This window comes from Nocardiopsis tropica, from assembly GCF_042660575.1.
Lineage (GTDB): Bacteria > Actinomycetota > Actinomycetes > Streptosporangiales > Streptosporangiaceae > Nocardiopsis > Nocardiopsis tropica.
Map to the genome: position 1 here is coordinate 56,822 of NZ_JBHSUF010000014.1, position 55,788 is coordinate 112,609.

Consider the following 55,788-nt stretch of genomic DNA (forward strand, 5'->3'; position numbering starts at 1 on the left):
GACGGGGCCCGCCACCGGAACCGCATCCGCGACCTCCTGACCATTGCGTTGTGGGCTGCCGCCGGGGCCGCCTTCCTGGCCCTGCTCGGGGCCGTCACCGATCCAGGCGCCCGGGAGGTGGTCGGCGCCGTGGTCGGCGCGATCGGCGCGTTTCTCGAGGGTCTGCTGACCCTGGTGGCCATAGTCGTGACGGTCGTCGTGACACTCGGGTTCATGATCCTCATGAGCGGGGAGGACCAGAACACTCCTCGGCGCCCCAAGGGGATGAGCAGGCAGGTGTGGAACCGGCAGCAGCGGGAGTGGCGGGAGTACAAGCGCAAGCACGGCATCGACCGCAGCGGCGGCGCGGGCTACAGCGGCGGCTCCGGTGACGGGGGCGACGGAGGGGACGGCGGGGACTGATCGCCGTCCCGCCCGCCGGTATCTCCCCCTTCGAGCGCACCGTCGGAGGCACAGCCCCCAGGAGAGGATCTGCCGGTGGAGCCGAGAACTGCCCTGACACCACATCAGGGAGAACGGGCCCGCACCGCGCGCCTCAGTTGCAGGGGAGGGAGATCGGGTTGACCTCGTTGCCGTCGATGGAGCCTCCCCATTGCATGCAGGAACCACGCCCGTACACGTACACCGGTCCGGCGTAGCTGATGTACACGCCCATGTCCTGCTGGAGTGAGGGCGGGTCTCCGGCCCTGCGCAACCACACGTCCATGCGGACGGAGGGGCCCGGGTTGTTCCGGATGGTGACCGCGCAGTTGTAGCCGTTGGAGTTGTTGTAGGTCAGGAAGACCGTGCCCAGGTTGTTCGGCACCTGAGCGGCGTTGACGACGCCGTAGCCCGCCCCGCAGGCACCGTTGTAGCCGGCCGCGGAGGCCGGGGCTGCGGTGAAGGCTCCACCCGCGACGAGCGCGAGCGTCGCGACGGCGGTGGCGAGGCTCTTCTTGAGCAGTCGCACGAGAAAGATCCGTTCATCCGGGAGGTGAGGACGCTCGAAAGCGTAGGAAGTTTCTCCCTTCTGCAATAGTGCGTGACCATTTGCGGCCATGAGGTGACCAGCCGCGTCCCGGAGAAAGCAGGGACCCCCCGCCACCGAGGCATCCCGCGCCCATCCGCGAAACACCTGTCCCACAGGCGCTTTCGCGCGCCCGGGTGACCAGGTGGTTGTCGTCCAGGGGGCAGGGGCCATCCGTCCGGGATGCGGTGCGCCAAGCGAATTTTCGCCACGTTTCTTCCTCATCACCCCAGCGCGGACTCTTTGTGGCTGGAGCGCATCACCTGGGAGAACTGGAGCTGCGTTCGCGCCCGCCGTGGGGAGCGCGAAGCTCTACCCGATGCCCCCGCCCCGGAGTCGACGGTGTACGAGATCAACGGGCAGGAGCGGCGTTGTCCAAACGGGAAATAAGGGAACACCCGATCAGAAACCCTCACCACCTCAACGGCCCCCTCCTGGAGCGGAAGGGGTGTCACCTGATCACTTCCGGTGAGGTCCAGGTGCATTCTGACCGCCCCGATAAGAGCATTACCGGCGGTCAGAACCGTTTGATACCTGGACGAACCGCACCGGATCGCTGGGCCACTCCGCACAGCCGGATCGGTCTACCTCCTGATCTGAGGAACCGTTGCCCCAGCGCTCCTTTCCGGCTCACTTGATCCGCCCCCACTCGCGTGTGATCCGGCCGAGACAACGCGGCCGCCTACCGGTCTTTCGCATGGGCTCGGATCTGTTCGGCCAGCCGCGCGAGTTCGGCCGCCGTCGCGGGCGAGGCGTTGCTGAGTCCGCTGTACACGGCCGCCGGGCTTCGCAGGAAGCGCCGCAGCACGGCCAGGAGCAGTCCTTCCGGCAGGGTCCGCAACGCAGCGAACCCGCGAGGGACCGGCGGCGTCGGCATGGCGGCCAGGTTCTGCCGTATGAGGCGGAGCATGCCGCGGACCGCGTCCGGATCGTCGGCCAGCGCCACCGGGCCGCCCGCCGCGTACACCGCCTGCTCGAGCGGCATCGCGAACGCGGCATGCGTCTTGAGCCAGGCATCCATCCTCGGCTCGGCCCTGGCATTGATCCCGGCGGTGCGGAACGTCCGCACGATCCGTTCGAGTCGCGGGGTGGTCCGGCCGTCGGGTTCACCGATCGGCATCGCCACCCGACGGGTGATGAAGCTGTCCGCGCGGTGGCGGACCACGTCGCCGTCCATCGTGCCGCCGTCCGTGCCGAAGCCGAGCAGCACCCGCTCATGGCCGATCACCGAGCCCAGCGGCTCCGGGCCGCCGGCCCAGTTGTGCAGGAACAGCACGTCGCCTTGGAGACCGGCGAGCGACTCCAGCACCGCGTCCACCTGGTGGGCGCGGACCAGGACCGCGGTCAGGTCGTACCCGCCGTCCGGGTGCTCGACCACGGGCACCGGTACCCGCCTGACGGCCGGGCTGTCCTCCTCGGCGAGCTGCACGCCGTGTCGGCGCAGGGCGGCCAGTCGCTCGCCCCGGGCCAGGAGCGCGACGTCGTGCCCGGCCTCATGCAGACGGGCGGCGAACAGGCTGCCGAGAACCCCGGCGCCGTACACGAGCAGTTTCATGGGGATCTTCTCCGTACGCTCGTTTCAATCAAACGTTCGTTTGAATCAAACGTCTGTAGTGTACACAGACATGGCGTCACCTGACACCCGCACCCAGCTCCTCGACGCGGCCGAACACCTCTTCGCCGAACGCGGTTACCGCGGCACCTCGGTCCGCGCGATCACCGACCTCGCCGGAGCGAACCTGGCCGCCGTCGGATACCACTTCGGGTCGAAGGCGGAACTCATGTCCGCGGTCGCCCGCCGGGTGGTCGAGCCCATCAACGCCGCACAGTGCGCCGGGCTCGACCGGCTGCTCGCCAGGACTCCCGACCCTGCGGTCGCCGATCTGGTGGAGGCCTTCACGGGGCCGCTGTTCGACGAGATGCAGGCCGGCGACGAGGGCGGCGCCCGGACATCCCGGCTGATCGTGACGATCCTCGGCGACCCGGCCGAGGAGGTGCGCAGCTGGACCGGCACGGCCGAGGACACGGTCCGCGAGCGCTACCTGGCGGCCTTCGGGCGCGCACTGCCCGGCCTTTCCCCGGAGGAACTGCGGTTCCGGATGCGGGGGATCCTCGCCGTGACGGCCGTGGACCGCGTCGAGGTCTACCAGCGGCCCACCCCGGACTGCCCGTCCCCGGCAGCGGGCGAGGCAGCCCGGCACTGGGCGATCACGTTCCTGACGGCGGCGATGAGCGCACCGCCGACGGGGACCTGACACCCCGGAACGGCCGCGGCCGAACGTCGCCACCGGAGCACCCCGGGACGGCGGGGATTGCCGCGGCCGTTGGCAGCAGGCCCCACCGAAGGCCACGGACCGACCACGACGTCCCCGTGCAACGTGGCCTTGCGCGGGGGCTGCCTTGTGCCCGAACCAGCCGACCTGGGTTGCCGACCTGCCAATAAGGGTCACTTGGCGAGGGCCGGAAACCGCCCCTGCGGGCGACGAGTCCCCTGCGCCGACACCTGTATCGCAACCTATTGGTTGTGATAAGTTGTATGGCAACCGAAGTATTGCAATGGAGGTTGCGGTGTCCATCCCCGACAGCATCGAGCGTGTGCTCGAACTCGCCCATCCACCCGAGAAAGTATGGGCAGCATTGACCACCGCCGAAGGACTCGGCGGCTGGTTCGGCTCCCGCGCGGAAATCAACGACCTGCGCCCCGGTGGCGAGGCACGCGTGTGGTGGAACCAGCAGGACGGGCACACCCTCGCGATCCAGGTCGTCGAGCCGCCCCGCCGGTTCGCCTACACGTGGGCGATCGACGGACTGCCGACGGGTGACCCGCGCCGGACCCGGGTCGAGTTCACATTGGAGTCCACCGGCACGGGCACGCGGCTGACGGTGCGTGAGACCGGCTTCGCCCGGATGCCGGAGGACCTGGCCATCGCCTACGAGGACCACACCACGGGCTGGCGTACGGAGCTGACCGAGTTGGCCGAGTATCTCGATGCCGCGTCCTGACCCTGAGACCGATACCGAGTCAACCGCCCAGGCGGTCTTCACCGCACTGGCCGACCCGACGCGGCGCGGCATCCTCGCCGAACTCGCCGCGCGCGGCCCGGCGACGGCGACCGATCTGGCCGAGCGGCTCCCCATCTCACGCCAGGCGATCGCTAAACACCTCGCCCTGCTGTCCGATGCCGGGCTGGTCCGAGCGGAGACCGGGGAACGGCGCCGGATCCGCTTCCGGTTGCAGACCAGGCCGGTCGCCGTTGCCCAGTCGTTTCTCGCCGCGATGGCGCGCGACTGGGACGGACACCTGGGTGCACTGCGCGACCACCTCGACGACCACAGAAGGAATGGGACATGACCCCGACGTTCAGCGGCGGCCACAACATCGCCATGAAGCTGCCCAAGGCCCAGTTCGACCGCACCATCGCCTTCTATCGCGACATTTTGGGGATGGAGGTCACCGATGAGAGCAGCGAGGCCGTCGCGAACGGCGTTGCCCAGAGCGCATCAGTGCGGTTCGGTCCGGTCAAGCTGTGGTTCGACCGCGTCGATAACTACGCGCGAGCCGACCTGTGGCTGGAGCTGTTCACCGACGATGTCGGCCTCGCGACCCGACACCTGGCCGCGCACGGTATCGCGGTCCAAGACGAACTGGAACCGCTCCCCTCCGGCCTGGATGCCCACTGGATCAGCAGCCCGGTGGGCATCCCGCACATCGTCCGGCTCTCCGACGAGGTGCAGTAGGGGGGGTCGAGGAAGGAGCCCTTGCCCTAGGTGCCGTAGGCCATTACCGCTCCTCAGGCTGGAGCCTCTTCAACCGAAACCGGCCATCTGCGCTGCGGCGGGCGAGCACGCTCATCACGTGCGAGGTTTAGGTAAATCGGACACCGGCACGGCGCCACCTCGCTCCTCCTCCGGCCGCCCCAGGCGTGCGAGACCCGTGCTCTGGAAGGGCTCACCACCGACCGGTGAGCGGCCGAAGGGCCACCGCCACCCCCGTCGTGATCCTCCCCGGCCCCATCGGGACCCGACGTCTCCCGGGGCAGCGCGAAGGCGGGATATCCGATGGAGGAACGGCTCTGCGCGTGGCAGGCTACGGACATGACCTCCCGGCCCAGCGGGCTGCCGGACCACTCCTGGCTCGGCGCCCCGATCGACGCCCGCCCCCTCTTCGCCCCTGAGCACACCGCGCTGATGGCCACGCTGCGGGGGCTGACACCCGCCGACTGGCGTGAGGAGGCGGTGCCGGGATGGACCGTGCGCGATCTCGCCGCGCACCTTCTCGGCGACTGCTACGGACGGCTCGCCCGCGGTCGCGACGGCCACCCGGAGGGGCCCTCCTTCGCCGCGGGCGAGACGCTGGAGGCGTTCATCCACCGCATCAACCAGGAATGGGTGGACGCCCACCGCCGGGTGAGTCCGGCCGCGCTCACGGACACCCTGGGGCTGATCGGCCACCAGGTCGTCCGCTTCTTCGAGACGGCGGACCAGGACGCTCCGTCGACGGGGGTGTCCTGGGCCGGTGTCGACCCGGCGCCCATGTGGCTGGACAGCGCCCGCGAGCTCACCGAGTTCTGGACCCACCGCCAGCAGATCCGCCACGCCGCCGGCCAGGCCACCGACCCCGCCCCCAGGCCCCTGGCGCTGGTTCTGGACACCTTCATGCGGGCCCTGCCCCACACCCTGCGCGAGGTCGACGCACCGGTGGGAACGCAGGTCCGGGTGAGCGTCGAAGGCCCGGCCGGCGGCCTCTGGACCGCCACGGCCACCGGGGACCGCTGGTCCCTGGCCGAGCCCGGCGTCCGGCACCCGGACGCGACCCTCCACCTGGACGCCGAGGCCGCCTGGCGGCTCTGCACCCGCGGCATCGAGCCGGACACCGCCCTGGCCCGCGCCCGCGTCGAGGGCGACCCCGCCTGGCCGGGGCCGCCTGCCGGATCGTCTCCATCATCCACTGACGCCCCGGCCCCCACCAGGAGGCGGTGACCCGGTACCGGCAGAACCTCGGCCGCGCCGGTGACGGCCGCCCGTGGTCGACGCCCTCCCCACCGCGCCCGGCCTCCCGACCCTCCTCGGCGGACGTGGAAGGAGGAGGCGCCGCGGTGTGGCGGCACGTGCCGGCCGGTGTGCACACGAGGCGGTGCGCCCCGCCGCCCTCTGACCAGCGAACTCTGCCGCGGCTACCGGGGCGGGCCGGAACACCGTTGTCGAACCGCGGCTCTTCCCGGGCACCTCGAACTCCCGGGGCACCGGCCGGGTCACCGCGACCGCCCTCCACGGCGACGACGACCGACCTACCCTTGAGTGCGCGTCGCTGTTTTCCCGACCCGTTGCCCAGGACGTCTCCGCGCGGAGACGTCCGTGCCCGCCCAGACGGCCCCCCGCCTGTGGAGGCAGTTCCGTCGGCGCGGGCTCTCCCCCACTGCCCCCTTGCTACCCGACAGGACCAAGCGCATGAAGAGGGACCCCCGTATCGCCTGGCGGCACGCACTCGCCGCACGGGCGCTCCAACTGACCTACCCCGCGATGAACCGCCTCCTGCTGCTCCCGCCGGAGGTGGAGTTCGCGACCAAACCGATCGCCGCGCCTACGACCGTGCGGATCCCGACCCGCCACGGCGATATCGGCGCCCTGGTCTTCAGCCCCACCTCCGAGGACATCGAGTCACAGCTCGCCGACGGTCGCAGCCCCCCGGTGCACATGCTGATCCACGGCGGGGGGTTCATCACCCGCTATCCGCTCGGTGAAGGCAACGTCGCACGCTACCTCGCCTCCGAACTGGGCTGCTACGTCGTCATGCCCGACTACCGTGCCGCCCCCCAGGTCTGCCATCCGGTGGCCGGACAGGAGTGCTACGACGCCTACCTCTGGGTCCGCGGCAGCGGCGCGGCCCGCGGCTGGGACGGCGACCGGGTCTCCGTCGGCGGGCCCAGCGCCGGCGGACACCTCTCCCTGGGTGTGGCCCTGACGGCCATCGAGCGCGGGGCCCCCTCCCCGGCGGCCCTGTCCGTGGAGTTCGCCCCGGTCGACCTGACGCTGCCGAATGCGCAGCGGACGTCGACCCGGTCCCGGCCCATCGTCGGAGACGCCCTGATGGACACCGTCATGAACACCTACTTCGCCGGAGCGGACACCAGCCACCCGCTGGTCTCACCCGCACTGCACCCGGCACTCGACCGGCTTCCCCCGACCCTGGTCATCACCGCCGAGCACGACACCCTCAGGGACGAGGCCGACCGGTTCGCCGACTCCCTGCGACGTGCGGGAGTCGAGGTCACCCATCGCATGTTCGAGGGCGTCGACCACGGATTCATCTACCACCGACCGGCCGAACCCGCCCGCGCCGCCATCTCCCTGATGGGCGACCACCTGGGCTCGGCCTTCCGACGTTCCCGCTGATCAAAGGGGCGGACCGGGTCGAGAGCGCGCGGCCCCTTCCGCTGCTCCCACCGGTCCGCCGGCGCCGGCCGGTGCTCAGCGGCGGTGGAGCAGCCGGGTGGCGGCGGCCAGGAGCGGGGTGGTGAGGGTGGTGGCGGCCGCGCCGAGCACGGTGTCGGTGGCCAGGATCCAGCGGACGGTCATCATCCCCCGGGTGATGACCTCGCTGCCCCGCAGGCGCATGGCCGCCTCGAACCGGCCGACGGCCGCGGTGAGCGCGGCGGGGTCGGCTCCGGCCCCGCTGAGGTTCCCGACCAGGTCGGCCGCGTCGCGGATGGCGGCGCCGGCCCCCATGCCGGCGGTCGGCGGGGTGGCGTGGACCGCGTCCCCCAGCGCCGTGATCCGGCCGGCGGGCCACGGTGCGAGCTCCCGTGCCCGCGGTGACGCGGCGTTGAAGCGGAACGCGGCCACGGTGCGGGGGTCGGCGCGGTCGAGGACCTCGAGCACGTGCTCGCTCCAGCCCAGCTCGGCGAACCGGGCCGCCAGCGCCGCCTGCAGTGCTTCGCCGCGCAGGCCGCGCAGGGCGTCGGTGGCGGAGGACTCGGGGAGCATGGCCCCCCAGATGTAGGTGGGGCCCGTCGTGAGCGCCATGCACAGCTCGGGCCTGTCCAGTGCGGCGTTGCCGACGGGGTCGAGGTAGCCCACGTAGAGTGCGGCGCCGTGGCCGCCGAGCGCCAGGCCCGATCGCGGCCCCAGCCGTTCCCGCTCGCTCCGGCTCAGTGAGGGCAGCGGTGTCCGGCCGGAGAAGCCGATGATGCCCGCCGGGGTGTTCGTGGGGCCGCCGGCCAGGTGCCGGGACACCAGGGAGTGGGCGCCGTCCGCTCCGACCAGCAGGTCGCCGGTGACGGGTGCGGCGTCGGCGAACTCCACGCGCGGCGTCCCGTGGTCGTCGTGGCCGACCCCGATCGCAGTCCGGCCCAGGTGGAGGTCGTCGCCGACCGCTTCGGCGAGCAGTGTGCGCAGGGTGATGCGGTCGATGTCCACGCTCGGGTCGGCGCCGAGGTCCGGGCCGTGTCCCAGCAGGCGGCCGCGCCGGTCCCAGAACGCGTCGCGGTCGCGCAGCCGCAGCGCGGAGGACGACGCCAGCAGCCGCTCGAAGACCTCGGGCGGGAGCAGTTCCCGCAGCGCCGTCTGGGCCCGCTGGTCGAGTGTGATGTGGTATCCGCCCGTGGCCGCGACGTCGGTGTCGCGGTCGTACACCGCCACCTCGATCCCGCGGCGGCGCAGCCCGGCCCCCACCGCGAGTCCACCGATTCCGCCACCGACAACGACGACACGCACCATGTTCCCGCTCCTTCTTCGTTCCGGGATGGTCCCGGTCATGCAGGAGGATGGGGCATGTGGTGGCCACCGAATGTCCACTACTGCCCATAATGGAGCTGTGGCGGATACTTCACGGCGGGCGCTGCGGCTGCTCTCACTGCTCATGGCGCGACAGCAGTGGCCGCTGGGCGAACTCGCGTCCCGGCTCGGCGTCAGCGAACGCACGGCACGGCGCGACATCGAGACCCTGCGCGGGCTCGATTACCCGATCACCACCGTCCGCGGGCCCGACGGGGGGTACCGGCTCGGCTCCGGCCACACCCTCCCCCCGCTGCTGTTCGACGACGATCAGGCGCTCGCGGTCTCGGTCGCCCTGCAGACCGCTCCGAGCACGGTGTTCGGCCTGGCCGAGGACGCGGCCAGGGCACTGGACACGCTCACCCAGGTGATGCCGGCCCGCGTGCGGGCGTCCATGGAGGCCTTTCACCTGACCAGGTTGCAGAACTACTGGGAGTTCCCCACCCCGCCCGTCGACCCGGACGCGCTCACCGCGGTCGGCGGAGCGGTGCGCCACCGGCACGTGCTCACCGTCCAGACCCTGCGCGCCGACGGGTCGCGGGCCCTGCCCGGGGACGAGGACTTCGTTCCCGCCCGGCGCGTGGAGCCCCATCACCTGGTCGTGTGGGCCGCACGCTGGTACCTGGTCGCCTACGACCTCGCGGAGGAGGCCTGGCGCATCCACCGTGTGGACCGGCTGGTCCCCCGCCCGACGACGCAGCCCTTCACCGACCGCGCCCTCCCCGGGGGCGACGTCGCCCGGTTCGTCATGACCAGCCACGACCGGGGCGACGTCCCCACCGCCTGGCCGTGCATGGGAACCGCGCGCCTCGACCTGCCCGCCCACGTCGTCGCCCGCTGGGCGCCCGGCGGGTCCGTCATCGAGCACCTGGACGCCGACCACTGCCGGCTCACGCTGGGAGCGTGGTCGTGGGCGGGTGTCGCCGGGATCCTCTCCACCTTCGACACCGGGATCACCGACGTGACCCCCGTAGAACTGGTCGTCGCCTGCCACCGCCTCGCCGAACGGTGGTCCGCCGTCACGGGGCCGACCGCGTAGAGGCGGGCCGGGGCGTCTGTCGGTCCCGGCCTGGAGAAACGGGGCCACCACGCACCACCCGACGCGAGGCCCTCTGTGACGCGACCCTCTCTGCCCCTCCCCCGGACCGGCGACGGCCCGCGTGTGCCCGGCACGCTGCTGGTCCGTACCGATCGCGCTGGGATCATGGTGGTCAACCTGGAGCTCGCCAACATGGACATCAGTTCCTTCATGGACCACGAGACCTGCAAGGCCCTCCCCTGGCGTTCGTCTCGTGTGGGCTCTTGCTCCGCCGGGCGAACACTCTGCCGGGGCGATCGTCCAGATGATGAATTGCCGTCAGGGGAAGTGCAGGTCGGCGACGGCGCCGTCTGCCCCGAGAACCACTGTTTCCGGCTCGGTCCTCGTTCCGTCCTTCGTCCCGTGGACGTCCCAGCTGCCCTGGTGCAGGACGAGTCGGTAGCTTCCGTCGTCGATGGAGCGTGAAGCCCTCTCGTGCGAGGACACGGGCGGTTCCTCGTTCGACGACCACTGGATGACCACTCCTTCGACCGGCTGTCCCGAGGAGTCGTACACCGTGCCCGTGATAGCCGCCATCCCGGTTTCCCCGGGACTTCAACCGGGGTCGTCATTGCTGACCATTGTCCAGGGAAGAGCACACGAAGAGGCCAGGAGAGCCGTTGCCACGACGCATACTCCCCGCATGCGAATACCAGCCATGCACACCACCGTCTTTTCTGAAACAGCCCTACCCGAGGGTGCGGAAGCGGACTGGTACCGGTAAAGGCGTCGGCCCATTTTAACTGCTTTCGGTATCAGGACGGATTCACCGGCTCAGGCATGGGGTCGTACCGCGCCGGAGTGGTCCGCGCGGCCCGGTTCATCACCCCTTGCCCGCGATCCCGACGGCCCGGGCCGGGGTACTCCGCCGGCCCGTGTCCCCCGGAAGAGCTACACGCAGGTGTCCACCCCATGGTGACGACTTCGCCCCGCCCCGGTCAGTAGCGTTCTCACCAGTCGCGGCTCCCCTGCCGCACCGATGTCATGAAAGACCCCCATGAGACTTCTCTGGCAGCTCCTGGCCGTCGCCGCGGTCGCCTTCCTCGGCGGACAGGCGGCCTTCGCGGTCCAGGACAACCCCTGGCTCACCCTGGCCCTGGGCCTCCTCACCGTCGTGATCTCGGTGTTCGTCTACCGGTGGGTGGTGCGCCGCACCGAGAAGCGCGAGGTGACCGAGCTGGCATGGAAGGGCGCCACCGCCGCCACCAGTTGGGGCACCCTCCTCGGGGTCGGCCTGTTCGCCCTGGTCATCGCCAACATCACCTTCCTCGGCGGCTACCAGGTCCACGGTCTGGGCTCCCCGATGAGCGCCCTGGGCCTGGTCGGCTTCATGGGCGCCGCCGCGGTGACCGAGGAACTGATGTGGCGCGGTGTGCTGTTCCGCATCATCGAGGAGCGCGCCGGCACCTGGATCTCCCTCGGACTGACCGGCCTGGCCTTCGGCCTCGTCCACATGGCCAACCCGCACGCCACCCTGTGGGGCGCCATCGCCATCGCCATCGAGGCCGGCGGCATGCTCACCGCCGCCTACATCGCCACCCGCAGCCTGTGGCTGCCCATCGGCCTGCACTTCGGCTGGAACATCGCCGGATCCGCCCTCTTCGGCACCGAGGTCTCGGGCAACGGCACACCCCCGGGGCTGCTGGACGCCACCATGTCCGGCCACACCCTGGTCACCGGCGGCGGGTTCGGCCCCGAGGGCAGCATCTACTCCGTGGTGTTCTGCGTCATCGCCACCGTGGTGTTCATGTGGATCGCCCGCCGCCGCGGCCGGATCGTCCCCGTCCGCCGGCGTGACGCGCGACCCGCCACCGCCGCCACGCCTCCCCGGTGACCTCGCTCCAGCGGCTCTCCCACCTGTGGCGGCGGCTCGACGTCACCCTCCAGGACCTGCCCCTGGCCCTGCTGCTCCTCTCCGTCTCCCTCATTCCGTCGACGCACGGCTACGGGACCGATTTCGGCGGCGTGGCGGACCGCCCCTTCGACGCCCTGGGACTGCTCGCGGCCGCCCTGCAGTGCCTGCCCCTGGCCGTGCGGCGCCGGTGGCCGGCCCTGTCCCTGGCCGTGGTGGCCTGCGGCTTCGCCCTCGACCAGCTGAGCGGCTACCACCTGGTCGCGGGCACCGCTCTGCCCATCGCAGTGTTGAGCGCCGGCGCCCACCTCCACCGGCACCGGCCCACCGCCGTGGTGGTGGGCACGGCGGCCTACGTGGGGCTGGCGGTCGCGGTGTCCCAGGTCGGCACGGGTGAGTCCTTTCCCTCCTACCTGGTTTTCTACGCGACGCTGGCCTTCTCCTGGGGGACGGGGGCGTGGCTGCGGTCCACCCGCGCCGCCGAGGCCGAACGCCGCCGCTTCGTCGCCGAGTCCACCCGCACCGCCGAACGCACCCGCATCGCACGCGAGCTGCACGACGTCGTGACCCACCACGTGACCGCGATGGTCGTGCAGGCCGAGGCGGCCCGCTACCTGACGGCCGCTCCCGAGCGGCTGGACGAGACCCTGACCGCGGTCACCGACACCGGTCGGCGGGCCATCACCGACATGCGCCACCTGCTCGACGTCCTCGACCCCGACCACTCCGCCCCCGTGCCCGGGTCCGACGAAGGGCTGCTGTCCGTGGTGGAGCGCACCCGCAGGGCCGGGCAGCCGGTGGAGTTCACCGAGGAGGGCGTCCCGGCCGCCTCGCGCGGCAGTGCCGACCTCGTCGCGCACCGCGTCGTGCAGGAGTCCCTGACCAACGCCCTCAAGTACGCGCACGGCAGCCCCACCACCGTCCGCGTGCGCCACCGCCCCGAGGAGATCACCGTGAACGTCACCACCGACCGCTCCGGGCCGTCGGGCCTCCCGGCCGGGGGCGGCGGGCGCGGCCTGGCCGGCCTGCGCGAACGCGTCGAGGTGCTGGGCGGCGAGTTCACCGCGGGTCCGCGCGAGGGCGGGGGCTTCGGCGTGGACGCGCGCATCCCCGCCCGCGCACCGGCGGGCGGCCGGGCATGAGCGAGCCGATCCGGGTCCTGGTCTGCGACGACCAGGTGCTGATCCGCACCGGGCTGGTCACCATCATCGACGCCCAGCCCGACCTCGAGACCGTCGGCGAGTGCGGGGACGGCGGGGCCGCGGTCGAGCTCGCCGAGCGGCTGCGCCCCGACGTCGTGGTGATGGACGTGCGCATGCCGGTGCTCGACGGCATCGGGGCCACGCGGCGCCTGGCCGGAGCCGGGGTGGAACACCCCGTCAAGGTCCTCGTGGTCACGACGTTCAACCTCGACGAGTACGTCTACGAGGCGCTGCGCGCGGGCGCCAGCGGGTTCCTGCTCAAGGACGCGCCCCCGGCCCAGCTGCTGCACGGGATCCGGACCGTGGCTACCGGGGCGGCGCTGCTGGACCCCGACGTCACCCGCCGGCTGGTCGGCAGGTTCGCCACCCGGATCCGGCCCTCCCGGGCCGAGCCGGCCGATGTGCCGCTGACACCGCGCGAGCTGGAGGTCCTGCGCCTGATCGCGGACGGGCTGTCCAACGGTGAGATCGCCGCGGCCCTGTTCATCAGCCAGGAGACGGTGAAGACGTTCGTCTCGCGGATCCTGGCCAAGCTCGGCCTGCGCGACCGGGTCCAGGCGGTGGTCTACGCCTACCGGCACGGGCTGGTCACCTGAGCCTGCGTCGGCGCACGGGCGGGGCGGGCGCGGGCGGAGGTTCCCGGCCCCCGGCGGGCCCGGGCCGGGGGCCGCCCCGGCCCGGCCGGCTTCTCCCCGGGGCGGCGGAGATCCGCGACCAGCGGCCGGTCCGGGCGGGCGAGCTCAGCGTGTCGCCGCCGGCTCGGGGCGAGACGCGGCGTGCCTTCCCGGCAAGACCCGCTCACCCTGGGCGGGGGTTCAATCCGCGAACGCGGCCACGTACGACGCCACGCACGGCTCCGGGGTGGCCGGTGAGGTGACGACGTGGCCGTCGACGGTCACCGGCGGGTCGAGCGGCACCTGGAGCAGCCGCTCGGAGCGGGACCCGTCGAACTGCTCGGCCGGCATCAGCGTCCAGCCCCCGGGGTCCCGGCCCACCTCGAACAGCACGTTGAGCACGTCCCCGGCAGGCGGCCGCAGCGGGGCCACGGGCAGGGCGGCGAGGATCGCGTCGTGCATCGGCGGGTCACCGGCGCGGGCGGGAACCCGCAGGCCGCGCGGATCGAGGTCGTGCAGGCTCACCGCGGGCTTGCCGGCGGCGGGGTGTTCACGCGCGAGCACGGCGTGCAGCGGCTCGGACCAGGCGCGCACGACCGTCATCGCCGCGGAGGTGAACGCGCCCCGCACCAGTGCGAGGTCCAGCTCGCCGTCGCGGACGGCGTCGAGTCGCGCGGACACCGGCAGGTCGACCAGTTTCGGCTCGGCGGGGCGTTCGCCGTCCCCGAGGCGGCCCAACGCCCGGTCGAGCCGTCGGGTGACGCAGGACGCGACCCCGATCCGCAGGACGGCCGCCGGTTCTGCGGCGACCACCCGCACGCGGGCCGCCGCGGCGAGGGTCCTACGGGCCTCGGCGAGCACCCGTTCGCCCGCCGGGGTGAGCCGTACCCGGCGTGAGGTGCGGTCGAGCAGGCCCGCTCCGAGCTCGCGTTCGAGCCGGGCGACCTGCTGGCTCACCGCCGGCTGCACTATGCCCAGCCGTTGCGCCGCACGCCCGAAGTGCAGCTCCTCGGCGACGGTCACGAAGTACTGCAGCGCCCTCAGTTCCATCTGCCTGATCTATCACATGATGTGATCGCTGCCGGGCGTTTCTGGTCATTGTTCGCGTAGCCCGCTCAGGCTGTGATGGATACGAGCCCGCCGGAGCGGTCCTCCCGTCCGCCGGAGGCCGCGACGCGCGGAAGACGCGAACGGAGAACAGAGTGAGCACCACAACCCTCGGCGTCATCGGCACCGGCATGGTCGGCCTCGGGGCCGCCCGCCGCGCCGTCGACGCCGGCCTGAACGTCGTCCTGAGCAACTCACGCGGCCCCGGGACGCTGGCCGGTCCCGTCGCGGAGCTCGGCGGGCGGGCCCGTGCGGCCGCCCCGGCCGAAGCGGCGAGCGCCGGTGACCTGGTCATCGCCTCCGTGCCGCTGGCCGCCCACGAGCGGCTGCCCCGGGCCGAGCTCGCCGGCAAGACCGTGATCGACCCGATGAACTACGCGCTGTACCCCGGCTTCGCACTGCCGGAACTCGACAGCGGCGAGCTGACCTCCAGCGAACTGGTGCAGCGCCATCTCGCGGACGCCCGGGTGGTGAAGGCGCTGCACAACATCGGCCCCAAGCAGTTGTTGGAGCTGTTCCGCCCGGCCGGGGCCCCCGACCGCACCGCGGTGCCGCTCTCCGGCGACGACCCGGACGCCAAGGAGGAGGTGGCCGACCTCCTGGACGTCCTGGGCTTCGACACGGTGGACCTCGGCACCCTGGCCGACAGCTGGCGCAGCGAGCCCAACACCCCGTTGTACGCCCTCCCGTACGTGGGCCGGCCCCCGGCCGGCCTCACCCCCACGGAATTCGTGGCCTGGGTCCAGCAGGCGCCCGGCGTGCCCGTGTCCGCCGCCCGGATCGAGGAGCTCGCCGACACGGTGCGGGGGCCCGCGGGTTTCCGGATGTCCTAGCGGGTGATCCGCCCCGGCGGCACGGCCGGGCGTGCGCCCGCCCCCTCCTCGGCTCCCGTGCGGGCGCCACGGCGGGGGGCGGGCCCGGCTGCCGCAGCGTCCCGGCCGCCGGGAGAGCGACGTTCGGACCTACCCGTCCGGATTCGCACCCTTGGTAACGTACGTGCCATGCGAACGCCAGCTCCCCCTCGCGGTTCACTCGTCGGCCGGCGGCACGAGAGCGACCGCATCGGGGAGCTGACCGGGTCCGCGCGGGCGGGCCGGGGCGGAGCACTGGTCCTGCGCGGCGAGGCGGGCATCGGCAAGAGCGCCCTGCTGGACCACGCCCGCGACGCCGCCTCCGGGTTCCGGGTCGTCCGCGTGTCCGGGTCCCAGTACGAGGCGGAACTGCCGTTCGCCGCCCTGCACCAGCTGTGCCTGCCGGTGCTGGGACACCTCGACGAGCTGCCCGACCAGCACCGCGACCCCCTGCTGGTCGCGTTCGGGACCGCGACGGGAACCCCGGACGTGTTCCGTGTCGGACTGGCGGCCCTGGGGCTGCTGGCGGCCGCGGCGCGGGAGCGCCCGCTGCTGTGCCTGGTCGAGGACGCCCAGTGGCTGGACGCGGCCTCGACCAGGGTCCTGGCCTTCCTCGCGCGCCGGGTCGCCGCCGAACCGGTCGCCCTGGTGTTCGGGGTGCGGCTGCCCTGCCCGGCCGGGGAGCTGGACGACCTGCCGGGCCTGACCGTCGAGGGGCTGGCCGACGCCGACGCGCGGACGCTGCTCGCGTCGCTGAGTCACGAGGTGCTGGACGAGCAGGTCCGGGAGCGGATCGTGGCCGAGGCGCGCGGGAACCCCCTGGCTCTGCTCGCCCTGCCCAGGGCCGGCGGTTTCGCTCCGCCGGAGGCGTCCTCGGTGACGACCCGTGTCGAGCTGGGCTTCCGGGAGGCGCTGGCCGGCCTGTCCGCCGGGGCGCGGCGGCTGCTGACGGTCGCGAGCGCCGACCCGACGGGCGACCCCGGGCTGCTGTGGCCGGCCGCGCAGCGGCTGGGCATCGACCTGCCGACCGTCGGCGCCGCCGCCTCCGCCACCGGGCTCGTGGAGTTCGGCACCCGCATCCGCTTCTACCACCCGCTGGTCCGGACCGCGGTCTACCGGTCCGCGGAGGCGGACGAGCGCCGGCTGGCCCACCGCACGCTCGCCGAGGTCACCGACCCGGTCGTGGAACCGGACCGGCGCGCCTGGCACCGCGCCCAGGCGAGCGCGGGACCCGACGACGGCGTCGCCGACGAGCTGGAGCGCTCGGCGTCGCGCGCCGAGGCCCGTGGCGGAGCCGTGGCCGCCGCGGCGTTCCTCGAACGTGCGGCGGAGCTGACGCTGGACGCCGACCGGCGGATCGGGCGGACCCTCGCGGCGGCGCGGGCCGCGCTCTCCGCAGGCGACGCCGAACGGGCCGCGCGGCTGCTCACGGCCGTGGACGGCTCGGGCCCGGACGAGCTCCGGAACGCCGAGGCCGACCTGCTGCGGGGGCAGATCGCCTTCGTGCGCCCGGGCGACGGCGACGGCCCGGTGTTCATGCTGCGCGCCGCGCGCAGGCTCGCTCCCCTGGACCCCGCCCGGTCCCGTGAGAGCTACCTGGAGGCACTGGAGATGGGCCTGCTCGTCGGCCAGGCGAGCGGGGTGATGGACACGGTCCTGGCCGCGGCGCAGGACTCCGCGCCGCCCCCGCACGGACCCGACGTCCTGGACGCGCTGACCGTGCTGGCCGCCCAGGGGCACCGCGCGGCGGTCCCCCTCGTCCGCGAGGCCCTCGACGGAGCCGGCGAGGCGCTGTGGACCCGGCACCCGGCGCTCGCGGTCACGCTGGCCGCCGAGCTGTGGGACCCGCACACCCACGCGACGATCATCGAGTGGCTGATGAAGAACGGCCGCGAGTCGGGGTCGCCGCTCGTGCTGCGCCTCGGTCTGGCGCAGGCGGCCTCCGGCGCCGCGCTGGCGGGCGACCTGGACCGGGCGATGGCCGCGATCGCCGAGGAGGAGGCGATCGCCGACGCGACCGGCGCCCCCTCGATCACCTACCACCGGTTGCACCTGGCGGCGATGCGCGGCCGCCGCGAGGAGGCGTTCGCGCTGTTCGGGACCGCCACGGCAGCGGCGGCGACGCAGGGCGTGGGGCAGCTGGTCGCCAACGTCCACTGGGCCGGGGCGGTGCTGCACAACGGCCTGGCCGACTACCGGGCCGCGCTGGCGGAGGCCCGGCGGGCCGTCGCCCACGGGGACCTCTTCATCGCCGGGTTCTCCCTGCCCGAGCTGGTGGAGGCCGCCGTGCGGTGCGGCGAGCGCGAAGCGGCGGCCGAGGCGCTGGCGTCGCTGACCGAACGGACCCGGGAGAGCGGGACGGCGACGGGCCTGGGCGTGGCGGCCTACGCCCGCGGACTGGTGAGCGGCGCCGAGGACGACTACCGGGAGGCCGTCGAACTCCTCGCGGACAGTCCGCTGCTCCCCTACCGGGCCAGGGCCCACCTCCTGTACGGGGAGTGGCTGCGGCGCGAGGGGCGCCGCCGGGACTGCCGCCCGCACCTGCGCACGGCGCACGCGCTGCTCTCCGGCGCGGGGTTGGAGGCGTTCGCCCGGCGGGCCGCCGACGAGCTGCGGGCCACGGGCGAGACGGCCCGCAGCCGCTCCGGGCACACCCGGGACCGGCTCACGATGCATGAGCTCCACATCGCCCGCCTGGTCGCCACCGGCGCGACGTCCAACGAGGTGGCGGCCAGGCTGTTCATCAGCCCGCGCACCGTCGACGCCCATCTGCGCAACATCTTCCGCAAGCTGGGGCTCACCTCCCGCCGACAGCTCAAGGACCTGCCCGACCTGTCCCCGTCCGCGTAGGGCCGGTTCATCCGCGCGGGGCGGAGAAGGCGTCTCACAGGCGGGGCATCGTCACCACCCCGAGGAAGACGGCGACGTCGGTGCCCGTCTCGAACGTGTGGTCCGCGGTGTTCCCGATCCGCGCCGATCCCCCTGCGTCGACGCGCAGGTCCGACGAGCCGGACCGGACGAGAAGCTGGCCCTGGAGGACGTGGGCCATGGTCTCGGGTGCGCCCGCGGCGGGAGAGACGTGGTAGCGGTCGCCCCCGACCAGATGCCACTTCCACATCTCGACGAACACCTGGCTCGTCTGGACCGCCTGCAGGAGGCTCGCCCAACTCCCGTTCGGCGTCGACCACACCTCTACCCCCTCGGGCGGGCCCTCCCCCAGCACGCCGGCGAGCGCCGGGAACGTCGTGCCCAGCGCGGAGGCGATCCTGTCGACCGTCGCGATGCTCGGGTTGGCCTGGCCCAGTTCGATCTGCGTGAGCATCCGCCGGCTCACACCGCTGAGTTCGGCGAGCTTCACCACGCTCAGGTCCTTGCCCTGCCGTACCGCGCGGATGCGGTTGCCCAGGAGGACGACCACCTCGGGACGGATCTGCTCGGTCATGCGCTCCTCAGCCGGTGTCTCGGGACGACTCCAAGATGAGCACTATAATGCTCACACATGCTTGTTCGGTTGCCGGGCCGGCCCGTCCGCCGTGTGCACAGACGAAGGTGAGAGGCGCGAATGACCCTCAAGCACGTGACTCCCCCGCTCCGGAAGACGGGTACGCCGCGGGCCGGGGCCAGCATCCTACGATGGCAGCTCGCCTATGGCACCCTCGGCGTGCCGCAGGCCGCCGCGCCCATCGCCTTCGGCCTGGTGGCCCTCCCCCTCACCGGCTCGGTCGAGTCCGGCGCCACGATGGTCTTCGCCATGACCACGGCCCAGGTCCTGGGCGCCGTCCCCGTCTCGCGCCTGGGCAGACGGTTCAACGGTGTGCACTACCTCCGGGCCCTGATCGCCGTGCGCACGATAGCCCTCGCCGCGGTCACCGTGCTGGCGGCCGTGGGTGCCCCGTTCGCGTTCCTCGTCGCCGCGGTCGTCGCCGCGGGCCTCGTCAACGGAGCCGCCTACGGCTACCAGCGGCTCCTCCTCAACCACCTGGTCTCCCCGGACCGGCTGCCCCGGGCACTGGGCGTGGCCGCGACGCTCAACGAGATCAACTTCGTGCTGTCCCCCGTGCTCGCGTCCCTGCTCGGCGCGGTCTCGCCCGTCGGGGCGATGGCGGCGATCACCGTGCTCGGAGTGGGGCCCATGCTCCTGCTGCCCCCGATTCCGCAGGCGCGCGGACCCCAGGACGGCCAACCGAGCGGCACGGGCGAACGGATCCCCGCCGAGGTGCTCCTCTGGCTGTTCTGCGCGGCCGCGGGGGGCGCAGCGGTCGCGGCCGTCGAGGTCGGCGCCGTGTCGTTCGCCCTCTCCTTCGGGCTCGCCCCGGGCTGGGCGTTCCTGTTCGCCTCGGTCCTGTGCGTCGGCGCCGTGACCGGCGGCGTCTGGGTCAGCCTCCGCAACCGTGTGCCGGAGCGCTGGAAGGTCGCCTTCTTCCTCGTGATGAGCACCGCGGCCTCCGGCGTGATCCTCGCCGGAGGGCACATCGCCCTGACCCTCGCGGGAGCGGCGGTCCTGGGGTTCTTCCTGCCGCTCCTGGGGACGTTCTACTCACTGGTCGTCGACGGACTCGCTCCGCCCGGACGCCGTGCGGAGATGTTCGCCTTCCTGCGCACGGCGAACTCGCTCGGCGTCATCGCCACCAGCGGCCTGCTCGCCCTCCGAGGCCTGCCGACCGCGCTCCTCGGCAGTGCGGCGCTCCTGCTGCTCGCGTCGTGCCTGGCCGCGCTCCACGCCGTCCTCGCCCGCCGCGGACGCCGCCCCGGCCCCTGACGCATGTCGACGGCCGCGAGGACGTCAGCGCCTGCGCTCACGGGAACACCGATGGGCACAGGCCGCCGGGCTTCCCGCCGGCCGGCTCCGCACCGGGGACCGGTCGTCGCCGGCCGGGGGACGGCAGGGCCGGCGGCCACGCAGGTGTCCGTGTGCTCGCGGGCCGGGGCATCGTCGCGTCGGCCCGCGCCCTGTTTCCCCGGGGCTCCGGGAGAACCGTCTACGTAGGTATCGCCGACGCGACGGCGCCCCGTCCCGCGGGATGTTCGTCCCATGGAACGTCGCACAGCTCTCAAGGTCCTCGGTATCGGCATCGGCGGGGCGTTCGCCCTCGCCGGAGGCGGCCTCGGCGTCTACTACGCCGCCGCGAAACGGGACACCGCCGGGAGGATCGGCTTCGACTCGGCGCTGGCCATCCCTCCCCTGGCCGAGTCCGCGCCCGGCGAGGCGGGGTCACGGGTGTTCACGCTCGGCCTCCGGTCGGGCGAGACGGCGTTCAAGGAGGGGGCGGCCACCCGCACCTGGGGCGTGAACGGCACCTATCTCGGCCCCACGGTCCGCGCCCGGCGCGGCGAGGAGGTCGCGTTCGCGGTGCGCAACGAACTGGACCGGGAGACCTCGCTCCACTGGCACGGCATGCACCTGCCCGCGGCCATGGACGGCGGACCGCACCAGACCGTCGCCCCCGGCGGCACCTGGGAGCCGCGGTGGAGGATCGACCAGCAAGCGGCGACGCTCTGGTACCACCCCCACGTGCACGGGGCGACCGGTGACCACACCTACCGGGGACTGACCGGGCTGTTCATCGTCGACGACGACGCGACCGACGCGCTGAACCTGCCCTCGGAATACGGCGTCGACGACATCCCGATGATCGTCCAGGACCGCGCGTTCGACCGGGACAACCAGTTCGAGGAGAGGATCCCGCTGGCGGGCTCGCTGGGCGTGATCGGTGACGAGATCCTCGTCAACGGCACGCTGGGCCCGTACTTCGACGTCACGACCGGGCTCGTGCGGCTGCGACTGCTCAACGGGTCCAACGCCCGCCTGTACAACTTCGGTTTCTCGGACGACCGGGCCTTCTCGCTCGTGGCCACCGACGGCGGCCTGCTCGCCGAGCCGTGGGAGACCGACCGCCTGCACCTGTCGCCGGGCGAGCGGGCGGAGATCGTCGTGGCCTTCGAGCCCGGCGAGACCGTCGAGCTGCGCTCCTACCCCTCCCCGGAGTACGGCGGGGCGTCGGGGAGGCTCGACGGCTTCGCGGACCTGCTCGACATCTGCCGGTTCAGGGCCGCCGACACCCTGTCCGACGGCACCGAGGTCCCCGCGGTGCTCGGCGCAGCGCCGGACCTGGCCGCCGAGGCGGTGGCGCAGGAGCGCTCCTTCGTGCTCGCCTCGGACCGGATCAACGACCGCTCGATGGCGATGGACCGCATCGACTTCGGCGTCCGCGAGGGCACCGTGGAGGTGTGGGAGGTGACCAACGACAACGGCTACCTGCACAACTTCCACGTCCACGACGTCCAGTTCCAGGTCCTGACGGTCGACGGCGAGACCCCGCCGCCCCACCTGCGGGGCTGGAAGGACACGGTCATGGTGGCCCAGGGCAGGCACTACCGGCTCGCGATGCGCTTCGGCGGCCACACCGACCCGAACATGCCGTACATGTACCACTGCCACCTGCTGCAGCACGAGGACGACGGGATGATGGGCCAGTTCGTCGTGCTGGGCGAGGGCGAGGAGGTCGGCGCGGTGCCGGCTGCGCACGACCACGCCTGAGGGGCGCGCTGCGCGATGGCCGCCGTCGGGGCGGCCGGCCCGTCGCCGGAGGGGCGCCCGCGGAACCGTACGCGCACGCGCCGACGCCCGAGGCGTGCGGCACCCGCACACGGTCCGGTTCTGCCGAAGCCGCGGTGAGCCGCACAGCAGTCCGGTGAGTCGCCGCACCCGGCCCCGTGGCCGCGCCGCGGGCGGGTGTCGGCGGACGGCGGTAGCGGTGATTCCTTTTCAGGTCGGGTTTTCGGAATTCCGTGTGCTGACAACCCATCGAGGCTTTGTCGCAGCGAATAACGGAATTCCCTGCGGCGGAGCCCCTGCCGTGATCATCGCGACCCGTGGCGGGCGATTCCGCCCGCCGAAGCACCGGCGCCGGACGCATGCCCCCAGGCCGGCCGCGCCGGGCCGTCCGGCCGTCCCCCGCCCCTCACAGCGCCGTCCGCCGGAGGGGCACAGGGCTCGTCGCGCCGCGAGTCGCTCTGACACAGATCGTCAACTGATTGATTCTCCCGGGGCTGGCCGCCACCCCGGTCCTGCGTAGGATTTCAAGAAGTCGGCAGTACGTTATTTGCGTATTTGACCCACTGCCGCGCCAAGCGTTCCGTTTTATCGACGACAGAAGGAAACACACCCTATGCGCGCCCTCGTGGTCGCTCACGGCGAGGCCGGTCCCATCCGGTTCGCCGATGTCGACGAGCCCGTACCGTCCACCGGTGAGGCGCTGGTGGAGATACGGCACATCGGCCTCAACTTCGGAGAGCTGAACTACGTGCACCGGTGGACGGCCGGCGCCGTGCACGGTCACGACGCGGCCGGAGTCGTGGTGCGCGCCGCATCCGACGGCTCGGGGCCGCCCGAAGGTACGCGCGTCGCACTGGGAATGACCCCTCACGCGTGGGCGGAGCGTGTGGCGGTCGACCCCGCCTCGCTCGGCTCCGTTCCCGAGGGCGTGGACCTGGCCGACGCCGCCGCGCTGGGGATCGCCGGAGTCACCGCGTTCCGGGTGCTGCGCAAGCGTTCCCTGCTGGCGCGCAACGTCCTGGTCACCGGTGCCAGCGGGGGCGTCGGGCACTTCGCCGTCCAGCTGGCGGCACTGGCGGGCGCCCGGGTGACGGCACTCGTCGGTTCGCCGGACCGGGCCGTCGGACTGCGCGGACTCGGCGCCGACGAGGTCCTGACCGACCTGGCCGAGACCGGGGACCGGTTCGACCTCGTCCTGGACACGGTCGGCGGGCCGCTGGTGGCCCGGGCGTGGAACTCGCTCGCCGAGGGCGGCACCATCCACCTGGTCGGTTACTCCTCGGGGCAGGAGACCACGTTCCCGCCAGGGGCCCTGTTCGGCTTCGGCGAACCCCGCAGCATCGCCACCTACGGCGACATGACACCGACCAGCGGGGAACTGGCGGACCTGCTGGACCTCATGGCCGCCGGGAGGCTCTCGGCGCCGGTCGGCCTGCGAGGCGACTGGCGGGACGTGGACGACGCCGTCCAGGCGCTGTTCGCGCGGAAGGTGCACGGAAAGGTCGTTCTCGACGTGGCCTGAAGCTGTGAACGAAGGAACGTGCGCTACCGCCCGCCGACGGGCGGTCCGCGGCGCGGACGAGAATGGACCCATGGACGTGTTGGCGGAGGTCTTGCGTGTCTCGGGTTCACGTGGGGCACTCGGGGTCATGGTGAAGGCCGGAGGAACCTGGGGCCTGTGGCTGGACTCCTCTCCGGGAGCGACACTGCACGTGGTCTCTCGCGGCACGGTGTGGCTGCACGCCTCAGGCGAGAAACCTCTTCGGGTGCAGGCCGGAGACGCCGTCCTGGTGCCGCCGGGCACCGCGCACGGGATAGCCGGCGGCGCCGGCGTGACCATGGGTTCCTGCGACCGTGAGGCGGCGGCCCGGTCTTTCGGCGACGGCCGGGCCCTGCGGCTGGGCTCGGAGCCGGCACAGGCGGAGGTGATCGTCCTGCACTATGAGCAGGACCCGGAGGTGAGCACACCGGTGCTCACCTCCCTGGCCCGGCCGATGCACGTCACAGCCCGCCAGAACACGCAGTTCGGGAGGACCGCCGAACTTCTCGCCGAGGAGCTCGCACAGCCGCAGATCGGCACCGCCGCCGCCGTCAACAGCATCGTCGACCTCCTGCTCGTCCAGTTCGTACGCGCCTGGCTGGCCCGCCACCCGGAGGAGCGGTCCGGCTCATGGCTGGGGGCGATGCGTGATCCGGTCGTGCGCGACGCCCTGGCACGCGTCCACGCCCGACCGGAGCACCCCTGGACCACGGAGGCCCTGGCCGTCGCGACGAGCGTCTCCCGGGCGACGCTGTCCAGGCGTTTCCGGTCCGCCCTCGGACAGACGCCGGGCGCGTACGTGACGCAGTGGCGCATCGACCTGGCGTCCGTCCGGCTCCGCGACACCGACGAGCCGGTCGAGTCGATCTCCGGCGCGGTGGGCTACGCCTCGCCGCACGCCTTCAGCCGTGCCTTCAGACGTGCCCGGGGCACGGCCCCCGGGGCGTACCGTTCCCGGTTCCGCCGGTGATCGCGGGCAGGAGGTCACCGGCGACACCTGCGCACGGGTGCGGTCCGGCCGTCCCCGGGCCGGGGCCCGGACGGACACGCCCTACCCCGGGGGCGCCGGCGACAGCGCCGGAGGCGTGCGCACGCCGAACTCGCGGCGCAGCGCCGACCTGGCGGCCAGGTGGCCCCCCATGCCGTGCACACCGGGTCCGGGCGGGGCGGACGCCGAACACAGGTAGACGCCGCGCAGAGGGGTGCGGTGCGGGTCCCAGCGGGGCACGGGCCGCAGCAGCGTCTGCCTGAGGGTCATCGCACCGGAGGCGATGTCGCCGCCCACGTAGTTGGGGTTGTACCGCTCCAGGTCGGCCGCGCTCCGGGAGCTCCGCGCCACCACGGTGTCGGCGAACCCGGGCGCGTACCGCTCGATGCGGGCGGTCACGAGCTCGGCGGGGTCGGCGGGGTCCCCGTGGGGCACGTGCGCGTAGGCCCACACCGGCCGGTGCCCCCCGGCGCCGACGCGCCCGGGATCGGCCGCGGCCGGGTCCACGACCAGGACGAACGGCGCCTCCCCCGGCCTGCCCCGGGCCACCAGGGACTCCTGCCGGAACACGGTCCCCTGGCGGCCCCCGAGGTGGACCGTCCCCGCCGCCCCCACCTCCGGGTTCGCCCAGGGGATCGGCTCCGAGGTGAGGAAGTCGACCTTGGCGGCCCCGGGGCCGTACCGGAAGGCGAGCAGGCCCGCGCGGTAGGCGCCGGGCAGCAGCGGGCCCGCGATCCTCAGGAACTCCTTCGGGGACAGGTCCAGGAACACGGCCCGCGCGCCTCGGACCTGCCTGAGGTCGTCGATCCGCTGCCCGGTGGCGAGGGTTCCGCCGTGGGCCCGGACATCGGCCGCCATCGCCTCGGCGATCCGCGCGCTCCCGCCGCGCGGGACCGGCCAGCCGGAGCCGTGGGCGAGGTGGCCCAGCAGGAGGGCGACCGCGGCCGAGGAGGGCGTGGGCATGCGGCCGACCACGTGGGCGCCCACCCCGGCGAGCAGCGCCGCGGCCTCCGGCCCCGCGAAGGCGTGCCGGGCCAACGGGGTGCCGTGGCGCAGCATGCCCAGCCCCAGCAGCAGCGGGGCGCGCAGGTCCGCGGGGAGGCTGCGCTGCCGGCCCAGTGCGAAGTCCACCACCGCGCGGCTGTGCTCCAGCAGCGGTTCCATCAGCGCCCGCCAGGCGCGCCCGTCACGGCCCAGGCCCGCGCAGGCGGCGTCCAGGTCGTGGTGGGCGAGCGCCGCCCGGCCGCCCTCCAGCGGGTGGGCGTAGCTGATCCGCGGCGTGAGCAGCTCCACGCCCCGGGCCGCCAGGTCGAACTCGCGGAAGAACGCGGACGCCGCCGCCATCGGGTGCACGGCCGAGCAGAGGTCGTGCACCACGTCGTCACGGAACAGCGGCGAGGTGCGCAGGCCGCCGCCGATGTCCTCCGCCGCCTCGTACACGGCCACGGACAGGCCCGCCCGGGCCATGGTGACCGCTGCGGCCAGGCCGTTGGGCCCGCTCCCCACCACGGCGACGTCCTCGCTCATGCCTTCCCCTTCCACACCCCGGCGGACTTCAGGCGCCGGGTTCGTAGACGTAGGGCCGGGTCCAGGTCACCGGCTCGAAGCCGCGCCTGCGCAGCGTGGGCTCCGAGGTCGGCAGGGCGTCGACCAGGACGTGGGTGCGCCCCCGCTCCCGCGCCTCCCCCAGCCTGCTGCCGACCAGCGCGGTGAACAGGCCCCGCTTGCGGTGCTCGGGCCGGGTGCGCCCGCCCGCCAGCTCGGCGTAGGGGCCGCCCGGCCGCAGGTGGATCCGGCCGCAGGCCGCGGGGCGTCCGTCCTCGTAGGCGATGTGGACGCTCATCGCCTCCGGTGCGCTCCGCAGTCCCTCGGCGAGCCTGCGCCGCTCCTGCTCCACGTCGCGCCGGCCGAGGGCGGCGGCAATCTCGGCGTAGTCGTCCAGGCCCCGCTCGTCCACGACGCGCCGGATGTCGCGCCCCTGCGGGTCGAAGGCCGCCGGGTCGGCCCCGTCGACCGCCAGCGCCAGCACGCTCTCCCGGTCGTCGGGCTCGAAACCCGCTGCGGTGAGCCGCTCGCCCAGGTCGGCGGGGGTGTCGTGGCCGTAGACCTTCCACTCCAGGGTGTAGGGCGTCCGGCGCGCGAGGTCGGCCTCCTCCCGGATGACCCCGTCGAGTTCACCGGGGGCGCAGCGCACGTAGACGATCCGGCGCTCGGAGCCGTCCGCCGCGTGCTCGCGGACGACGCCTCCCCGGCCGGTGCTGTCCCCCGAGGCCCGGCGCTCGCCGTCGAGCCCCGCCAACAGGTCGTGGTCACTCATACGGGGTTTCCTCACGGTCCAGGGTCCGGGCCACCGGCCGGTCGTCGGCCATGGCGTCGAGAATAGGGCAGAGGCCTTCCGGCAGGCCCCGGGCGCGCTGCACGCGGAAGATCTCGCTGTTGCAGGTCGGGGCGGGCTCCGGTTCGCCGCCGGAGAGCACGAAGGCGAACAGCGGGTCGGCCTCCTTCGATCGCCGCGGCAGCTCCCGGGCCGCGAAGGAGACGCCGCCTGCGCTCGGCGCCTGCGCTCGGTCGGGCCGGTCCAGGGCCACCATGACGTCGAGCATTCGTCGTCACGACGGCCACCACCCGCCCGACCGAACCCGGCCGGCCCTTCACCCGCTGGCCCGTCCGCAAACTCGAACCACCGCGACCACACTGCCCAGACCCGCTCCCTGCACGCCTGCCTGCGCCGGGGCAACGCCAACGCCCGCCACCCCGACGTCCTCGCCGCCCAGTGCCGCGAGCGCACCCGCGTCCGCAGCGAGAAGGGGCTGCGCCGGGGCGGACGACCCGCGAAAACCGGGTGAGTGCACCGACCACACCAACGACAATGGCACCATGACCGTTGATCGTGAGGCGCTTCAGGCCGGCTGGAACCGGGCCCGAAGCCACCTCGACACTGCTCGAGCCCACCTGGCGGGCCTGCCCGACATCGATTTCTCATTGACGCTCGAGTTCTTGGAGCACGACGAGCTGGGACTCGCCTTCGACTGCATCGTTGATCTCGGTGACGACCTCGACCTGCCGCTCGTGTTCTGGGAGTGCCTGGACCGAGCAGCCCGTGAGATGCGGCTCTACAGCGAGGCGCTGCACAAGCCCTACCTCACGGCCGCCGACACTTGCCTCCGACACCTCGCAGCCGCCTCCGAGCAGGTCTGACCGAACCCGGCGAACCTGTGCGGTCGCAGCACTAGGCTCGACGGGGTGAGCCACCCCGACACCGCAGCAGAGCGGCAGTTCTACGCGCGCCTGCCCGCCACCCGGGGCGCGGCGGGCGCGCTCATCCTCTCCCCCGGCGGACAGGTGCTGCTGGTGGAGCGCGCCTACAAGCCCGACCGGCCCTGGGGCCTCCCCGGCGGCATCGTCGAACACGGCGAGTCCCCGCTGGCCGCGTGCCGCCGCGAACTGGCCGAGGAACTCGGTGTCCGGGCCACCGTGACGCACCTGGCCGCCGTCGACTGGGTCCCGCCCTCCGGGGAGCGCACCGCCGCCCTCCAGTGGCTGTTCACCGCCCACCTGCCCGAGGGCGCCGAACTGCGCCTTCCCCCGGACGAGCTGTCGGGCTGCGCGTGGGTGGAACCCGGACGCCTCGGCGACCTGCTGCCCGCCCACGTGGCCCGGCGCGCCACCGCGGCCCTGGCCGCCCGGGCGTCCGGCACCACCGTCTACCTCGAGCACGGCCACCACGCGCTGGAGGAGGACCGTTGACCGCTCCCGGCGGCGGGTACGCGCCCGTCCACGCGGCCATGGCCGCCTGCTCGACGCCCTCATCGAGGGGGCGGGGATCCACCGGGCGCTGGACCCCGAACCCGCGGACCGCGAACTCACCCGCGAGGCCGTCGCGAAGATCACCGCGCCCCGACCCCGCACGCCCTGACCCGCTCAGGCCCCGTGCCGCGACCGGACACACCCGACAGGAGTACCGATGGGCTCGATGATGCGGCGCCCGACGATCATGGACATCGCCAGAGCGGCGGGGGTCTCCAAAGGAGCGGTGTCCTACGCCCTCAACGGCCGCCCCGGTGTCTCCGCGCAGACCCGCGAGCGCATCCTGGCCACCGCCCGCGACTTCGGCTGGTCGCCCAGCGGCCCGGCGCGCGCCCTGTCCTCGGGCGGCAGGACGGCCACCATCGGACTGGTGACCCGCAGGGCGGGCCGCCTCTGGGGCAGCCACTCCTCCTTCGCGCTCCTGGTCGAGGGGGTCCAGCACACACTCGCCTCCACCGGGATGGACATGATCGTGCACTCCGATCCCGACGGGGAGGGATCTCCGCGCCGCCGTTGGGAGACCCGGGGCCGTGTCGACGGTGTGATCCTGGCCGAGGAGCGCATGGGCCAGCCCCCCGCGTCTTCGCCAGCCGTGCCCGCCCTGGTCCTCGGAGCCGCGATGGAGGGGAACGGCACGCTGTCACTGCCGGTCGACGACCACCCCACGATGAACGAGGTCATGCACTACCTCGTCGCCCTGGGGCACACGAGCCTGGCCCACGTCGCGGGGCCGGCCGACCTCGCCCACGCGCACGCGCGGGCCAAGGCCTTCGAGCAGACCGCGCGCGACCTCGGCCACCGGGCCGTGGTCGTGCACACCGACGGCAGCGGGGAGCACAGCGCGCGTGCCACCCGGCGCCTCCTGGCCCTGCCCGAGAGCCCGACGGCCCTGGTGTACGACAACGACGTGATGGCGGTGGGCGGGCTGGCGGTGGCCGAGGAGATGGGCGTCGCGGTCCCCTCCGAGCTGTCCATCGTGGCCTGGGACGACTCGCTCCTGTGCCGTCTGGTGAGGCCGGCCCTGACGGCGGTCCGCCGCGACATCGTCGGATACGGCCGCCGTGCGGCGACCCTGCTCATCGGGGCCGTCGAGGGCGCACCGGTGGCCGAGGAGATGCTCCCCGGCGGAGAGCTGGTGCCCCGGGAGAGCAGCGGGCCCCTCCGCCTCCCCCGGTGAGGGCCCCGGCACAGCGGCATCACGCCGCGAGGCGTCGTGCAGTCCGACCCGCGCTCGCCGCGCGACGCCCTCCGGCCACGGGAGCGGGGCCGCGGGGCACCGCCGCGGGCCTCAGGCGGGCACGGGGCGCACCAGGACGTCGTAGGTCTCCGTGACCCGCTCCAGGTCCACCCCGAGTCCGCGCGCCCACGCGTCCAGCTCCTCCTGGGCCGCCCGTCCGTCCCGGTCGTCGTCTACCAGCACCTCGAGCTCCAGGAACACCCCGGCTCCCCGCACGTCGTCGAGGCACACCGCGATCGGGCCGGCCCGTCCCGTCCGACGGCTCTTGACAATCCGCACGCTCGGCACATAGCCCAGCGCGGTCAGGACACCGTGCATCCCGTCCCGGTCGGCGACGGCCGTCTCGTGCTCCACGCACTCCATCGCGTTCGCCAACGGGGTCTTGGCCGTCACGATGTGCACGCCGTCCTCGGTGCGCAGGCGGGCGAAGGTGAAGCCGCGCTTGCCCTGCCCCGGATCCCAGCCGGGGGGCGCGTAGGCCGTGTCGTCCTGGTGGACCGGCTCCCCCAGGGTCACCCCGGCCTCCCGGAGCGCGGTCAGAACCGCCTCCGGGTCGTGCACCCGGTACTTCGCCTCGATCTCCCGCATCCTCGGCCTCTCCTCGCAGCGCTGTCGGGGCGAGCGTAGTGAAGGCTCACGACGGCGTCCGGGGTTCGGCCCATCCGGCACCGGAATGCGAACGGATGTCCCTTTCGGGGCGTCCCCGGAACTGCGCTCAGGATGTCTTTCCCGTCGACCGGAAGTCCCCGAGGATTCCCGGGACCCTCTCTCTTGGGTTTTCAATCGGCGGGCGGCGGGTTCGCCGCTCAGGGGTCCTCGTACCCGGGCCCGCCGCTCGCCTCGTTCCGGCGCTCCTCGCCGCAGCCTGGGCGCGAGGTCCGCCCCGGACACGCCGGGGAGCTCAGCCCTTCAGACCGTAGAAGTGCACCGGGGAGTTCGGCCGGAAGCCGATGCGGGGGTACACGGGCGCCCCCGCCTCGGTCGCGTGCAGGGTCGCGCGGGTCAGGCCGGTGGCCCGCCCGCCCTCGTGCAGCGCCTTGCGCGTGACCGCCTCGCCGTAGCCCCTGCGCTGCCAGTCCGGGTGCGTGGCGACGAGCGCCACGAACAGGCGGCCCTCCGCCTCCACCGTCGCGGCGCACGTCACGGGGACGCCGTCGCGCAGGCCGAGGTAGGCGTACATCCCCTGTTTCCACAGCGCGGACCCGAGGAGCCCGTCGCGGCCGTCCTCCAGCGGGAACCCGTACGCGCGCGAGTTGAGGTCCGCGTACTCCCGGAGCAGCTCCTCGGTGGTCACGCGCACGAAGGCCAGGTCGGGATGGGAGGGCTCGGCGACGGGGAGGAGGTCGCCGGCCATGCCGGTGCCGGAGAAGGCGAACTCCAGGCCGGCCCTCTCCGCGGTCGCCCGCACCCCCTCCCGCGCGTCCTCGCCGAGGAGGTTCTCGAACAGCCACAGGAACCCCGGACGGGCCTTGGAGCGCATGATCTCCGCCGCCCCGGTCAGACGCTCCTCGACGAGCGGCGCGTCCGCGCCGACGTCGGTCAGCGTGACGCAGTTCCAGAACGCGAACCGGCAGTCGGCCCAGCGGACGGCGATGCCGGGCAGGTCCCGGACGTCGGCGTCCGCGTCGCGGTCGAGCACCATGGTGCGCCAGGCCGCGGCGAGCTGCCGCATCGATTCGATCGACTCCGTGCGATCAGTCATCGGAACCCTTCGAGCGGTGGGGAGGGGGAGCCCGTCCTGCCGGGCGTGGGGCGCCGCCCCGGCCCGTGGACGCGTGCGTACTCCGGCTCCACGATCCCCGACCGCCCCCCGGTTACCGGCCGGTTCGTCCGATCTGTGACCTGGAGGCCGCATGCGGCCGCGCCCCCTGACGGGGAGGGCCCGCGGCCCCGTGGGAGAGCAGTCGCCCCGGAGCCGCACCACGGTCCGCGCGTTCCGGACGCGCCCCGGGCCGCGGGTGCAGACCGGGGCGCGAAAGGACACGTGACGGGCCCCGCCCGTGTCAGCAGGAGCTGCTGGACAGGACCAGGTCGTAGCCGCCGTCGATGCCGCCGACCTTGTAGTTGATGCGCCCCAGAGCGCAGTTGCTTCCGGGCGAGTAGACCATGTCGCCCCAGCGCGTTCCGCTGATGGAGGTGCTCCCGGTGAACAGCGCCGAGACGCCGCGGTCGACGTCCCTGACGTCCATCCACAGACCGGCACGCTGGGAGGCCGGGATCGTCCCGGGGTAGCCGACGATGCGCACCCAGTTGGTCGAGCAGGTGGAGGACCACCTCAGCTGGAACGTCATCCCGTCACGGGAGATCTGGTCCACCGTGGTCGAATTGGCGGAGCATCCGGTGGACTGCGGGTCGGCGCCGTCGTAGACATGCGCGGACGCCGGGACCGCGGTCAGGGTCACGAGTCCGGCAGCGGCGGCGGCGACCGACACCAGGCGCCGCAAGCGCTTTCCGCGGGGGGTGGGGGACATGTGTCTTTTTCCTCACTCATGGCGATGATGGGGATGGGAACGTGCTCAGCCTCGTACGAGAGGGTCCGACCCCGTTGTGGGCAGTGTCCCTCGGCCCGAGGCCGCCGGGGAGTCCGTCCCTCCCCGGCTCACCCAAGCTATGGATTTCTCGCCGAAATGTCCTTGACCCACGGTCCTCGTTTTCTTGACCCTGAGTCCACACCCCACGACGAGGGAAAACGCCCTTCACACCCGCCCGTCTCGGCCTACCGCCATGTTCCGCGGGACAGAACCGGACGCCCCCGGCGGCGTCCCCCCACATCGGGCGCGGGAGGCGGCGGCGCCCGCGAGACCGGCTCCCGGCCCCGAGTGGTCCGGGCCGCTTCAGGCGGGCAACCGCTCGCGGGCCCCGTCCAGTTCCACGAGTTCCCGGCGGAGCCGCGCGGCGTCCCCCTCCGCCTTGCGCGCCTTGTTCCGCCATCCCCGGGTGGACCGGTACTTCTTCCTCATCCTGTCCGACGGCGGGGGGTGCAGCATCTTGTGGGAGTCGGCGGCGATCATCACCAGGGCATAACCGAGCAGGAAGAAGACCGACCAGAGCAACGCCGTCAGCGCCACCCCCGTGACCGCGTCCACCGCCCGGTCGTCGCTGAAGTAGAGCGGGAGGGCGAACAGGCACGCCGCACCCGCCGCGATCAGGCGGGCCCACGTGTGCTGCGTGTTCCGGCGCCTGAGCGCCAGTGCGAACGCCTCCCGCCGTTCGATCCTCTCGCTCAGCTTCCGGTGCCGGGAGTCGAGTCGGGCGAGGAGTTCGCGGAGCACACGGACCACCAGCCCGTGGCACGCCCACACCGGCTGCGGGGTCCCGGTCGGCGGCTCGGGCGGCAGGTGCCGCCGCAGCGACGGGTCCAGGGCGTCGCGGTCCCGCCCGACCGCGCGCCGCCACTCGTCCGGGGCCAGGACGGCCCGGAGGAACAGGCCGCCGTCCGCCCTGCGGTCGAACGCCGTCCGGGACCGGGGCTCGGCCGAGGACAGCACGGCGGCGTAGCGCTCGCTCTCCCGGAGGTAGAGGGCCAGCGCGGACCGCGCCGCCCTGATCATGCGCCGGTACTCGTCGCACCCCTGCCCGGGGCGGCACGGGTGGCCGGCTTCCCGGCAGTCGCACCCGGCCGCCGCCTCGGCCGCGTTCAGGGGCAGGTCGATGTCGTCGTCCAGCGGATCCGCCCGTCCGGCGGCCGTCGCCCGCGCTCCTGACAGTCCCACGTCGGTTCCCCGGTACCTCGGCGGCAGGTCCGGGCGGGCCCGGGCGACGAACCGCAGGACCGCCAGCTCGACGTCCACCGGCTGTAGGCGGAGCAGGTCCGGGTCGATCCCGGTGTCCCCCGGGTGCTCCGCGATCCACGCGGCCAGGTCGGCCCGCTCGTCCGGGTCCCCGAACAGCTCGCACGCGGCGTCCGTGTCCGCATGGAAGGCCTCGGCCAGGCCGCTGAGCGAGCGGTACCACCCGCCGGCGAACCCGTAGGGGCGCCCGGGCCGCACCCCGGGGCCCGGAAGCTCCTCTGTCAGCTCCGAGGTCTCCCGCAGGGTCGGGACGCTGCGGATCTCCTCCGTCGGCAGCGCCCCGGTCGCCGCGGTCCTGCCCGAGACCAGCGCGGTCTCGACGTCCGTGTCGTCCGCGCCGAGTCCCAGCAGGGAGTTGAGCACCTGGTGGGCGGTCGGGCGCCGGTCGGGCTCCTTGTCCAGGCACCGGACGACGAGTCCGCGCAGTTCCTCCGGGACTGCCGAGCAGTCGGGGTCGCCCGTCAGGATCCTCGCGATCACGGCGGCCTGGGTGCGCCCCTCGAACGCGTGCCGTCCGCTCGCCGCGTAGACCATCACCGCGCCCCACGAGAAGACGTCCACCGCGGGGGTCAGGAACGGGGCGTCGTTCAGCCGTTCGGGCGCCATGTAGAGCAGGGTCCCGACCTTGGCCGTGGCCTGGAAGGCCGTGTTCTCGAAGGAGCGCGCTATCCCGAAGTCGATGACCCTGGGGCCGTCCGGCGCCATCATGATGTTGTCCGGTTTGAAGTCCCGGTGGGCGACGCCGGCCCGGTGGATGGCCGTCAGCGCGGTGGCCGTGGACACGGCCAGGCGGTGCAGGTCCGCGCCTCGGCGCGGGCCCCGCGCCCCGATCTCCTGCGTGAGCGTGCGGCCCTCGATGAACTCACTGGCGATCCAGGGCCGCTCGGCGTGCGGGTCGGCGTCCAGGACGCGCGCCACGCAGAACGGGCTGACCCTGCGTGCCGCCGCCACCTCGCGGGCGAACGTCTCCCTCAGGCCCGGGGCCGCGCCCGCGCCGGCGTGGAGGAGCTTCACCGCCGCGGGGCCGCCGCCGGGGGCCTGGGCCCGGTAGACGACGCCGAAGCCGCCCCGGCCTAGCTCCTCCAGGAGCCGGTATCCGCCGATCTCGCCGGTCTCCGCGTCCATGACCCACCACGCCCTGTCGCCCGTCCCCTCGCGGGGCCCGGGATCCGCTCCTCAGACGTGTATAGCGCCGCGGCGATCCGTGCGGAAGGGCCGGTTCCTCCTCCCGGCCGCGACCGCTTCCTCGACCAGCGGTGATCAGGCGGGCGCGGAGAAATCCGCGCCGGCCCTCGCCTTTCACGTGTGCCGCACGCGCGTTCCTGTCCGAGGGCGGGGGCGCCGGGGCAGGCTCGGCAACCGCCGGTGACGGGCATGGACCGAGAGCGCGGCGCGGCCGCCTGATCCGTGTGTATCCAGGGGCGGGGACCGGGGACGTGTTTCCGGAAGTACGACACCGGCAGACAGGTGGCGAGTGCCCCGATCCCGCAACCCCGCCGCAGAACGTTCGAGCCACGCTCCCCCGAACAATCATGAGATGAACCACCTTGTTGGGGCTTGCCATTAAAGTGGGAGCCACTATCATTTTGGGCATGGATACCACTATTGGTCTTCGGGAGCGCCGTCGTCGCGCCACCCTGGCCGAGATCGAGAACGCGGCGCTCGATCTCTTCGAACGCCAGGGCTTCGAGAACACGACCGTCGAACACATCGCGGCTGCCGCCGGGGTCTCCACGAGCACCTTCTTCCGCTACTTCCCCGCCAAAGAGGACGCGGCACTGGGAACCAACCAGGCCTTCGAGGCTGCGCTCGCCTCCCGCTTGGAGGGGTGTGCGAGCACTTCCGAACCCCTGCGCGAGGTGGAGCGGGTCGTGGTCGAGGTCCTGCAGGAGCTGGAAGCCGAGCGCACCGACGTCATCGAGCGCATGCTCCGCGTGCGGCGCCTGGCCGGAGCCGACGCGGCCCTGCGCAGTGCGGCGCAGCGCCGTGAGGCCGAGCAGTGCGACCGGTTCGTACAGATGATGGCGGCCACGGCCGAGACCACCGTCATCGACCTGCGCGTGCGAGTGCTGGCCGAGACCGTCAGCGCGGCCCTGCGCGCCTCCTTCGACTCCTGGGCCGCCGACAGCGAGGACGGTTTGGCGCAGACCTTCCAGGCCGCCTGCGCTCACCTGCGCGAACTCACCGCACCGTGACCTTCCACATCCCGCCGATTTCTTCCCCGCACCATGTGAGGACCACACCATGAAGGCTGCGCTGATCACCGGCCGTGAACAGGTCGATTTCGCCGAGTTCCCACTGCCGGAGAAGGCCGGGCCGGGCACCGCCGTGGTGGAGATCGGCCGGACCGGCATCTGCGGATCCGACGTCTCGGCGTTCAAGGACGGCCACGACTACCCGCCCTTCCTGTCCGGGCACGAATGGGGCGGCGCCGTCCTGGACGTCGGCGAGGGCGTGGCGGACTTGGCCGTGGGCGACCGGGTGGTCGCCGGGACCCCGCCGGCCTGCGGCCGGTGCGCGATGTGCCGGGCCGGGCACGCCCAACGCTGCGAGGGCCTGACGGCCCTGTCGTTCGGCACCCATCCCCTGACCCCGGCGCACGGTGCCTACGCCGAGCGCATCACCGTGCCCGCCGAGATGCTCATCCGCCTCCCCGACGGTGTCGACGACGACCAGGCCGCCATGATCGAACCGGCCACCGTGGCGCTGCACGCCGTACGCCGCCGTCCCCCGCTCCTGGGCGAGACCGCCGTGGTCATGGGGGCCGGTCCCGTGGGGCTGTTCGCGGTGCAGCTGCTGCGTCTGTCCGGTACGGGACGGGTGGTGGTGGTCGAGCCCCGTCAGCGCCGACGCGGCCTGGCCCTGGAACTGGGCGCAGATGCCGCGGTCGCGCCGGGCGCCGAGGCCGCCGCCGCGGTGCAGCACGCCTCGGGCGGGCTGGGCGCGGACCTCGTCTTCGACTGCGCGGGCAACGAGGCCGCGCTGACCGCGGCCGTGGAGCTGTGCCGCCCGGGCGCCACCATCATGATGCTCGGAGTGGCGTCGGGATCGGTGAGCGTCTCCCCGCTGGCGTGGCTGAGCAAGGAGCTGACCGTCCAGACCTCCCTGGCCCACCTGAACCACGAGTTCACCGTCACCGCCGACCTGATCGCCTCCGGTCGGCTGCGCACCGAACCCCTGCACGACGCGACCGTGGGCCTGACCGAGCTGCCCCGGGCCCTGGCCGACCTGGCCGCGGGCCAGGACCACGTCAAGGTCCTGGTCGACCCGCGCGCCTGAACGCACCATCGCGTTCCATCCCGACCGTTTCCACCCGACCTCTGGAGGTACCGCATCATGCGAGCACTCGTTCTGGACCGGCCCGGCGCCTGCGACACCCTGCATCCGGCCGACCTGCCCCTGCCCGAGCCCGCGCCCGGGCAGGTCCGCATCAAGGTTCAGGCGTGCGGGCTCAACCCCTCGGACTACCAGCGGGCCGCCTACGGCATCCCCGAATGGGAGTGGCCCGCCGTGCTGGGCCTGGACGTGGTCGGCGTCATCGACGCACTGGGCCCGCAGGTGGAGGGACCGGCCGTGGGGCAGCGGGTGGCCTACACCGGCGACATCCGCGAGCGCGGCGGGTTCGCCGAATACACCCTGGCACGCGCCGAAGTCCTAGCCGTGGTCCCCGAAGAGGTCTCCTCCGCGCAGGCTGCGGCCCTGCCCTCGGCAGGGTTGACCGCCTACCAGGCGATCGTGCGCCGCCTGCACGTCGGCGAGCAGGACACCGTCCTGATCACCGGCGCCGCCGGAGGCGTGGGCGGGTTCGCCACCCAACTGGCCGCCCTGACCGGAGCGCGCGTACTGGCCACCGAGGCCGCCCACAACACCGACCGCGTCAAGAAGCTCGGCGCGGACCAGGTCATCGACTTTCGCACCGAGGACATCCCCGCCCGGGTCATGGAGCTGACGCACGGACGCGGGGTGGACGCGGTCCTGGACACCGTCGGCGCGGACTCGGCCACCGCCAACCTGTCCCTGCTCGCCCACACCGGCGGTATCGCCACCGTCGCCGGACGCCCGGACCTGGAGACGGTGGCGCCCTTCGGGGTCGCGCCCTCGGTCCACGAGATCGCCCTGGGCGCCGCCTACACCCTGGGTGACCAGCGTGCCCGCCGCGACCTGTCGTTCATGCTCACCGACCTGCTTTCCCTGCTCGCCCAGGGAAAGCTCGACGCGATGCTCACCAGGACCATCTCGCTGGAGGAGGTTCCCCGGGCGCTGGTCGAGCTGTCCGCACGCACGATGAGCGGCAAAACCGTGTGCCTCCTCGACTGAGACACACCCGATCCGGGCTGCGGACCCGGACCGGAGCACCGTTCGTATCCACAGCACCGCCGGGAGCCGTGTCGGGGCCGGCTTCGACAAACAGGCGTCCGCGCCGGAATGACGAGATCGGCCCCGGACCATTCCAGGACCGGGCTTCCTCGGACGCGAGCCAGCCGCTTCCCCTCGGCACCCGGAGGCCGGTCGGCATCGCTCAGCTCGCTGCGCCCGCCCGGCATGCCCGGGCGCAGGGGCTCCGGTCCACGTGGAAGAGCCGGTCACGGATCAGCGGTGCGACGCCTCCAGCAGCGCCGGGGCGTCATCGACCGTGCGGGCCCGGAGCCGGACCACAGTGGCCACCAGAGCTGCCGAACGCCGCTGGGTACCGCGGCGGCACACCGGGGTGGCCTTGCCCGAGAGCCCGTGGCGGGCCACCTCGGCAACGGCCCGGAAAGGCCGGGTTCCGGTGGGATCCGATTCAGGTGCAGCCGCGTGTCCCCGGCACCGGACGTTCCACCGTAGGGTGTGCGCACCCCCGGCGCTTTCGGCGCCACCGTCCCCTGGAGGGCATCGTGCGCAGACTCGCGCCGTGGACCGCACTCACCCTCGTGCTCGCCCTCATCGTCCTCGCAGTCGGCGCCAGGTACCTGCTCGTACCGGCGAACCGGCCTTTCGAGTACGGCGACGGGATCAGGCTGCAACTCCTGAGCATCTCCCACGAGGACGTCGGCGGAGAGGAAAGGGTCACGTGGGAGGTGAGCCTCCTCAACGGGACGGACGAGCCCTTGGACCTGAACCTCGCCTCGACGTGCCGCTATGCCGCGTCACTCCAGGAATCAGGTTCCTCCGCCCTTGCCGAGAGAGGTGGCGAGAGGGTCTCTCTCCCGGCACACCTGGCCACGGGTGTCACGGACTCCTGCCCCTCACCGGAGTCGGGCCGATGGTGGGCCTACACCCTCACCCTGGAGGACAACACGGGCGAGAGCAGCTCCCGCACCGTCACCTTCATGGGCAGGGCCCACTGAAACCGCTGAGCAGGGCCTGTCCTCCTGCCCGGGACGACGAGGCCGCCCCCGAACCGGAGGAGCTCGTGAAGTCGTGCCGACTCCCGGACTTGAAAAATGAATTTCATTCGGTCAGGCGTGGCTCCTGCAAGAAGGACGATCCGATGAAATAGCCCTCCTCGGCATACGGAAGCACAACCTCGCCTTTCACCATTTTGACCAGGAGTTCACAGACCCCGCCCCGGAACTGCCACCACCGGTCACCGCTTCCCAGCACCACCGTCCAGTCCGCGACGTCCGGATCGAAAAACAGATAGAGAGCCTCCCCGAATACTTCACCGATCCGAAACACGTTGTACGGTTCACGAGAGAGGATCCACGAGGTGCTGACCTTGCGGGATTCCCCCATGAAAGAGTACTCCGGAAAACGGTCCGCGAGATAGTAAACGGCATAGTTTCCCTCTTCGACCACCCTCCTGCGGTCCCAACGCCCCCCATCACCGACGGCGATAAGAAGATAAGCGTCCTCGAGGGTGGACACCACACCGCCGTAGGCTCGCATCAGAGCGACATAGTCGCGGGGAAGCTCCCTCCCGAGAACTCGCTGCACCGGTTCGGGATCGAACATGGCATCGGGACTCGGCGGGCCGATCATCCCGCTGACCTCGGTGAAATACTCTTCATTCCATCTGGCTGGTTCCAAGAGAAGTGAACCTCACGCACACTCGGCTGGCACTCGACGATGACGCACATCGGTCTTCCGCAGGGAAAAGCCGGATCACCTGGGGGAAAGTGTTGCACGAGGCCCTGGCAGGCGCCTCAGTCGCTCCGGGCGAGCGGCTCGGGACCGGCGTCGAGTGCGTCGAGCACTGCGTCGCCGTTCTCCATCGCCCACAGGGCTCGGGCGGATGCCCCTGGGGCGGGCCGCACCACCGACAGCAGGCGAATCACCACACCCGGGAACGGGGTGGGAGAACCCCGGTGGGCAGACCGTCATCCACCTTGCGCCCCTTCCTCGGCGTAGGGCGTGAAGAGCGCGTCGCGGTCCGTCCACGACCCGTCGAGCAGCTCACTTCGCACCTCGCCCCGGACGAGTCCCAGGAGGAGGTCGGTGGTGGGCAGGTCGTGCTTCTCCCACACGTCGCCGTCGCGATCCGAGACCCGGACCGGGTACGCCTCGGCCGCCGTCCCGGGTGAGACCTGCCAGTAGAGCGTGACCCCCGTGCCGGTCGAGGCCCAGGGCAACAGCCTGGAACCGGGGTGGAGATCGTCGGGCGGCCCCACGACCTCGTCCTCGAACAGGTCCTGGAGCTGTTCGAACTCCAGTCCCGACCGTTCGAGGTCGACGTGCTGAAGACCGGGGCCGGGCGCCGGAACGTAGAGCCTCACGAAACCGAGCCACAGTCCGCCGCCCCCGGCGTCGAGAAGCTCGCGGTAGTCCTGCGGCACGGACGCCCCGAGCCGATACTCGACCTGTCCCCAGTCGAACGGGCCGGCCGGCGGTGCGGGACGTGCCGTTTCGATCAGCTGCTGGGCACTGGCTGTCATACGGGTGCATTCCTCGGTATCGCCGGTCCGGGTCCGATCTGCCCGAGCCGGGTCCCGTCCGCATTCCGGTCGAACTCCGTTTTTCCCCGGCACCGGCCGTACCGGGCTCGTCCCCGAGCGTGGCGTCGTGGTCGGCCGCGCGTACCTGTCCGGATCAGGTGGTCGGGGCGTGCGCGCACTCGCCGTCGGACTGCTTCGTCATTCCGACCACAACAATATCGCCCGAGGCCACCCGGCCCCCACCGCATCCGGCCTGTCCCCTGGCGCCTCCGGAGATCACCGCAGCTGCCGCCCTGTTCCTCCTGAGACGCCCCGGCCCGAAGACGTGAGAAAAACCCACCGATGAACGGACGGCCACAACGGTGCCGCGGAAAATTCAGATTTGATCAAAGGCCTGGTGGAAGCACTCCCGAATCAGCCTTTCCCGCAGAATGGATTTGACCTCCCGGTCAGGGCGAAGGTAGGTTCCACATCGCCGAGCCATTGCAGCTGGGCACTCCTTGATGCCTTCATTCCACTACCCGGCAGTCGCACCGAGCGATCTCCCCGTGAATCACGATCCACCGAGAGAAAGGCTGGTGCACAGGGTGCCCTCCCCTGACACCGAAGAAGTGGTGCGCCCCGGAAGGATCAACCCGCCGGCCCTGCTCAAAGCGCGGAGGGAATGGGTCTTCTTCGGCACCCTGTGGAAGTCGCACCCCGGGTTGACCGCCCTGTGGTGGGCGCTGATCCTTCTTCAGGGCGTTCTTCCCGCCGGCTTCGTCGTGGCGGTCGGAGCACTCGTCGGCGCCATCGCCGACAGCGCCCCGTTGGTCCCTCCGCTGGTCCTGATCGGCACCGTCTTCGTCCTGATGCAGCTCCTGACACCCCTGCACACCCAGGTCGGCTCCCTCCTGGGAGAGCACGTCTCCGACCGTCTGCACGATCGGCTGCTCGTCGCCGCGGGCGCCCCCGAAGGGGTCGCGCACCTGGAGAACCGTGCGCACATGGACGAGCTGGCCGCTGCCCGGGACTTCGACCTCGGCATGACCGGTCCGCCCCTGCACCTGTCGATGGGCTTCATCGCCGGCGGCCTGGTGGAGGCGGTCTCCGGCCTGGCGCAGGCGGTGGTCCTGGCCGCCTACGCGTGGTGGGCGCCGCTCCTGGTGGGAGGCGCCTGGCTCTCCACCCACTGGCTGCTCCGCGAGAGCACCCGGTGGGACCGCCACGCGGGGGAGGTCCTGGACGCCCAGCGCCGCGCCGAGTACTCCTACCGGCTGGCGGTGGACTCCCCCGCCGCCAAGGAGATCCGACTGTTCGGCCTCGCGAGCTGGCTGACGGACCGCTTCGCCGCGGAACGCCGGACCCTGGTCGAGCTGCGGTGGCACACCACCCGGCTGCGGCAGAGGCCCATGCGCTGGGCCGTGGTGGTCCTGACGGTGTCGGGAGGACTGTTCTTCTGGTCCCTGGGACGGGACGCCGCCTCGGGAGCCGTCGACCTGGGCCAGGTGAGCACCTTCGCCTACGCGGCGGTGGGGGCCGGCGCACTGGCCTTCGGCGGGTTGAACTGGGCCCTGTCCCTGGCCGCCGACGGGGTCGCGTCGGTGCTGCGCGTGGAGAGGACGATGTCGTCGAGCGCCGAAGCCCGCAGCGTGGTCTCCGGCAGGGCCCCCGCAGAGGGGATGCCGGCGGCGGAGATCAGGTTCCGGGACGTGACCTTCGCCTATCCGGGCATGTCCGCGCCGGTCCTCGACGGCCTGGACCTCACCGTCCCGGCCGGGAGCTCGCTGGCCGTGGTCGGGGTGAACGGCGCCGGGAAGTCGACCCTGGTCAAGCTCCTGTGCCGCCTCTACGACCCGGTCTCGGGAACGATCGAGGTCGACGGCACCGATCTCCGGGACCTGGACCTGGAGTCGTGGCGCCGCCGGATCAGCGCGGTCTTCCAGGACTTCATCCGCTACGAGCTCTCGCTCGCGGACAACGTGGCCGCACCGGGCGCCACGCCCGAGGAGGTTCTCGAAGCCCTGGCCGCCGCCGGCGCCGCGGATCTGCGCGACCTCGACCGGGTCCTCTCCCCCGGATACGAGAACGGCACCGACCTCTCCGGAGGGCAGTGGCAGCGCGTCGCCCTCGCCCGGGTGCTGTGCTCCGTGAGCACGGGAGCCGGAGTGGTCGTCCTCGACGAGCCCACGGCCCAGTTGGACGTACGCGGCGAGGCCGAGGTCTTCGACCGTGTCCTGGAGGCCACCCGGGGGTGCACGACCGTGCTCATCTCCCACCGCTTCTCCACGGTCCGCCGCGCCGACCGGATCTGCGTCGTGGACCGGGGCAGGGTCGTGGAGCTCGGGAGCCACGACGAACTCATGGCCCTCGGGGGCGCCTACAAGCGGCTCTTCCAGCTCCAGGCCGCACGGTTCGACGACGACCAGGACGGAGCCGACAGTGCCGGCTGAGGACCACCCCCTGCCCTCGTCCTGGCGGGGCCTGGGCCGCACGCTGCGCCTGGGCTGGACCGCCTCCCCCGGACTCATCGCCGTCGCGTTCGCCACGACGATCGCCGCCGCCCTCCCCGACGTCCTGATCGCCGCCGCCCTGGCCCTGCTCGCGGACACGGTGCTGTCCGGGGAGCAGGTCGGCGTGATCTTCGCCGCCGTGCTCCTGGGCGCGCTGGCGGTCATGAGCTGGCTGCTGCGCCTGCTGAGCGAGCGGGCCAACCGCCGCTTCGCCGACCGCACGGGTGTGTTCATGGAAGCGCACGTGGTCCGGCTCCAGAGCGGCCTCCCCTCCCTGGAGCACCACGAACGCCCCTCCTACGTCGACCGCGTCCAGCTCGTCCGCGACCACGCGGACACGTTGAGCAAGGTCTACCAGGAGTTGTTCCAGGTGGTCGGCGCCGTCCTGCGCCTGATCCTGACCATGGCCCTGCTGATGACCGTCCATCCCCTGCTGGGGCTGCTGGGACTCTTCGCGGTGCCCACCGCCGCGGTCTCCCACTGGCGGGGAGGGGCGGAGCACGCGCTGGAGGAGAGGCTCGGACACCACGAGCGCCTGGCGCGGCACTTCTTCCTGCTGGGCACGAACGCCTCCCCCGGGCGTGAGCTGCGTGTCGCCCGCGCGGGGGAACGGGTCCGTCGAGGGCGCCACGAGGCTTGGGCCGCACGGCACCGCGCCATGGCCCGGGCCCGCTGGACGACCACGCTGTGGCAGACGGCGGCGCTCACGGTCTTCGGCTGCGCGTTCACGGGCTCCGTCGCCGGGGTGGCGCTGAACGGCGGCTCGGCGGCCGAGGTCGTCCTCCTCCTCACCGCCGGCGGCCGTCTGGCCCAGTACCTCGGCCAGACGCTCAGCCAGGTCCACTTTCTCCGCACGATCTGGCTGGAGGGAGGACGCCGACTGCTGTGGCTGGAGGAGCTGGCCTCCATGGCGGCCGAACGGAGCCCGGCCCCTCCGCCGGAACGGATGAGGTCCGGCATCGCCCTGGACGCGGTCTCGTTCACCTACCCCGGGACGGACCGGCGGGTTCTGGAGGACGTCACGCTCCACCTGCCGGCAGGATCCGTGGTTGCGGTCGTCGGCGAGAACGGAGCGGGCAAGTCCACGCTGGTCAAGCTCCTGGCGAAGATGTACGAGCCCGACTCCGGGAGGATCCTGATCGACGGGGTCCCCCTGGCCGACATGCCTGCCGACGCGTGGCGTGAACGGCTCTCGGGAGCCTTCCAGGACTTCGCCCGCTTCGAGTACCCGCTGCGTCTGTCCATCGGGGTGGGTGACCTGGCCGGGGCCGGGGAGGGCGGGGCCGTGGACCGGGCCGTCGTGCGCGCCGACGCCGGCGCCCTGGTCGACCGGCTCGACCGGGGGCTGGACACCCAGCTCGGCAGTGCCTGGGCCGGTGGGGCCGAGCTGTCCGAGGGGCAGTGGCAGAAGGTCGCGCTCGCCCGCGGCTACATGCGCGACCAACCTCTGCTCCTGCTCCTGGACGAGCCCGCCTCCGCCCTGGACGCCGAGACCGAGCACCTGCTGTTCGAGCGGTACGCGGAACGCGCCCGAGCCCTCAAGGACCGGGGCCGCGTCACGCTCCTGGTCTCGCACCGCTTCTCCACCGTGCGCACGGCCGACCTCGTCGTCGTCATGGACGGGGCGCGGGTGATCGAGCAGGGCACCCATGCCGAGCTCATGGAGCTCGGCGGACGCTACGCCGAGCTGTACGGGATCCAGGACCGCGCCTACCGCGTCGAGGGGTGATCCCGCCGAGACCGAGTAGCCCCCTCACCGGCGGTGCTACCCCGCTGCCTCCGGCGCTCCGATGACCACGGCGCCGCGGTGGCCACCCCGCTCCACCGCCGCCATCGCGTCGAGCGAGGCGTCGGGCACGGGCAGCAGGTGGGCGTCGACCCAGGTGTCGCCGGTGGTGTCGTTGGTCCACGGGTCCTCGATCACGACGGCGCCGGGTACGGCGCCGTGGCAGAGGACCCAGTGCGGCACGTCGAAGCCCAGCATCGCGGCCAGGGAGAGCAGGAGCAGGACGCGGTCGCCCCGGCCGACCGCGCCGCGGAGCTCGGACAGGGTGAGGCGGTGCGGGTCGATCGGGACCCCGGCCCGGGCCGCGTCCGTCCGCGACGCCTGCTGGAGGAGGGCGCGCCACTCCTGTTCGGCCCCGGTGTAGGAGTCGAGGAGGACGGGCCGGTCCGTGTCGAGGAAGACGGTGACGGGCGAGGCCGGCCAGGTCCGGTGCACGGCCACGCCCAGGCCGACGGGTTCGCAGGCGGGGAAGTTGGTGGCGCCGCGCCACAGCGTGAGCTCCGCCGTGCGGTCGAGGGAGTCGCGGGGCACCGCCCCCGCCTGGACCTGGGCGACCAGGGCGACGACGGCGCCGCAGGTGAAGTTCGTGGACTGGCGGTGGTACGGAGGCTCCGCCGTCCCGTCACCGCCCCCGTCCAGCCAGCGCACGTAGCCCGCGGGCGGGCGGGCGGCGCCGTCCGCCGTCCCGCGCGGGGCCTCCATCGGGGTGAAGCCGAGTGCGGCGGCGTCCGCGGCGTGGGCCGTCCACCCCTCCCACTTGACCTGCACGAGCCCTTGGTCGCGGGCGTGGGCGAGGACCGCCTCCACGGCGGCGGGGACGTCGCCGACGGCGTCGACGATCTTGGTGTAGGCGGTCTGCGGGCGCGCGGTCACCAGCGCGGCGCCGGCCCAGCCCTCTCCTGCGGCGTCGGGAACGGCCACGATCCGGGGCGCGTGGTTCGAGCGGTCGACCGCTTCCCAGCGCTCCAGGACCGTGCCGGGCGCGATCCGCTCCAGCTGCGCGGGCCGGGCCGCGGGGTCGAACGGGAGGACGGCGCCGCGGGCGGACGCGTCGGGGCGGCTGGATGGCATCGGGGTCTCCTCGTGGGGTGCGGGCTGCGGGGGCTCAGATGTGGGAGCGGCGCAGCAGCCAGATGAGGTAGGGGGCTCCGACCAGGGCGATCATGAGCCCGGCCGGCATCTGGGAGGGGGCGATGAGCGTCCGGCCGAGGGTGTCGGCGACGCAGACCAGCAGTCCTCCGAGCACGATCGCGACGGGGATGCTGCGCCCGTGCCGGGCGCCGACCAGTGCGCGGGCCAGGTGGGGCGCCACCAGCCCGACGAAGCCGACGACCCCGACCGCGACCACGCTGACGGCCGCGAGGAGCGCGGCGACGCTGAGCAGCGCCAGCCGCGTCCGCCCCACCCGCATGCCGAGGATGCGGGGGGTGTCCTCGTCGACGGCGATCAGGTCGAGGTGGCGGGCCAGGCCGATGACCAGCGGCGCCGCGACGAGGAGCACCACGGCGACCGGTACGACGTCGGGGAAGGTGCGCCCGTAGGTCGTCCCGGAGAGCCACGTGAAGATGCGCGGGGTCTGCCAGGGGTCGGCGCGCAGGAGGAGGAAGGTGGTGAGGGCGCTGAGGCTGTAGCCGAGCCCGATGCCGATGAGGACGAAACGGTCTGGGCGCAGTGCGCCCCTCCAGGCCAGGGCGGCGATCACGGCGAAGGTGGCCAGGCCGGTGAGGATCGCCATGGTGACGAGGGAGGGCAGGCCGCTGCCCGCGGCGGAGGTCACGACGATGACCGCGCCCAGGCCGGCCCCGGCGGTGATGCCGAGCAGGCCAGGTTCCGCGAGGGGGTTGCGCACGGTGCTCTGGACGAGGCTGCCCGCCAGGGCGAGCGCCGCGCCGGCGAGGACGGCGGCGGCCACGCGGGGGACCCGTTCGTCGAGGGCGCGGCCGATGAGGTCGGGGGCGGTTCCCTGGAGCCAGAGGGCGATGTCGCCGGTGCGCAGCCACAGGCTGCCGGCGAGCACGCCGACGAGGACGGCCGCGACGAGCAGGACCGCCGCGGTGAGGAGGACGCCGAGGAAGCGTCGGCGGGTGCGCGTCCCGGCCCTGGCGCCGGGCGGTCGGCGGACGGGGCCCGCGTCGCGCAGGCGCAGGGCGAGGACGACGATGAGGAGGCCGCCGAGCACGGCCGTGGGCACGCCCGTGGGGATGGAGGCGGCGCCCTCGGCGCCGAGCACGGCGCGCAGGGAGGCGTCGGCGAACAGGACCAGGAGTGCGCCGAGGAGTCCGGAGACGGTGACGAGGAGGAGGTGGCGGCGCAGGGAGGGGATCCGTCCGGCGATCAGGCGCGCGAGCACGGGGGCGGCCAGGCCGATGAAGGCGATCGGCCCGGCCAGTGTGACGGACACTCCGGTGAGGAGCACGGCGCAGAGCACGGCGATGGTCCGGGTCGAGCGCAGGGGCACGCCGAGCGACGCGGCGGTGTCGTCGCCCAGGCCGAGCACGTCCAGCCGCCGGCTCAGCAGCAGCGCGACGGCCAGCACCGCGACGATGACCGGCATGGCGCGCAGGGACGCGTCGATGTTGAGCTGGACGAGGGAGCCGTTCCCCCAGGCGTAGAGGCCGGTGGTGTTCTCCTTGAACAGGATGAGCATCATGGCGGTGGCCGCGTCCAGGGCCATCGCCATGGCCGAGCCGGCCAGGATGAGCCGCGTCGTGGCCGTTCCGGCGGCGTGGCCGGCGATTCCCAGGACGAGGGCGGCGGCGAGCAGGCCGCCGGTGAAGGCGACCAGGCCGGAGGCCCACAGCGGGACGGCGATACCGAAGGCGGCGACGGCGGTGAGCGCGAAGTAGGAACCGGCCGTGACGGCGAGGGTGTCGGGTGAGGCGAGCGCGTTGCGCGTGATCGACTGCAGCAGTGCTCCGGCGACGCCGAGGGCGAAGCCCACGGCCACGCCGGCGAACAGGCGCGGGAGGCGCGAGCCGGTGAGCACGTCGCCGACCGGCACCCCGTCGACGTCCTCGCGCTCGCCGAGCGCGTAGCGCGCCAGGTCCCACCAGCCCACGCCGGAGGTGCCCTGGGTGAGGTGCCACAGGCCCACGGCGAGGATCGCGGCGGTGAGGGTCGCGGCGACCGCCGCCCCGGCGGTGCTGCCGCGCATGCCGATGCGCGGCAGCGGGGACCGCCGGGGCGGGGCCTGGAGTGTTCCGCTCATCCCTGGGTGAGCGCGTCGACGAAGCCGTCGATCGCCTGCTCCGTCGAACGCGGGCCGCCGGCGCCCCAGATCCGCGGGGGGAAGGCGTGCGCGCGTTCCTCCTCGACGGCGGGGAGGGAGGTCCAGATGGGGTTCTTCTCCAGCTCCTCGACGTAGCCGCCGACGCCTTCGTCGTTGGCGTAGAAGAGGTTGGCCTCGCCCACGGCGGTGAGGCCCTCGACATCGGTCTGCGCGAGGCCGTAGGAGGGGTTGACGCCGCCGTCGCCGTAGGCCTCGTTGATCTCGTCCGTCCAGACGGGCGTCATGCCGAGCTCTTCGCCGAGCGCGGTGAACAGCGCGCCCTCGCCGTAGGGGCGGATGGTGAGGTTGCCGCCCTGGAGCCACCCGTCGAAGTAGAGGAAGTCCGTGGTGGGCAGGTCGAGGGCGGCCACCTGCTCCTTGGCGTCGGCGAGGTGGTCGTCGAACCTCTGGAGCTCCTGCTCGGCGCGCTCGGAGCGGCCGGTGGCCTCGCCGATCATCCCGAAGACGTCGCGCATGTTCCCGATGGGGTCGGCCGGGTCGGCGCCCAGGGTGGCGAGGACGGGCACGCCGCGCTCCTCGAGCTGGGCGATGATCTCGTCGTCGGCGCTGAAGGCCTCCACGACGACCAGGTCGGGGTTCTGCGCGTAGAGGGTGTCGAGGTCGGGTTCCTCGCGGCTGCCGATGTCGGTGACGCCCTCGGGCAGTTCCTCGGCGCTCACCCAGGTGCTGTAGCCCTCGGTGTCGGAGACGGCCACGGGGGTGACGCACAGGGTGAGGGCGTCCTCGACCTGCTGCCATTCCAGGACGGCGATGCGTTCGGCGGGCTTGTCGAGCTCGACCTGCCGGCCGACGCCGTCGGTGAGGGAGACCGGGTCGGTGGAGGTGGCCGTGGTGTCGTCGGCGCAGCTCTCGGAGGCGGGTGCGGCGACGGCCTCGGGTTCGGCCTCCTCGACGCTGGTGGTGCCGCATGCTGTCGCGGCGAGGACGGCGGCGGCGGAGGCCGCGGCCGCGAGGTGGCGGAGACGGGTCATCGGTGGTTCTCTCTGCTCTGTTCCTGTGTGCTCGGGTGGTCCGAGGCGGTGGTGCGGGCGCGGGCCGTGTGCCGGCCCACCGGGTCGATGCGGAGCCGGCCGGTCCGGGGGTCCTGGACGACCTCGACCCGGATGCCGTAGACCTCGCTGAGGTTCGGGGTGGTGAGGACCTCGGCCGGGTCGCCCGCGGCGCGGACGCGGCCGGCGCTCAGCAGGAGCAGCGTGTCGGCGATGCGGGCCGCGTGGTCGAGGTCGTGCAGGACGACGCCGACGGCGACGCCGTGGTCCTCGGCGAGGTCGCGGATCAGGTCGAGGGTCTCGATCTGGTAGCGCAGGTCGAGATGGTTGGTGGGCTCGTCGAGCAGGACGACGCCGGTGTTCTGGGCCAGGCAGGCGGCGAGCCAGACGCGCTGCATCTCCCCGCCGGAGAGCTCTCCGGCGGCCCGGTCGGCCATGTCCCGCACGCCGGTGGCGCTCATGGCGTGGTCGATCGCGCGGCGGTCCTCGGCGGAGAGGCCGGCGAAGCCGCGCCGGTAGGGGTGGCGTCCGAAGGCGACGACCTCGCTGACCGCCAGCCCCTCGGGGGTGGGGCGGGACTGGGAGAAGAGGGTGACCTCCCTGGCGAAGCGGCGTGCGCTGAGCAGGGACACCGGGCGCTCGGGCTGCCCGTCGCGGCCGCCGAGGGTGACGTGGCCGTCGTCGATGCGGTGGAGTCGGGCGAGCGAGCGCAGGAGCGTCGACTTGCCGCTGCCGTTGGGTCCGACCAGGGCGGTCACGCGGCCGGGCTCCAGGGTGAGGGAGGCTCCGTGGACGACCGTGGACCTGCCGTAGCTCAGGACCAGCTGTTCCCCGCTCAGGGCGTGTGCGCGCGTCACGGCGCTGTGCGCGTCGCGCGCGCCGGGGTCCCGGCGGCCGCGGTGGAGGAGGGCCGCGGCAGGGCACGGGCGACGCCGGGGGCGGTGTGCGCGGGCCCCGTGAGCAGCGGGTTCGGCCGTGCGCACGCGAGCCCGCCCGAGGAGGAGATTAGGTTAGCCTTCACTCACTCAGGATAGGTACGGCTGCTCCGCGCCTGCAATCAGGACTTCCGGACTCCGGATACGGAATTCCGGTCAGCGGTTGCGCGGGGCGTGCCGAAGTACGTCCCCGGGGTGGTGCCCATCACGCGCCGGAAAGCGTCGATGAACGTGCTGGTCTGGGCGTATCCGAGGCGCTCGGAGGCGTCCTGCACCTCGCACCCCTCGCTGAGCAGCGTGAGCGCCCGGTGGATGCGCAGTGACTGTCGCCACTGCGCGAACGACAGCCCGGTGGCGGTGCGGAAGGCGCGGCTGATCGTGCGGGGGCTGACCCCCAGGTCGCGCGCCCACTCCTCCAGGGAGCGGTCGTCGGCGGGGTCGCGCAGCAGGGCCTCGGCGATCACGTCGGCCCGGGGGTCGCCCGGCAGCTGCAGGGCGAGCTGGGGGCGCGAGGGCTCCAGCACGTCGAACACGACCGCCTCGGCCCGTGCCCGCGCCCCGGCGTCGATGTCGGTGCGGGCCAGGTGCAGGAGCAGCGACTCCAGGACCGGGGTCATCGCGATGGCCGTCGGCCCCTCGAAGGCGACCGGTGTGCGGTCCGGGGCGAAGAAGGCGGTGTGGAGTTCGGCCCTGGCCGTCAGCCGGCCGGCGTGCACCTCCCCCGTGGGCACCCACAGCCCGCACCCCTCGGAGACGGTGAAGACGCGGTCGCCGACGCGGGCGGTCATGGCCCCGCAGCGCACCCACACGAGCTCGTGCGCGGGGTGGGCGTGCGGCTCCCACTCCGTGGGGGCGCCCGGGACGTGCGACTCCGCGATGATGACGAAGGGCGCGTCGGCGCCTCCCGGGAGCGGGGCGGCCTGCTTCACCAGGGTGCTCGGCTCACGCCGCCAGGCCCCCAGGCCCGCGCCCTCGCCGGGGGGCGGGGGCGGCCCGGAGGGGGGACGGCGTCCGGACGGGTCCGCCCCGGTCGCGCTCACGGGCGGCACGCCCGGCGGTCCGCCGGAGGCACCCGCCGGGCGGCACGGCGCGGAGGGGCCTCGGTCGCGGGGCGCGTCTGCGGCGGGGTCGCCCGGAGAGCGCCGTGGCGGGCGCGGCGGCGCGACCGATCCCGGTGGGCACGGGCGGTGCGCCCCGGGAACGGAGAGATGGACGGCATGTCCCTATTGTCGCAGGCGGCGCCGGGTGCGGCGTTCGGAGTGGCGCAGCGGCGGGCGGTCGTCCCGCGGGGCTCGCGGAGGCGGCACGCGAGCCCCACGGGCTTCCCGCGGCCACGGCGGGCGCGTCCCGGCGCCGGCGCGAGGCCCTGTCCCCTATCCCTGGAGTTCCTTCAGACCCCGGCTGATGCGGATGCAGGCCAGCACGCCCGCCACCACTCCGACCGCGACGAGGACGAGCGCCGCCCGCGCGACGGCGTCGGGCTCCCCCGCGACCGCCGCCTTGAGCATGGTCACCGCCCAGTAGCCGGGGGAGGCGGGCGCGACGGTCTGCGCCCAGGCGGGCATCATCGTGATCGGGGTCAGCGCTCCGCCCAGCGCGCTCACCGTCAGCGCACCGACGTCGCAGACGGCCGCGAGTTCGCCGTGGCTGCGCACCACGCCGGCCAGGGCCACGCCGATGGCCAGCAGGGCGAAGGACCACACGCAGACCGCCGACAGGATCAGCGCGAAGGAGCCGGTGACGGGCATGTCCACGACCTGGGCCCCGAAGACGATGAGGACCGTCTGCTGCACGACCAGCAGCACGAAGACGGGCAGCGCCTTGCCGATGAGCATCTCCACGACCGAGACCGGGGTGACCCGCATCCGGTTCCAGGTGCGCCATGTGCGTTCGGTCAGCAAGGCGGTGCCCACGACGGACAGGGAGAGCACGGAGAACATCACCAGCATGCCGATGACCGCCTGGGCCTCGCCGCCCCGGGGAAGCGCGGCCCTGTAGAGCGGGCTGAAGACGAGCATGAGCACCATCGGCATGACCAGGTAGCTGATCAGGTGGCCTGGGTCGCGCAACCGGAGTGTGGTGTTGTGGCCGACCAGCAGGGCCAGGCGGCGGGGAAGGTCAGTGCGCACGGGCCACCGCCCGGTAGAGGTCGTCGAGGGTGGGCCGGCGCAGGTCCACCGAACGCACGGGCTTGGTGGCCTCGACCAGCATCGTGGCCAGGGTGGCGGCGGGATCGGTCGTGGGGACGCGCATCTCCTCGTCGTCGAAGGTGAGGCGGACCTCTCCGGGGAGTCCGTGGAGCAGCTCACCGGCCTCGCCCCTGGCGATGACCCGCCCGTGGCGGGCGACGGCGATGCTGGCCCCCAGGTCGGTGAGCTCGGGAAGGTAGTGGGTGGTGTAGACGACCGTCGCCCCGGTCCGGGCGCGGTCGCGTACGACCTCCAACAGGGACTGGCGGGTCTCGGGATCCACACCCGCGGTGGGTTCGTCCAGGAGGAGGAGCGCGGGCCTGTGGACCATGGCGGCGGCGGCCTGGACCCGGCGCTGCTGGCCGCCGGAGAGGACCCCGACCCTGCGGTCGAGGAAGCCGGTGATCCGGAGGGCCTCGGCGATCTCGGTGACGGCCCGGCCGAGCTCGCGCCGGCGCAACCCCTGCAGTCCCCCGAACAGCCGCAGGGTCTCACGGGGGGTGACCGTCGGGTACAGCGCGAGGTGCTGGGGTGCGAGCCCGAGGAGGCGGCGTGCGGCGCCGGGGGCCTTGCCGTCGACAAGGACCCGCCCGCCGTCGGGGCGCAGAAGCCCGGAGACGATGTTGGCGAAGGTGGTCTTGCCGGCCCCGTTGTGCCCGACGAGCCCGACGATCTCACCAGGCCGGGCGACCAGGGTGAAATCGTCCAGAGCGTTGACCGGCCCGTACCCCTTCACCAGCCCTAATGCCTCCAACATGCCACGACCACCCATTCTGTTCACTGTATAGAAACATTGTCTATGGTGTAAAGTATGGCCATGGGAAAGATAAATCAAGAAAGACGGGAAGAGATCCTCTCCGCCGCTCTGCGCATCGCCGAGAACGGAGGTCTCGCAGCCCTGTCGATGCGTGCGATCGGGGCCGAGGTCGGCTTGACGCCGATGGCCCTGTACGGCTACTTCGCGAGCAAGGACGAGCTGTTGGACTGGCTGGTCGGCCGAGTCCTGCAAGAGGTGCCCCTGCCCGATCCGGAGGCGGACTGGCGCGAGCGGCTGCTCGCGTGCGCCCGTGGGGCCAGAGCCGCGGCGCACCGGTACCCGCGAACGTTCTCGGTGCTCCTGAACAGGCCCGTGGTGCTGCCGGAGGCGATGCGCGTGGTGGATCCCCTGTACGGCGCCCTCATGGACGCGGGGATCCCCCACGGGCGGGTGGCGGGCTGGGAGCGGATGTTCAGCACGTTCGTGCTGGGCTTCGCCGTCTCGGAGGTGAGCGGACGCTTCGGGGAGGGGAACCTCGGGACCCGGGAGCGGCGTGAGCGCCTGGACCCCCGGGAGCTGCCGGCGCACCACCGCCTGGGAGAGGTGCTGGACCTGCCGGTCGACTGGGACGCGGAGTTCGAGGAGGGACTGGCGAGACTGGTGGCGATGGTGGAGGCGGAGGGCACAGGGCCCGCGTGAGGCGCCGGGCGACCGCCGGGACGGGCGGCCGGGGCCGCGCGCTGTCGGCCCGGCTGCGCCGAAGCCGGCGGGCCGGCTCCTCCCGGTGGAGGAGAGTCGGCGGACACCCGTCCGACCGTGTCCGCCCTCACACGGGCCGGCACCGGGGCCTGCGGTAATGTGGACAGTCGTCGTCGCGCCGGCGGACACGGGCCCCGGGGTCTTCCCCTCGTCCCCTCCCGCCCGTGCCCGTCGGCGACCCGGCGGGACCGTTCTCGGCTCCCCGCCGGCCCCGTGCAGCACCTCTTGCGCCGGCAGTGAGACCGGGCGTCGTTCCCGGCGGCCTCCGCGCGCAGCCACGGGCCTTCAGATGCCGGCCGCGGCGTGTCCCGGCCGGTGCTTCCATTCGAGGGGCTTCCTCTACTCCATGTTCTCCACTCTGCGCTCACGCGCGTCCGCGCGAGGCAGACGTTCCGATCCCTGGGTCATGGGCGTGACCAGCGTCTTCATGGTCGTCTTCGTCACCGCGTCCTTGGCCTCCCCCGGTGCGGTGGGGGCCGTCGTCGACGCGGCCTTCGTCTGGTCCGCGCGCTGGTTCGGCGCCTACTGGCAGCTCCTGATGCTGGCCACCTTCGTCGTGATGACGATCCTGGCCTTCTCCCGCTACGGCAGGGTCCGCATGGGCGGAACCTCCTCGCCGGAGTTCGGCAGGTTCACCTGGATCGCGATGATCGTCACCACCCTGCTGGCCGCGGGAGGGGTGTTCTGGGCGGCGGCCGAGCCCATCGCCCACTACGCCTCCCCGCCTCCGCAGTACGCCGACCTGGCGGGCGGGCCGGAGGGCGCGGCCTACGCGCTGGCGCAGAGCTTCGTCCACTGGGGCTTCATCGGCTGGGCGATCGGCGGCGCGCTGGCCACCCTGGTCATGATGCGCGGGGTGGAGAAGGGCATGCCCCTGCGTCCGCGCACCCTGCTGTGGCCGCTCATGGGCGAGCGGGTGCGCACGCACTGGATCGGCGCGGTCGCCGACATCAGCTGCGTGATCGCCGTGATCGCCGGGACCGTGGGGCCCATCGGCTTCCTGGGCCTGCAGATCTCCTACATCTGCAGCCGGTTGTTCGGGCTGCCCGACACCTATCCCGTCCAGGCCCTGATCATCCTGGGCCTGACCGCCGTGTCCGCGGTGTCGGTGCTGAGCGGCCTGCACAAGGGCATCCAGCTGCTGAGCCGGGCCAACGTCTGGGTGGCCCTGGCCCTCATCGCCGCCATCGTCGGCATGGCCTCCCTGCCCTTCGTCCTGGACCTGTTCGTGCAGGCGAGCGTCGTGCACGCGCAGGAGTTCCTGCCGATGGCCCTGTACGGGGGCGACGAGCAGTGGCTCGGGTACTGGACGCTGTTCTTCTTCGGCTGGTTCCTGGGCTTCGGTCCCATGATGGCGGTCTTCTTCGCCCGCATCTCGCGGGGCCGCACCGTGCGCGACATCTACGTCGGCGCGACGGTGGTGCCCTCGGTGGTGACCATGGGCTGGTTCACCGCCCTGGGCGGGACCGGCATCTGGCTGGAGCAGCGCTCGCCCGGAACGATCACGGGCCCCTACAACGAGGACGGCCTGCCCGCCGCGGCGCTGGCCATCCTGGAGGCGCTGCCGCTGACGGGGGCGCTGGGCGTGCTGATGGTGCTCGTGGCGCTGATCTTCCTGGCCTCCACGCTCGACTCGATGTCCTACGCCATCTCGGTCTCCAGCATGCACGCGGGCGAGCCCTCGGGCCTGGTCCGCGCGTTCTGGTGCGTGGGCATGGGCCTGGCCGCGGTCGCGCTGCTCCTGGTCGGGGACGGCGGCATCCAGGCCCTGCAGTCCTTCATCGTGGTGACCGCGGTCCCCGTGGGCCTGGTCATGCTGCCGACGCTGTGGACCACGCACCCGCTGCTGCGCGAGATGGCGGTCGAGCAGGGCATCGTCGCCCCGAGCCGCCCCCCGGGCGGGGACGGGGACGGCGCCGTCCGGGAGCGCGACGAGGAGCCGGTGGCCTGACCGGTCCCGGGTCCGCGGGGGCAGGGGTGCGCCCCTCCCCCGCGGGCCCGACCCGCCGCCCGTGGCCCGTTCCCTGCCGGGGGACACCGCGACCGCACCGCGGCACGCCCCCCCGGAACGGGCGGGTACTCCGATACGGCGTCCGCCGTCCTTCGCACGCCCGCCCCCACAGGCCCGGCCGTCGGCGGTCCGGCGCCGTCACCGGCGGGGCGGTGTGCCGGACCGGACCAGGGCTCGCGCGAGGTCGACGGTCTGCGCCAGGGCGTCGATCGGGAGCGGCTGCACCGCGAGGGCGCCCTCGTGCAGCACGAGCAGCCGGGTGGCGAGGGCGGCGGGGTCGGGGCAATCGGCCGCGGCGGCGAGTTCCTCGAACAGGCTCAGC

52 protein-coding genes and 1 pseudogene (2 of these 53 only partly in view) are annotated in these 55,788 nt (G+C 73.0%); 29 read left to right on the forward strand and 24 right to left on the reverse strand.

Going from position 1 to position 55,788, the window contains the following annotated elements:
- Positions 1 to 402: the 3' portion of a hypothetical protein gene (locus ACFQBR_RS22330; protein WP_344177567.1), read on the forward strand. It extends 300 nt beyond the left edge of the window; the window shows 402 of its 702 coding nt (coding positions 301–702); the start codon falls outside the window, past its left edge; the stop codon is at positions 400 to 402.
- A 133-nt stretch (positions 403 to 535) separates the two neighbouring features.
- On the opposite strand, the gene ACFQBR_RS22335 is transcribed toward ACFQBR_RS22330, so the two are convergent.
- Together ACFQBR_RS22335 and ACFQBR_RS22340 are read right to left on the reverse strand one after the other, a co-directional pair.
- On the reverse strand, positions 536 to 949 hold the full coding sequence (locus ACFQBR_RS22335) for a spore-associated protein A (protein ID WP_344177569.1): 414 nt from the start codon (positions 947 to 949) through the stop codon (positions 536 to 538).
- A gap of 739 nt (positions 950 to 1,688) precedes the next feature.
- Positions 1,689 to 2,561, reverse strand: coding sequence for a ketopantoate reductase family protein (locus tag ACFQBR_RS22340; RefSeq protein WP_344177571.1), 873 nt, complete (start codon positions 2,559 to 2,561; stop codon positions 1,689 to 1,691).
- Between the two features lie 70 nt (positions 2,562 to 2,631).
- Between ACFQBR_RS22340 and ACFQBR_RS22345 the strand changes: the two genes are divergently transcribed.
- The 6 genes from ACFQBR_RS22345 to ACFQBR_RS22370 all read left to right on the forward strand — a co-directional run bounded on the left by ACFQBR_RS22345 (position 2,632) and on the right by ACFQBR_RS22370 (position 7,399).
- Positions 2,632 to 3,261, forward strand: a complete 630-nt coding sequence (locus tag ACFQBR_RS22345) for a TetR/AcrR family transcriptional regulator (protein WP_344177573.1) — start codon at positions 2,632 to 2,634, stop codon at positions 3,259 to 3,261.
- Positions 3,262 to 3,574: 313 nt separating this feature from the next.
- Complete coding sequence (locus tag ACFQBR_RS22350) at positions 3,575 to 4,009, forward strand: SRPBCC domain-containing protein (protein ID WP_267945044.1); 435 nt, start codon at positions 3,575 to 3,577, stop codon at positions 4,007 to 4,009.
- Entirely contained in the window at positions 3,996 to 4,358 is a 363-nt protein-coding gene (locus ACFQBR_RS22355) for an ArsR/SmtB family transcription factor (RefSeq protein WP_267945045.1), read from the forward strand. Before ACFQBR_RS22350 ends, ACFQBR_RS22355 begins: the two co-directional genes overlap by 14 nt.
- Entirely contained in the window at positions 4,355 to 4,744 is a 390-nt protein-coding gene (locus ACFQBR_RS22360; protein WP_344177577.1) for a VOC family protein, read from the forward strand. Before ACFQBR_RS22355 ends, ACFQBR_RS22360 begins: the two co-directional genes overlap by 4 nt.
- 357 nt (positions 4,745 to 5,101) lie before the next feature.
- Positions 5,102 to 5,986 carry a maleylpyruvate isomerase family mycothiol-dependent enzyme gene (locus ACFQBR_RS22365; RefSeq protein ID WP_344177581.1) on the forward strand — a complete coding sequence of 295 codons (885 nt, stop codon included), beginning with the start codon at positions 5,102 to 5,104 and terminating at the stop codon, positions 5,984 to 5,986.
- 468 nt (positions 5,987 to 6,454) lie between these two features.
- Entirely contained in the window at positions 6,455 to 7,399 is a 945-nt protein-coding gene (locus ACFQBR_RS22370) for an alpha/beta hydrolase (RefSeq protein WP_344177583.1), read from the forward strand.
- 75 nt (positions 7,400 to 7,474) lie between these two features.
- Here the strand turns inward: ACFQBR_RS22370 and ACFQBR_RS22375 are convergent, their stop codons facing one another.
- Positions 7,475 to 8,722 (reverse strand): FAD-dependent oxidoreductase, encoded by a 1,248-nt coding sequence (locus ACFQBR_RS22375; RefSeq protein ID WP_344177585.1) that lies wholly within the window; start codon positions 8,720 to 8,722, stop codon positions 7,475 to 7,477.
- Positions 8,723 to 8,819: 97 nt separating this feature from the next.
- On the opposite strand from ACFQBR_RS22375, the gene ACFQBR_RS22380 reads away from it, so the two are divergent.
- Positions 8,820 to 9,818 (forward strand): helix-turn-helix transcriptional regulator, encoded by a 999-nt coding sequence (locus ACFQBR_RS22380; protein WP_344177587.1) that lies wholly within the window; start codon positions 8,820 to 8,822, stop codon positions 9,816 to 9,818.
- A 318-nt stretch (positions 9,819 to 10,136) separates the two neighbouring features.
- On the opposite strand, the gene ACFQBR_RS22385 is transcribed toward ACFQBR_RS22380, so the two are convergent.
- Positions 10,137 to 10,394: a carboxypeptidase-like regulatory domain-containing protein gene (locus tag ACFQBR_RS22385; RefSeq protein WP_344177589.1), complete on the reverse strand. Its 258-nt coding sequence runs from the start codon at positions 10,392 to 10,394 to the stop codon at positions 10,137 to 10,139.
- Between the two features lie 460 nt (positions 10,395 to 10,854).
- On the opposite strand from ACFQBR_RS22385, the gene ACFQBR_RS22390 reads away from it, so the two are divergent.
- Genes ACFQBR_RS22390 through ACFQBR_RS22400 form a run of 3 tightly spaced genes read left to right on the forward strand, consistent with a single transcriptional unit; the run spans position 10,855 to position 13,507 of the window.
- Positions 10,855 to 11,691, forward strand: a complete 837-nt coding sequence (locus ACFQBR_RS22390) for a CPBP family intramembrane glutamic endopeptidase (protein WP_344177591.1) — start codon at positions 10,855 to 10,857, stop codon at positions 11,689 to 11,691.
- Positions 11,688 to 12,851, forward strand: a complete 1,164-nt coding sequence (locus ACFQBR_RS22395) for a sensor histidine kinase (RefSeq protein WP_344177593.1) — start codon at positions 11,688 to 11,690, stop codon at positions 12,849 to 12,851. Before ACFQBR_RS22390 ends, ACFQBR_RS22395 begins: the two co-directional genes overlap by 4 nt.
- Positions 12,848 to 13,507 carry a response regulator transcription factor gene (locus ACFQBR_RS22400; protein ID WP_344177596.1) on the forward strand — a complete coding sequence of 220 codons (660 nt, stop codon included), beginning with the start codon at positions 12,848 to 12,850 and terminating at the stop codon, positions 13,505 to 13,507. Before ACFQBR_RS22395 ends, ACFQBR_RS22400 begins: the two co-directional genes overlap by 4 nt.
- Positions 13,508 to 13,726: 219 nt before the next feature.
- Here the strand turns inward: ACFQBR_RS22400 and ACFQBR_RS22405 are convergent, their stop codons facing one another.
- Positions 13,727 to 14,575, reverse strand: coding sequence for a LysR family transcriptional regulator (locus ACFQBR_RS22405; protein ID WP_344177599.1), 849 nt, complete (start codon positions 14,573 to 14,575; stop codon positions 13,727 to 13,729).
- Positions 14,576 to 14,727: 152 nt separating this feature from the next.
- Here ACFQBR_RS22405 and ACFQBR_RS22410 point away from each other — a divergent pair, with 152 nt between their 5' ends.
- Both ACFQBR_RS22410 and ACFQBR_RS22415 read left to right on the forward strand, forming a co-directional pair.
- Positions 14,728 to 15,465 (forward strand): NADPH-dependent F420 reductase, encoded by a 738-nt coding sequence (locus ACFQBR_RS22410; RefSeq protein ID WP_344177602.1) that lies wholly within the window; start codon positions 14,728 to 14,730, stop codon positions 15,463 to 15,465.
- Between the two features lie 168 nt (positions 15,466 to 15,633).
- Complete coding sequence (locus tag ACFQBR_RS22415; protein ID WP_378554327.1) at positions 15,634 to 18,333, forward strand: AAA family ATPase; 2,700 nt, start codon at positions 15,634 to 15,636, stop codon at positions 18,331 to 18,333.
- 34 nt (positions 18,334 to 18,367) lie between these two features.
- Here the strand turns inward: ACFQBR_RS22415 and ACFQBR_RS22420 are convergent, their stop codons facing one another.
- A complete protein-coding gene (locus tag ACFQBR_RS22420; protein ID WP_344177607.1) occupies positions 18,368 to 18,925 on the reverse strand; it encodes a helix-turn-helix transcriptional regulator in 558 nt (185 codons plus the stop codon).
- 120 nt (positions 18,926 to 19,045) lie between these two features.
- Here ACFQBR_RS22420 and ACFQBR_RS22425 point away from each other — a divergent pair, with 120 nt between their 5' ends.
- The 4 genes from ACFQBR_RS22425 (at position 19,046) to ACFQBR_RS22440 (ending at position 24,549) form a co-directional block, all read left to right on the forward strand.
- Positions 19,046 to 20,242, forward strand: coding sequence for an MFS transporter (locus ACFQBR_RS22425; RefSeq protein ID WP_344177609.1), 1,197 nt, complete (start codon positions 19,046 to 19,048; stop codon positions 20,240 to 20,242).
- Positions 20,243 to 20,515: 273 nt separating this feature from the next.
- Entirely contained in the window at positions 20,516 to 22,021 is a 1,506-nt protein-coding gene (locus ACFQBR_RS22430) for a multicopper oxidase family protein (protein ID WP_344177611.1), read from the forward strand.
- A 631-nt stretch (positions 22,022 to 22,652) separates the two neighbouring features.
- A complete protein-coding gene (locus tag ACFQBR_RS22435) occupies positions 22,653 to 23,561 on the forward strand; it encodes a zinc-binding dehydrogenase (RefSeq protein WP_344177613.1) in 909 nt (302 codons plus the stop codon).
- Positions 23,562 to 23,631: 70 nt separating this feature from the next.
- Positions 23,632 to 24,549, forward strand: a complete 918-nt coding sequence (locus ACFQBR_RS22440; protein WP_344177615.1) for an AraC family transcriptional regulator — start codon at positions 23,632 to 23,634, stop codon at positions 24,547 to 24,549.
- A gap of 81 nt (positions 24,550 to 24,630) precedes the next feature.
- On the opposite strand, the gene ACFQBR_RS22445 is transcribed toward ACFQBR_RS22440, so the two are convergent.
- Genes ACFQBR_RS22445 through ACFQBR_RS22455 form a run of 3 tightly spaced genes read right to left on the reverse strand, consistent with a single transcriptional unit; the run spans position 24,631 to position 27,170 of the window.
- On the reverse strand, positions 24,631 to 26,094 hold the full coding sequence (locus ACFQBR_RS22445; protein WP_344177617.1) for a phytoene desaturase family protein: 1,464 nt from the start codon (positions 26,092 to 26,094) through the stop codon (positions 24,631 to 24,633).
- Between the two features lie 28 nt (positions 26,095 to 26,122).
- On the reverse strand, positions 26,123 to 26,884 hold the full coding sequence (locus ACFQBR_RS22450; protein WP_344177620.1) for a GNAT family N-acetyltransferase: 762 nt from the start codon (positions 26,882 to 26,884) through the stop codon (positions 26,123 to 26,125).
- Entirely contained in the window at positions 26,877 to 27,170 is a 294-nt protein-coding gene (locus ACFQBR_RS22455; RefSeq protein WP_344177730.1) for a hypothetical protein, read from the reverse strand. Before ACFQBR_RS22455 ends, ACFQBR_RS22450 begins: the two co-directional genes overlap by 8 nt.
- A gap of 63 nt (positions 27,171 to 27,233) precedes the next feature.
- Here ACFQBR_RS22455 and ACFQBR_RS22460 point away from each other — a divergent pair.
- From ACFQBR_RS22460 to ACFQBR_RS22475, 4 genes and pseudogenes are all read left to right on the forward strand, one after another.
- A pseudogene (locus tag ACFQBR_RS22460) lies at positions 27,234 to 27,413 on the forward strand (IS630 family transposase); the annotation flags it as partial.
- 31 nt (positions 27,414 to 27,444) lie between these two features.
- The gene (locus tag ACFQBR_RS22465) at positions 27,445 to 27,765 is read left to right on the forward strand and encodes a MafI family immunity protein (RefSeq protein ID WP_344177622.1); all 321 of its coding nucleotides are present in this window, start codon (positions 27,445 to 27,447) and stop codon (positions 27,763 to 27,765) included.
- 45 nt (positions 27,766 to 27,810) lie between these two features.
- On the forward strand, positions 27,811 to 28,314 hold the full coding sequence (locus tag ACFQBR_RS22470; RefSeq protein WP_344177624.1) for an NUDIX hydrolase: 504 nt from the start codon (positions 27,811 to 27,813) through the stop codon (positions 28,312 to 28,314).
- A 217-nt stretch (positions 28,315 to 28,531) separates the two neighbouring features.
- Positions 28,532 to 29,551 carry a LacI family DNA-binding transcriptional regulator gene (locus tag ACFQBR_RS22475; RefSeq protein WP_344177626.1) on the forward strand — a complete coding sequence of 340 codons (1,020 nt, stop codon included), beginning with the start codon at positions 28,532 to 28,534 and terminating at the stop codon, positions 29,549 to 29,551.
- A gap of 111 nt (positions 29,552 to 29,662) precedes the next feature.
- Here the strand turns inward: ACFQBR_RS22475 and ACFQBR_RS22480 are convergent, their stop codons facing one another.
- The 4 genes from ACFQBR_RS22480 to ACFQBR_RS22495 form a co-directional block, all read right to left on the reverse strand.
- Positions 29,663 to 30,199 carry a class IV adenylate cyclase gene (locus ACFQBR_RS22480; protein WP_344177628.1) on the reverse strand — a complete coding sequence of 179 codons (537 nt, stop codon included), beginning with the start codon at positions 30,197 to 30,199 and terminating at the stop codon, positions 29,663 to 29,665.
- A 313-nt stretch (positions 30,200 to 30,512) separates the two neighbouring features.
- Positions 30,513 to 31,313 carry a GNAT family N-acetyltransferase gene (locus ACFQBR_RS22485; RefSeq protein ID WP_344177630.1) on the reverse strand — a complete coding sequence of 267 codons (801 nt, stop codon included), beginning with the start codon at positions 31,311 to 31,313 and terminating at the stop codon, positions 30,513 to 30,515.
- A 301-nt stretch (positions 31,314 to 31,614) separates the two neighbouring features.
- A complete protein-coding gene (locus ACFQBR_RS22490; RefSeq protein ID WP_344177632.1) occupies positions 31,615 to 32,082 on the reverse strand; it encodes a DUF2690 domain-containing protein in 468 nt (155 codons plus the stop codon).
- A 363-nt stretch (positions 32,083 to 32,445) separates the two neighbouring features.
- Complete coding sequence (locus tag ACFQBR_RS22495) at positions 32,446 to 34,527, reverse strand: serine/threonine-protein kinase (protein ID WP_344177635.1); 2,082 nt, start codon at positions 34,525 to 34,527, stop codon at positions 32,446 to 32,448.
- Between the two features lie 467 nt (positions 34,528 to 34,994).
- On the opposite strand from ACFQBR_RS22495, the gene ACFQBR_RS22500 reads away from it, so the two are divergent.
- The 4 genes from ACFQBR_RS22500 to ACFQBR_RS22515 all read left to right on the forward strand — a co-directional run bounded on the left by ACFQBR_RS22500 (position 34,995) and on the right by ACFQBR_RS22515 (position 38,732).
- Entirely contained in the window at positions 34,995 to 35,597 is a 603-nt protein-coding gene (locus ACFQBR_RS22500) for a TetR family transcriptional regulator (RefSeq protein WP_344177637.1), read from the forward strand.
- 49 nt (positions 35,598 to 35,646) lie between these two features.
- A complete protein-coding gene (locus ACFQBR_RS22505; protein ID WP_344177639.1) occupies positions 35,647 to 36,681 on the forward strand; it encodes a zinc-dependent alcohol dehydrogenase in 1,035 nt (344 codons plus the stop codon).
- Between the two features lie 57 nt (positions 36,682 to 36,738).
- A complete protein-coding gene (locus ACFQBR_RS22510; protein ID WP_344177642.1) occupies positions 36,739 to 37,719 on the forward strand; it encodes a zinc-binding dehydrogenase in 981 nt (326 codons plus the stop codon).
- Between the two features lie 560 nt (positions 37,720 to 38,279).
- Positions 38,280 to 38,732, forward strand: a complete 453-nt coding sequence (locus tag ACFQBR_RS22515) for a hypothetical protein (RefSeq protein ID WP_344177644.1) — start codon at positions 38,280 to 38,282, stop codon at positions 38,730 to 38,732.
- Between the two features lie 103 nt (positions 38,733 to 38,835).
- Here the strand turns inward: ACFQBR_RS22515 and ACFQBR_RS22520 are convergent, their stop codons facing one another.
- The 3 genes from ACFQBR_RS22520 to ACFQBR_RS22530 all read right to left on the reverse strand — a co-directional run bounded on the left by ACFQBR_RS22520 (position 38,836) and on the right by ACFQBR_RS22530 (position 40,259).
- Complete coding sequence (locus tag ACFQBR_RS22520) at positions 38,836 to 39,414, reverse strand: hypothetical protein (protein ID WP_344177646.1); 579 nt, start codon at positions 39,412 to 39,414, stop codon at positions 38,836 to 38,838.
- A 116-nt stretch (positions 39,415 to 39,530) separates the two neighbouring features.
- Positions 39,531 to 39,665 carry a hypothetical protein gene (locus ACFQBR_RS22525; protein ID WP_344177649.1) on the reverse strand — a complete coding sequence of 45 codons (135 nt, stop codon included), beginning with the start codon at positions 39,663 to 39,665 and terminating at the stop codon, positions 39,531 to 39,533.
- 39 nt (positions 39,666 to 39,704) lie between these two features.
- Positions 39,705 to 40,259, reverse strand: coding sequence for a hypothetical protein (locus ACFQBR_RS22530; protein ID WP_344177651.1), 555 nt, complete (start codon positions 40,257 to 40,259; stop codon positions 39,705 to 39,707).
- A gap of 578 nt (positions 40,260 to 40,837) precedes the next feature.
- On the opposite strand from ACFQBR_RS22530, the gene ACFQBR_RS22535 reads away from it, so the two are divergent.
- Together ACFQBR_RS22535 and ACFQBR_RS22540 are read left to right on the forward strand one after the other, a co-directional pair.
- Positions 40,838 to 42,691, forward strand: coding sequence for an ABC transporter ATP-binding protein (locus tag ACFQBR_RS22535; RefSeq protein WP_378554336.1), 1,854 nt, complete (start codon positions 40,838 to 40,840; stop codon positions 42,689 to 42,691).
- Positions 42,681 to 44,480, forward strand: a complete 1,800-nt coding sequence (locus tag ACFQBR_RS22540; RefSeq protein ID WP_344177656.1) for an ABC transporter ATP-binding protein — start codon at positions 42,681 to 42,683, stop codon at positions 44,478 to 44,480. The genes ACFQBR_RS22535 and ACFQBR_RS22540 overlap by 11 nt, the downstream gene beginning before the upstream one ends.
- A gap of 36 nt (positions 44,481 to 44,516) precedes the next feature.
- On the opposite strand, the gene ACFQBR_RS22545 is transcribed toward ACFQBR_RS22540, so the two are convergent.
- The 7 genes from ACFQBR_RS22545 to ACFQBR_RS22575 form a co-directional block, all read right to left on the reverse strand.
- Positions 44,517 to 45,608, reverse strand: coding sequence for a peptidase C39 family protein (locus ACFQBR_RS22545; protein WP_344177658.1), 1,092 nt, complete (start codon positions 45,606 to 45,608; stop codon positions 44,517 to 44,519).
- Positions 45,609 to 45,642: 34 nt separating this feature from the next.
- Positions 45,643 to 47,745: an iron ABC transporter permease gene (locus ACFQBR_RS22550; RefSeq protein ID WP_344177660.1), complete on the reverse strand. Its 2,103-nt coding sequence runs from the start codon at positions 47,743 to 47,745 to the stop codon at positions 45,643 to 45,645.
- Positions 47,742 to 48,797 (reverse strand): iron-siderophore ABC transporter substrate-binding protein, encoded by a 1,056-nt coding sequence (locus tag ACFQBR_RS22555; RefSeq protein ID WP_344177663.1) that lies wholly within the window; start codon positions 48,795 to 48,797, stop codon positions 47,742 to 47,744. Before ACFQBR_RS22555 ends, ACFQBR_RS22550 begins: the two co-directional genes overlap by 4 nt.
- Entirely contained in the window at positions 48,794 to 49,672 is an 879-nt protein-coding gene (locus ACFQBR_RS22560; protein ID WP_344177665.1) for an ABC transporter ATP-binding protein, read from the reverse strand. Before ACFQBR_RS22560 ends, ACFQBR_RS22555 begins: the two co-directional genes overlap by 4 nt.
- A 200-nt stretch (positions 49,673 to 49,872) precedes the next feature.
- Positions 49,873 to 50,790, reverse strand: a complete 918-nt coding sequence (locus tag ACFQBR_RS22565; RefSeq protein ID WP_344177667.1) for a helix-turn-helix domain-containing protein — start codon at positions 50,788 to 50,790, stop codon at positions 49,873 to 49,875.
- Positions 50,791 to 51,123: 333 nt separating this feature from the next.
- Positions 51,124 to 51,879, reverse strand: a complete 756-nt coding sequence (locus ACFQBR_RS22570) for an ABC transporter permease (RefSeq protein WP_344177669.1) — start codon at positions 51,877 to 51,879, stop codon at positions 51,124 to 51,126.
- Positions 51,869 to 52,711 carry an ABC transporter ATP-binding protein gene (locus tag ACFQBR_RS22575; protein WP_344177671.1) on the reverse strand — a complete coding sequence of 281 codons (843 nt, stop codon included), beginning with the start codon at positions 52,709 to 52,711 and terminating at the stop codon, positions 51,869 to 51,871. The genes ACFQBR_RS22570 and ACFQBR_RS22575 overlap by 11 nt, the downstream gene beginning before the upstream one ends.
- A 39-nt stretch (positions 52,712 to 52,750) precedes the next feature.
- On the opposite strand from ACFQBR_RS22575, the gene ACFQBR_RS22580 reads away from it, so the two are divergent.
- The gene (locus tag ACFQBR_RS22580) at positions 52,751 to 53,395 is read left to right on the forward strand and encodes a TetR/AcrR family transcriptional regulator (RefSeq protein WP_352985742.1); all 645 of its coding nucleotides are present in this window, start codon (positions 52,751 to 52,753) and stop codon (positions 53,393 to 53,395) included.
- A 406-nt stretch (positions 53,396 to 53,801) separates the two neighbouring features.
- Positions 53,802 to 55,406: a BCCT family transporter gene (locus ACFQBR_RS22585; protein WP_344177677.1), complete on the forward strand. Its 1,605-nt coding sequence runs from the start codon at positions 53,802 to 53,804 to the stop codon at positions 55,404 to 55,406.
- A 198-nt stretch (positions 55,407 to 55,604) separates the two neighbouring features.
- Here ACFQBR_RS22585 and ACFQBR_RS22590 read toward each other — a convergent pair whose 3' ends face one another.
- Positions 55,605 to 55,788: the end of a TetR/AcrR family transcriptional regulator gene (locus tag ACFQBR_RS22590; protein ID WP_344177679.1), read on the reverse strand. 392 nt of this gene lie beyond the right edge of the window; 184 of the gene's 576 nt are visible here — the last part of the coding sequence; the start codon falls outside the window, past its right edge — the gene reads right to left on this strand; the stop codon is at positions 55,605 to 55,607.

Coding starts and splice junctions, on each gene's coding strand:
- ACFQBR_RS22480 (WP_344177628.1), bottom strand. CDS start 30,199: ATGCGGGAGATCGAGGCGAAGTACCGGGTGCACGACCCGGAGGCGGTT.
- ACFQBR_RS22355 (WP_267945045.1), top strand. CDS start 3,996: ATGCCGCGTCCTGACCCTGAGACCGATACCGAGTCAACCGCCCAGGCG.
- ACFQBR_RS22490 (WP_344177632.1), bottom strand. CDS start 32,082: ATGTCCCCCACCCCCCGCGGAAAGCGCTTGCGGCGCCTGGTGTCGGTC.
- ACFQBR_RS22375 (WP_344177585.1), bottom strand. CDS start 8,722: ATGGTGCGTGTCGTCGTTGTCGGTGGCGGAATCGGTGGACTCGCGGTG.
- ACFQBR_RS22420 (WP_344177607.1), bottom strand. CDS start 18,925: ATGACCGAGCAGATCCGTCCCGAGGTGGTCGTCCTCCTGGGCAACCGC.
- ACFQBR_RS22500 (WP_344177637.1), top strand. CDS start 34,995: ATGGATACCACTATTGGTCTTCGGGAGCGCCGTCGTCGCGCCACCCTG.
- ACFQBR_RS22415 (WP_378554327.1), top strand. CDS start 15,634: ATGCGAACGCCAGCTCCCCCTCGCGGTTCACTCGTCGGCCGGCGGCAC.
- ACFQBR_RS22530 (WP_344177651.1), bottom strand. CDS start 40,259: ATGACAGCCAGTGCCCAGCAGCTGATCGAAACGGCACGTCCCGCACCG.
- ACFQBR_RS22345 (WP_344177573.1), top strand. CDS start 2,632: ATGGCGTCACCTGACACCCGCACCCAGCTCCTCGACGCGGCCGAACAC.
- ACFQBR_RS22370 (WP_344177583.1), top strand. CDS start 6,455: ATGAAGAGGGACCCCCGTATCGCCTGGCGGCACGCACTCGCCGCACGG.
- ACFQBR_RS22555 (WP_344177663.1), bottom strand. CDS start 48,797: ATGACCCGTCTCCGCCACCTCGCGGCCGCGGCCTCCGCCGCCGCCGTC.
- ACFQBR_RS22510 (WP_344177642.1), top strand. CDS start 36,739: ATGCGAGCACTCGTTCTGGACCGGCCCGGCGCCTGCGACACCCTGCAT.
- ACFQBR_RS22465 (WP_344177622.1), top strand. CDS start 27,445: ATGACCGTTGATCGTGAGGCGCTTCAGGCCGGCTGGAACCGGGCCCGA.
- ACFQBR_RS22545 (WP_344177658.1), bottom strand. CDS start 45,608: ATGCCATCCAGCCGCCCCGACGCGTCCGCCCGCGGCGCCGTCCTCCCG.
- ACFQBR_RS22580 (WP_352985742.1), top strand. CDS start 52,751: ATGGCCATGGGAAAGATAAATCAAGAAAGACGGGAAGAGATCCTCTCC.
- ACFQBR_RS22430 (WP_344177611.1), top strand. CDS start 20,516: ATGGAACGTCGCACAGCTCTCAAGGTCCTCGGTATCGGCATCGGCGGG.
- ACFQBR_RS22550 (WP_344177660.1), bottom strand. CDS start 47,745: ATGAGCGGAACACTCCAGGCCCCGCCCCGGCGGTCCCCGCTGCCGCGC.
- ACFQBR_RS22435 (WP_344177613.1), top strand. CDS start 22,653: ATGCGCGCCCTCGTGGTCGCTCACGGCGAGGCCGGTCCCATCCGGTTC.
- ACFQBR_RS22575 (WP_344177671.1), bottom strand. CDS start 52,711: ATGGGTGGTCGTGGCATGTTGGAGGCATTAGGGCTGGTGAAGGGGTAC.
- ACFQBR_RS22360 (WP_344177577.1), top strand. CDS start 4,355: ATGACCCCGACGTTCAGCGGCGGCCACAACATCGCCATGAAGCTGCCC.
- ACFQBR_RS22400 (WP_344177596.1), top strand. CDS start 12,848: ATGAGCGAGCCGATCCGGGTCCTGGTCTGCGACGACCAGGTGCTGATC.
- ACFQBR_RS22425 (WP_344177609.1), top strand. CDS start 19,046: ATGACCCTCAAGCACGTGACTCCCCCGCTCCGGAAGACGGGTACGCCG.
- ACFQBR_RS22340 (WP_344177571.1), bottom strand. CDS start 2,561: ATGAAACTGCTCGTGTACGGCGCCGGGGTTCTCGGCAGCCTGTTCGCC.
- ACFQBR_RS22455 (WP_344177730.1), bottom strand. CDS start 27,170: ATGCTCGACGTCATGGTGGCCCTGGACCGGCCCGACCGAGCGCAGGCG.
- ACFQBR_RS22585 (WP_344177677.1), top strand. CDS start 53,802: ATGTTCTCCACTCTGCGCTCACGCGCGTCCGCGCGAGGCAGACGTTCC.
- ACFQBR_RS22405 (WP_344177599.1), bottom strand. CDS start 14,575: ATGGAACTGAGGGCGCTGCAGTACTTCGTGACCGTCGCCGAGGAGCTG.
- ACFQBR_RS22475 (WP_344177626.1), top strand. CDS start 28,532: ATGGGCTCGATGATGCGGCGCCCGACGATCATGGACATCGCCAGAGCG.
- ACFQBR_RS22450 (WP_344177620.1), bottom strand. CDS start 26,884: ATGAGTGACCACGACCTGTTGGCGGGGCTCGACGGCGAGCGCCGGGCC.
- ACFQBR_RS22390 (WP_344177591.1), top strand. CDS start 10,855: ATGAGACTTCTCTGGCAGCTCCTGGCCGTCGCCGCGGTCGCCTTCCTC.
- ACFQBR_RS22505 (WP_344177639.1), top strand. CDS start 35,647: ATGAAGGCTGCGCTGATCACCGGCCGTGAACAGGTCGATTTCGCCGAG.
- ACFQBR_RS22485 (WP_344177630.1), bottom strand. CDS start 31,313: ATGACTGATCGCACGGAGTCGATCGAATCGATGCGGCAGCTCGCCGCG.
- ACFQBR_RS22495 (WP_344177635.1), bottom strand. CDS start 34,527: ATGGACGCGGAGACCGGCGAGATCGGCGGATACCGGCTCCTGGAGGAG.
- ACFQBR_RS22440 (WP_344177615.1), top strand. CDS start 23,632: ATGGACGTGTTGGCGGAGGTCTTGCGTGTCTCGGGTTCACGTGGGGCA.
- ACFQBR_RS22385 (WP_344177589.1), bottom strand. CDS start 10,394: ATGGCGGCTATCACGGGCACGGTGTACGACTCCTCGGGACAGCCGGTC.
- ACFQBR_RS22445 (WP_344177617.1), bottom strand. CDS start 26,094: ATGAGCGAGGACGTCGCCGTGGTGGGGAGCGGGCCCAACGGCCTGGCC.
- ACFQBR_RS22365 (WP_344177581.1), top strand. CDS start 5,102: ATGACCTCCCGGCCCAGCGGGCTGCCGGACCACTCCTGGCTCGGCGCC.